The organism is Planomonospora parontospora (assembly GCA_014647935.1).
Lineage (GTDB): Bacteria > Actinomycetota > Actinomycetes > Streptosporangiales > Streptosporangiaceae > Planomonospora > Planomonospora parontospora.
This window is the reverse complement of the sequence record BMQD01000032.1, coordinates 1-45107: the sequence shown is the minus strand read 5'-3', so window position 1 is coordinate 45107 and position 45107 is coordinate 1. Positions and strand designations below refer to the sequence as shown.

Here is a 45107-nt window from a genome sequence, read left to right as displayed (position 1 = left end):
CGTCAGATGATCGAGAAGAGGCAAGCGTCAACGGCCCTGGTGAGGGCCGCTGTGGCATAGGACCGTCTCCACGTTTTCGGGGGATTGACAGAAAGCCCGCGCCTGGGTGATGGCCAATCTAAACCGGCTTCCACAGGACTATGTGACGTTTTCTCAGCACACTGCCCCTTATCGCAGGGCGATCTATGCGAAGCTCGACCCATCTGTCAGGTCTCGCTTGTGGATAGATCACTTCGCGCAATACCGTCGAGCGCATCCCGACCTGTCGCCCAGACAGCAGAGAATCTTGGCCGATCTCGAAGCGTACGTCAGGATCCCATCGAACCTCCACAGGCGTTCTCCCGATGAAGACAGAGGGGATGAACGCCTCAAGTTCGAGGTAATTGATGCGTTCGGCAAGGACGAGGCACGCAACCTGGTGGCCAACCTCGGCCCAGCGGAATCAGCACGGACCGCCCCTACCAATAGCGCCCTCGCCGCCTCGGTGGACTGTGAATGCTCAATTGAGAGCGATTGGTGCGGGGGTAGCTGGAAATGTTTCTATTATCGCGACTGCAGGAACGTCTGGGACGGATGCGGCTGGCTGTATAGCTACGATTGCATCGGCATGTGCATGCTTAAATGCACAGGCGTAGCGGGCGACGACTCACCGAGCATCAACGCTGCTTGCTGAGGCGGCGTTCCAAAAGGCACAGAGTAACTGATATCGTCGACGTCCTCGCCAGATCCGATCATGACCCCCCGGGTTCTATTAGAGCTAGGTAAATTCAAATAACGTCGCGAAAAGAACGCGGTCTGATATAGAGTCCTCGATGGCCGTTTCCATCGAGGACTCTTATCCTCCTGCCTATCGAAATAGCGATATCTCGCGTCCTCGACCAGCTGTTCTCGCTCGCGTCATGCCTGCCGACCCTCTACTTCTCTTGCCAATACACTGATAACCCCTTGGCGGGCCCTGGAGAGATCCGATCCTCGTGCCACCAGGATACGAGCCGCAGCACTCTCCCCTTCTCCGATAAGACCGAGTAGAAGATGCTCGGTGCCGATATGGATGTTTCCGAGCCGGACGGCCTCATTGCGCGACAGTTCCATAGCCTGCTCAGCCTGGGAGGTGAACTGAATCTCCTCTGGAGATTCATGCGTGCCGCTTTCAAGGTATTGCCTTATTTCGGCTTGTACGGCCTGCAAGCTGATCCCCAGATCGCGAAGCACGTCAGCGGCAAGACATGAATCGAAGCGCACCAATCCCAGTAGAAGATGTTCAGGAGAAACGCGGTTGTGCTGATATTCCCCAGCTTCCTCTCGGGCCAGATTTAGAACTTGTATCGCGTGATCAGTGAGCAGGCGATCCAGAGGTCGACGCAGAACCTTTCTTCTCCTCCACATCCTCCGCACGGAACATCTCCCATCGCGAGACTCGAATATATACTCGAACGCTAATCAAATCACCATACATGATTAAGTCTCAGAATGGCAACACTTCCGGCGAATGTGAAATTCGCCGACTTCGGTTGCTGCACCAACACGTTTAGAGGGTGTCTGAAAAGCTGGCGTTCGCGTCGCTGTTCAGCTGCCTGCGGGTGTGCGTTGCTGGGCGTGGGAGGCCCCATGCCCGATCCCCGATGCCCCTACCCGACCGATCTCACCGACGCCGAATGGGCGCTGCTGGAACCGTTGGTCCCCGCCCCGAAAAGCGGAGGCCGCCCGGTCCTGCACGCGCGTCGGGAGATCGTGGACGCGATCTCCTACCGGCTGCGGGCCGGCTGCTGCCGCACGATTTCCCGCCCTGTGCTGCGTTCCTCAACGGGTATGGAGATTGTCACCGCTCGGTTGCCTTGCCCAGGGGAATCCTTCCTGGCGGGAGGGTCCTGTCATGCCGAAACTGCTGCGCGCCCGGGCGCCGCGCGATGCCCAGGAAGAACGCCAGATCCGCAAGCTCGCCGGAGCCCGTCACGCTCCGGCCGACTGGATCCAGCGCGCCAGGATCGTGATGCTGAGCTGGAACGGGATGCGCGGCCCGGCCATCGCCGCCCAGGTCGGCTGCCATCCCGAAACGGTGCGCCGCCGGCTGCGCCGCTTCAACGCCGAGGGTCTGGACGGTCTCGGCGACCGGCCCGGCTCCGGTCGCAAACCGCGCCTCACCCAGGCCGAACGCTCACAGATCATCGCGCTGGCCAAGAGCACCCCGCCCGGCAGGTTGCGCTGGCGCACCTGGGGTGAGCTGGAAGCCACCGACGAGACCGGTCCGGCGGTGTGGACCCTGGACGCGCTCACCGCCGCAGCCCGCGGGCAGGGCATCGCCGTCGGCCGCTCCCAGGTCCGGCGGATCCTGCTGGCCGAGGGGGTGAGATGGCGGCGCACCCGATCCTGGAGCACCAGCAAAGATCCCGGGTTAGCCGTAAAAGAACGATGATCGTCGGCCTGTACACCGATCCGCCGGAAGGCGCGGTCGTGGTCTGCGCCGACGAGTTGGGCCCGGTCGTGCCCCGCACGTTCCCGCCGGCACCGGCCTGGTCAGGAGACGGACGCCGGATCAAGGTCCCCCTGGAGTGCCGGCGCGGATCGGCCAAGACCTGGGTCTACGGTGCGCTGCGCGTGGCCGACGGCACCGCGGTGACGATGACGTCGCCCTCTCGCAACAGCGCGTCCTATCAGGAGTTCCTGCAGAAGATCGAGGACGTCAACCCGGGCACCGGTGACATCGTCGTGATCGCCGACAATCTGTCCAGCCACACCAGCCTCGCCACCCGTACGTGGCTGGCCGATCACCCGCGGATCCGGCACGCGTTCATCCCGGTCGGCGCATGCTGGTTGAACCTGCAGGAAGCGTGGTGGCGGATCTTCCGCCGGCATGCCCTGGCCGGGGTGTCCTTCGCCGGTCCGGGCGACATCGACCACGCCACCCGCATCGCGACCGCCCAGCTCAACCAGCGGGCTAAGCCGTGGATGTGGGGGCGTCCGCCACCGGCTCCCCGGCGCCTGCGCCGCCGGTTCGTCTACATGATTTGAGGAACGCAGCACTAGGGTGGGCATCATGACCGATCACCGGAAGTTCCGGGCGAGTGATCAGGATCGTGACAAGGTGGCGGAGATCCTCCGCGTCGCCGCCGGCGAGGGGCGCATCAGCCTGGAGGAGCTGACCGGGCGGATCGACCGCGCCTACGCCGCCCGCACTCTGGGCGAGCTGGACGAGATCGTGTCGGACCTGCCGGGGTACGGCGCGCCGTACCCGGCCGCCGCCCCTTCTCCCACGTCGGCCGGCCCTCCGTCCCGCGCGCCGACCGAGGGCGACGTACTGCGGCTCCACACGGGCAGCGGCAGGATCGTGCAGGCGGGCCGCTGGACGGTGCCCCGGCACATGAGCGCCGAGGCCGGCAGGTGGGGCAGGGTACGGATCGATTTCACCCTGGCCGACTGCCCGCACCGGGAGGTGCTGCTCGACGTCGAGATCACCTCCTGGTTCGGCGACATCGTCGTCGTGGTGCCCCGCGGCTGGTGGGTCCACGACGAGGAGGTCGTCCGGCGCCGGATGGGCGCCGTCCACAACCGCCCGCCGGTGCCGCTCGCGCCCGACGGCGTCAGCGTACGGCTCACCGGCCATGTGCAGACCGGCGACGTCTGGGTGCGCTACCGCAGGACCACCGCCTGAGCCCTGCTCATCGGCGGACGGCTTGAGCCGGCCCCGTCCGGCTCCCGGATCGGTCCCCGTCCGCAGGCTCACTCCCCCGGCCGCGGCCCTCGATTCCCCCTCGCGCCCAAGATCCACCACCTGATACGGTCCCCGATCATGGTCTACATGTCGTCCGGCGCCGCTCCCACGTTCGTACTGGTCCACGGTTCCGGCTCCAACTCGTTCATGTGGTCCTCCGTCCAACGCGAACTCGCCCTGCTCGGCCACCGCAGCCTCGCCGTCGACCTGCCGGGGCACGGCCTCGACGCGCAGTACCCCGTCGCCTACCAGGCGCCGCAGGATCTCGACGCGTGGGCTGCCGAACCGTCGACGCTGGCCGGGACCACCCTCCAGGACAACGTCGACGCGGTCGTCGGCGTCGTCCGCCGCGTGGCCGAGCACGGACCGGTGGTGCTGGTGGGCGCCAGCCTCGGAGGGACGACCGTCACCGGAGTCGCCAACACGATCCCCGGCCTGGTGGATCGGCTGGTGTACATCTCCGCGTGGGCGTGCGTGCAGCGGGCGAACCCGATCGAGTACATGCAGGAGCCCGAGTTCGCAGACAGCCTGATGCCGTCCCTGGCCGCGTTCAACATCGGAGACCCGGCTCGGCTCGGCGTCGGCCGGGCCAACTACCGCACCGCCGATCCGGCGCTGCTGGCCGGCCTCAAGGCGGCGACCATGGCCGACGTCACCGACGAACGGTTCAGGGCGTTCCTCAACATCCTGCAGCCCGACGAGTCGATCGCGGTGATGACGGCCGACGCCCGTGGTCACGCCGACACCTGGGGCACGATCGCCCGCACGTACATCCGCCTCACCGGTGACCGGTCCATTCCGGTGGCCATGCAGGACAGACTGATCGCCGAAGCGGATGCGCTGACTCCGGGCAACCCCTACGAGGTCCACACCCTGGACACCACACATGCGGGGTTCGTGTTCAGGGCAGCGGAAGTGGCGGCCATCCTCGACAAGTCAGCCGTCTAGCGACGGTTCAGAGCCGGATGCTCTTGATGATCTGCGTTAGCTCCGGCACGAGAGGCCGACTGGCCATCACGGTGACGACGACGCCCTTACGCTCGACCCAGCCCGCGTACCGGCCGTGGCCCAGCGCGCCGTCCCCCTCCCGGGTGAGCACCTGGCGAGCGCCGATCCGCACGGTCTCCGTGTCACCGGAGAACGTCCCGAGGTCGAACGGCGCGTTCTTCAGCTGCGCCGGCCCGCTCGCCTTCGGCCAGCACACCACTCTCACCCACAGCGACCGGTGTTCGGGGTCCACCTCGGAGCGGTCGTCCCCCCACTGGTAGCCGTACTCGGTGATCCCATCGTGCTCGTTGACGACGACCTGGCCGTAGGCGAAGCCCTTCGGGATGTGGCCGACACGGATCCCCTCGACGGTGGCGGCGCCTCTGGGCGGCATGTCGATCTCAGCACCGGACGACCGCTTCGCCGCTGCTCCGGTCGGGACGGGACAGGCGGGACGCTCCGCGGCCTGGGCGGGGAGCGCTATCAGCGCTGCGGCGACGGGCAGCGCGGACAGGACGGCGAGCTTTCGCATCTCGTTCATGCTCGATTTCGACGCGGCGGCTGTGAAGAAAGTTCGGCGCCGGGCGGCGGCAGCCGGTTCGCGTCGCTCGGTCCGGTGGGCCAGGGCGCCGGGTAGGCGTGTCACCCGATGCGGCGCGGCCCTCTGCGCGGAGCCGACGGTCAGCGGGGGTCGATCGGCGTCGGCGTCCCGGCCGCGGCCTCCACCACCGCGGCGGCCTCCAGGCACAGATCCTCGCGAAACCTCGGGCCGATGATCTGTACGGCCTGCGGCAGCGGCGCATCGGCCGAGGCGACCGGTACGGCGACCGCGGGCAGCCCGAGAAGGTTGACCGCCACGACCGTACGCATCGTGTCCGGCCAATCGTCCAGCCACCGGGGGTCGAGATCGGACCCGACGCGGAAGGCCGGACGCGTGCGGATCGGTGCGAGCATCAACGGGGTACGGCTCAGCTGCGCGCTCCACAGCCGCGCGATGGACGCCCGCTCCATCATCGGGTCGAACGCCCGCTCTCCTGCGGCCCGCGTCCAGATCGGCTCGTACGCCTGCCAGAAGCGCACGAACCCAGGAGAGGCGATCGCGTCCGCAGGAGGTCGCTCCCGGTGGGTCCGGCCGTGGTCCGACATGATCTGCGTGAAGATCTCGCTCGCCCGGGTGAGGGCCGGAGCCCGGCCTTCCTCGACCGGATGGCCCGCGTCCGCCAGGGCCGCGGCCGCGCGCTGCAGCGCGCCGGCCACCTGCGGGTCCAGCTCGGTCCCGTCGAGATCGGTCACCACACGGACCCGCACCGGCGCAGGCAGGGACGGACCGTACACGGGCACCGGCGCGTGCCACGGGTCCCCGCCGGAGCGCCCGCACATGTGCTCGAACGCCAGCCGCAGATCCCGCACCCGCCGGGCGACCGGACCGTGTACGGCGAGCAGCTGGAACGCGAAGGGAGTCGGCCCCGCCCCGTGCCCGGCCTGCGCCACCCTGCCCAGCGAGGGCTTCAGCGCGCTGACGCCGCAGCACTGGGCGGGCCATCGCAGCGAACCCGCACCGTCGTTGCCGATACCGAGCGGGGACATCCCCGTCGCCACCGCGGCCGCCTCCCCGCCGCTCGATCCGCCCGGCGTGTGTGCGGCGGACCAGGGGTTCACCGTCGCGCCGTGCAACGCGTTGTCGGTGTGCCAGCGCATACCGAACTCGGGCATGTTCGTGCGACCGATCGGGATCGCCCCCGCCGCGCGCAATTCGGCGACGGGGGGCGCGTCGGCGGTCGCCGCCGCCTCCCGCAGGGCGGCGATCCCCAGCGTCGTCGCCGACCCCCTGACGTCGATGTTCTCCTTCACCGTCATCGGTACGCCGCACAGGGGACCGACCGCGTCCCCGCGTGCGCGGGCTCTGTCGGCCGCGTCCGCCGCCGCGAGCGAGTCCTCCTCCAGTGTGACCGTGATCGCATTCACCTGGGGGTTCGTCGCGTCGATCCGCTGTAGATGCGCCTCGATCACCTCCCGGCACGAGACCTCTCCGGCGCGGATCAGCTCGGCCAGATCCCACGCGCCCAACGTCCACAGCTCCGCCATGGCGTCCTCCTCCTCGTCGGTCGTGCCGGGAAATCTAGGGAGGAACGCCGGAAAAGAGCAGTCTTGTCTTCTTCGGCGGCATCAGCCGCTCCGGTTCGTTCAGGGAGCGGCTGCTTTCGTCGCAACGCATAGGGGCCGGGTCCGGTTCTGGTAGGAGACGGCGGCGACGGCCAGCGCCCAGCCGTAGCCGCCGAACGCCAGCGACGCAGCCCCGCCGATGCCGAGCAGGCCGTCGCCCAGGAGGCCGGCCCCGGCGAGGATCCCGCTGCCGGTGCCGTACAGGGCCAGGGTCGGCGCGAGCACCCAGACCGGTGCCAGCGGCAGGAACCGGGGCACCCGCCGGCCCGCCAGCCACAACGTCCAGCGGGGGAAGACCATGCCCCACGGCCGGACGAGCCCCAGCAGCAGGAACACCGCCAGCCCGACGCCGCAGACCCCCGCCAGCACCATGGGCCAGGTCGGCCGGAATCCGCCGGGCTCGATGCCGGGGACGCCGGCCGCGCCGAGGGCGTGCAGGGTGAGGTAGGGAAGGAACGCGCAGCAGCCGGCGTAGGCGATCCGCCGTACCACCGGGGGCGCCGCGTGCGGCGCGGGATGCCTCCGGCCCGACGCCTGCGGCGGATGCGCCCGGCCGCACCGGGGGCAGAGGCCGGCGCTGCGGCGGGCGTGCGCCAGCGCGGCGGCCGTGAACAGGGCTCCCACGACGGCCAGGCACAGCCGCTCGGCGAAGGTCACCCAGTCGCTGTCGCCGTGCCGGTCGGTGACCGTACCGGTCAGGACCAGCTGGACCAGGTTGAGCAGCACCCAGCAGCTCCCCACCAGGGCCAGCGCCGCCACGCCCCACGCGCCGGCCGACACGGCACCAGGCGGCAGTCGTGCGCCCCAGGGGCGTACGGTGGCGGCCGCGACCGCGGATCCGACGAGCAGCACGGCCGCGCCCGGCCACGTGACGTCGGGCAGACCGAGGTCGGTGACGCCGAGGAAGGAGCGGTACCCCTTGAGCGCGGCCACCAGCAGCACACAGCCGTACGCGGCGGCCGCGCCGCCGGCGGCGTGACCCGCCCATGAGGCCCACCGCCGCCACCAGGTCATCGATGACGCGACCGCATGGTCATCGGAACGGCTCCTCATGCGGACCTCCGGGGGCTGGGGAAGACCTTGGAAGTCTGCTCCGCCGGACCTTTGATTTCGCTGAGGGGTCCTGAGAGTTCCCTCAGCCACGCCGGCGCGTCACCGCAGGCAGGCGCGGTCGGCCGTGCAGGTGTGGGCCTTGCCGGCCAGGACGCGATCCGGGCGGGCGCCCCGCCACCGCCCCGCCCCCCCCGGCGGCCCGTCTCCTGCGCACACGAGCTCCGGAACGGCGGGGACGCCACAGCTGACTTTGCTACAGGGCCGGGGCGGCGTCCTGCCGTTCCAGCCACTTCAAAATCGCCTGGTTCGTTTCTTCCGGCTTCTCCTGCTGGATCCAGTGACCGGAATCAAGGCTGACCACCTCCACGTCGGGCACGAACTCCGCCAGGTTCTCACCCCGTGCGACCAGATCCCTGTCGCCATAGATCATGAGCGCGGGCTGCCGGATGATCGGGTCCGCGTCCGCCAGCAGGTGCCAGTTGCGGTCGAGGTTCCGGTACCAGTTGATGCTCGCCGTGAATCCTGTCGATTCGAAGGCGGAGACGAAGACGGCCAGCTCGCTGTCGCTCATGAGAGGCTCACCGAGCGGTGTTCCCGCTCTGGCGAGGTTGATCATCGCCATTCCCGGCTGAGGCTCGCTCGCGGGCTCGTTCTTCCGGAAGATGTTGCGGAGAAACCGGGACGTGTGTTCTTCGAGAACCGCGTCCGCGACGCCCGGCCGCCGGTTGAAGTGGACGAAGTAGAAGTCGCCGCCGAGCACGGCCTCCATGGATTCGACCCATGGCCGCTCTCCGCGCTCGAAATAGGGCACGCTGAGCGCGACCACCTTGTCCACCCTGCTCGGATGCAGGAGGGCCAGTCCCCACACCACGAACGCCCCCCAGTCATGGCCTACGAAGGTGGCGTCTTCGTACCCGTAGTGATCGAGAAGTGCGATGAGGTCGCCCGACAGATGTCCGATGTCGTAGTCGGTGACCTCGCCGGGACGGGACGAATTGCCGTAGCCCCGCTGGTTCGGGACGATGACGTGGTAGCCGGCCGCGGCGAAGGCGGACATCTGGTGGCGCCAGGAAAAGGCATGCTCCGGCCAGCCGTGACAGAGCACGATGGGCTTTCCCGCATTTCGCCGACCCGCTTCGAAGACTTCGAGTTCCACACCGTTGACCGGAACTAGGGTGGGCTCGGGAAAATCGGCTGGATTGAACATTGAATTTCCTCTCTATCTTTTTCGGGATGATCAGGCGGCGAGGGTTCCCCAAGACCGCGTCGGCGCACCCCGGAGAGGCCGAGGGTCGGTACGGTCGCGGACGGCGGGACTCGCCGGTGAGGTGATGTCGCCATCCTGCCGAACGAAACCGGTCACCTCATGACCGGTTTCATGTGGAAGTGTGGCCGGCGTGCGAACCGACCGGCTGGTGGCCGTCCTCCTGTTGCTGCAGCGGCGCGAGCAGGTGACGGCGGCAGAGGTCGCCCGAGAGCTGGAGGTCTCCGAGCGCACCGCCCGCCGCGACCTCGACGCCCTGGCCATGGCCGGGGTGCCCGTGTACTCCATGCAGGGCCGAAACGGCGGCTGGCGCCTCGTGGGCGGCGCCCGCACCGACCTGTCCGGGCTGACCGCGAGTGAGGCCCGCGCCCTGTTCCTGGTCGCCGGCCCGGCCTCGGCTGCGACGCCGGCCGTGAAGGCGGCTCTGCGCAAGCTCGTCCACGCCCTGCCGGAGCCCTTCCGGGTGCAGGCCGAGGCGGCGGCGTCGTCACTGGTCATGGACCCGCAGCGATGGGGGTCGAGCCGGATCGAGCACCGGCCGCCCCGCTTCCTCGACGAACTCCAGGACGCGGTGATCCGCGGCGTCCAGGTGCGGCTCGGCTACGTCGACCGCGAAGGCACCGAAACCGAGAGAACCGTCCACCCGCTAGGCATCGTCGCCAAAGGCCCGTCGTGGTACCTCGTCTCCGGTACCGAGGCCGGCCGGCGGACCTTCCGGATCGACCGCGTGTCGTCCGCCGACCCGACCGGCGACCCCGTGCACCGGCCCGAGGGGTTCGACCTCGCTGAGAGCTGGCGCGAGATCGCCGACGAGGTCGACCGCAGGCGGACACCCCTCGAAGTCCAGGCCGTGTGCACTCCCGAAGGGATCGGCAAGCTCCGGATGGGGCTCGGGGACCGGCTCGAGGTGGGAGGTTCCACGATCGACGGCCGCATCGAGGTCGTGATCCGCGGCTACAACGAGTACGCCCTCGCGGGCGAGCTCGCCGGGCTGGTCGAATGGCTCGAGGTGACCGGCCCTCCGGGTGTACGAGACCACCTGGCCTCGATCGGCAAGGCGCTCGTCGAGCGATACGGCTGAGATCGTCCCGTTTTTGCGGTTCACCGTAGCCTCGGGAATGCCGGGCCTCGGAGCGCTACGCGGAGGACGTCCTCGTGCTCAGCGGCGACGAGGTGCAGGGCAAGGACCATGACCACCTGCGCGAACGGTACTCGTCGCAGTTCAACGCCAAGTCCTGCCACACCCGACCCGCCGGGCCGGACGGGCCGCCTTTTTGGGCCTTCATCGGAAAGAAACTTTACTATTAGCTTCGTCGTATGGAGTTAGAGGTTCGCCATCTCCGAGTGATCTGCGCGGTCGCCGAACACGGCAGCATCTCACGGGCCGCGGTCGCACTCGGCATGTCCCAGCCCGCCCTCACCGCCCAGTTGCGGCGTATCGAGCGCATGTTCGGCGGGCGGCTGTTCGACCGGGACCGCGGCGGGACCCGTCCCACCTCGTTCGGCGCATGGGTGCTGGTGAGGGCGCGGTCGCTGCTGCCCGCCTTCGACGAGCTGCGCCGGGACGGCATGCGCTACATCGGGCAGAGCTGCCCGCGACCCGCCATCAGGGTCGGCTGCATGGTCAGCCACCTGGGCATCAGCGCCATCACCCGCCTGGGCGAGCTGATCCCCGACGCCGAGATCACGGCACGGACCGAAGAGGCCATGGACCTGCTGCCCGGCCTGCTGGAGTCCGGGCGGCTGGAGCTGGCCACCCTCGGCGACTATCCCGGGCACGAGATCCTCCCGCCGACGGGCGTGACCTACGTGAGTGTGGCCACCGAGCCGATCTTCGTCGGACTGGCGTCCTCGCACCCCCTCGCCCGATCGGACGAGATCGAACTGCGGGATCTCGCCGGAGAGGACTGGGGCCTGCACGCCCTGGCGGAGGCCGGGCACCGCGAGCACTTCTGGACGGCCTGCGCCGAGGCGGGTTTCACCCCGCGCATCGCCTATGCCGCCGATCTCAGCCTCGCCGTCGGCCTGATCTCCTCCGGCAGGTGCGTGGGCATGTTCCAGGCGCTCAGCACGGGTCATCCGGGCATCACCATCCGTCCGCTGGCCGGCACCCCGCTGCGCTTCCGGCACCTGCTCGGCTGGCCGGAACACGGGCCGGTCGCGCCGTACGCGTCCGATCTGGCCGCGGGGGTCAGGGCGGACTACTGGGCCAAGGCGCGGAGGACTCCGGTCTACGCCGCCTGGCTGGCGCTGCACGGCCCGCTCCCCTCCCTCGGGTGAGTCCCGGCCGCCGCACCTCGCCATACCGCGCCGTTATGGAATTTCGTAGGGTACTCGGCTCCACGCCTGCGATGTCAGCTTTGGTCCAGCCCGAAGCGAGGACACGCCCGGAGGCGCCGCCCGCCACGAACGGGACCGGCGCACCGGGCTCCCTGCAGGGCTCCTTACCCCCCACCCCCACAAGGGGTATCGAGAGGAGTCACCCCCCAGTGAATCCCCGGTTCATGCTGGGCGTCACCGCCGCGCTGGCGGCCGTCGCCCTGACCACGACCTCGGTGGTCCCCGCCTCGGCCTCGGCTGCGAACGCGCCGAACGCCGCCGGCGCCACCGTCCCGCCCTCCTTCGCACCCCCGGACCCCGAGGCGCGCCGGCGTGCCATCGCCAACGCCGAGAGCGCCCTCGCCGCCGAACGCCGAGACCTCGCCAGAGGCCAGGACGACGTCTTCTCACTGAAGAAGGCGGTCTCGGTCTCCGGCATGCAGTTCCTCACCTATTCGCGCGCCTACCAGGGCGTGCCCGTCTACGGCGGCGACGTGGTCGTCGCCACCGACCGCACCGGGTTCACCGTGGCCGGCGTCGACACGGCGCAGACCGCCGAACTGAAGCTGGACACCAGGACCACCGTGACCGCCGACCGGGCGGCGCTCAAGGCCCGCTCCCTGCTCACCGAGGTGGAGAGCGTGAGCACCCCGGCGCTGGTCGTGCACGCGCTGTCCGACACCCCGCGCATGGCGTGGGAGGTGGTCGTCACCGGCCGGGCCAAGGACGCCCCGAGCGTCCAGCACGTCTACGTCGACGCCCTCAACGCCAGGATCCTGAGCTCGTGGGACGCCGTCCGGGCGGGAACCGGCCATGGCTTCTACAACGGCGGCGGCCTGGACCTCAGCACCTCCGGCTCCGGATCGTCGTACACGATGCGCGACACCACCCGCAACAACCTGGCCTGCGGCGGCCAGAACGGCTCCCCCTACACCAAGTCCGGTGACACCTGGGGCAACGGCCAGGGGACCAACCTGGAGACCGCCTGCGTGGACGCCCTCTGGGCGGCGCAGAAGGAATGGGACATGCTCCGGGACTGGTTCGGCTACAACGGCTTCACCGGTGAGGGCGGCGGCTTCCCCGCCCGCGTCGGCCTGAACCAGGTCAACGCCTACTGGAACGGCTCATACACCAACTTCGGCAAGAACCAGGCCGGCACCCAGCAGGCGACGCCGATGGACGTGGTCGGCCACGAGTACGGCCACGCGATCTACCAGTTCGCCGGCAGCGGCGGCGCGGGCAGCAGCAACGAGAGCGGCGGCCTGAACGAGTCCACCGGTGACATCTTCGGCGCCCTGCTGGAGCACTACGCGAACAACCCCAACGACCCGCCCGACTACCAGGTCGGTGAGGAGGTCAACCTGGTCGGGCGGGGCCCGATCCGGTACATGTACCGGCCGAGCACCAACGGCGACCCGGACTGCTACAGCTCTTCCATCCCCGGCACCGAGGTGCACGCCGCAGCCGGGCCGCAGAACCACTGGTTCTACCTGCTCGCCGAGGGAACCGACCCGACCGGCGGCAAACCCGCCACCCCGGTGTGCTCCGGCGCGAACCCGCGGACGTTCGGCGGCATCGGCATCCAGAACGCCGGCCGGATCTACCTCGCCGCGCTGAACATGAAGACCACCGGCAACCGGACCCACGCCCAGTCGCGCTCCCAGACCCTTTCCGCGGCCAAGGCGCTCGACCCCACCTGCGCCTGGTTCGAGGCGACCAAGGCCTCGTGGAACGCCGTCAACGTCCCCGCGGTCTCCGGCGAGCCGACCTGCACCCCGCAGGGCGGCAACGACGACTACTCGGCCTCGATCGATCCGGCCACTGCGGACGTCCAACCGGGCCAGTCCGCCACCGCCACCATCAGCACCACGGTGACCAGCGGGAACGCCCAATCCATCACGCTGCGCACCGACTCCCTGCCCTCGGGCGTGACCGCCGCCTTCAGCCCGGCCGTCATCTCCGCCGGGCAGACCTCGCGGCTGACCCTCACGACCTCGGCGGACACCCCCACCGGGTCCTACCCGCTCACCGTCACCCTCGACGGCGCCAGCGCCGACAAGCGGGTCGGCTTCACCCTGGGAGTCGGCAGCGGCCAGCCGGGCACCGACGCGCCGGACATCAGCCTCGCCGACGTCAAGGCCCACCTGCAGCAGTTCCAGAGCATCGCCGCGTCCAACGGCGGCAACCGACGGGCGACGGGACCGGGCTACACCGCCTCGGTGTCCTACGTCGAGGGCAGGCTCCGGGCCGCCGGCTACACCGTGACGCGTCAGACCTGCACCTCCGGCTGCACCGGCGGCGCGGGACCGAACCTGATCGCCGACTGGCCCGGCGGCGACCCGAACCAGGTCGTCATGGCCGGAGCCCACCTGGACGGCGTCGCGGCCGGACCGGGCGTCAACGACAACGCCTCGGGCTCGTCGGCCCTGCTGGAGGTCGCCCTCACCCTGGCGGAGAAGAACCCGTCCATGGCCAAGCACGTGCGATTCGCCTGGTGGACCGACGAGGAGCAGGGCCTCAACGGCTCGGAGTTCTACGTCAACGCGATCGGCGCCACCGAGCGGAGCAAGATCAAGGCCTACCACAACTACGACATGGTGGGCTCGCCCAACGGCGGCTACTTCATCAACAACATCACCACCCCGGCGGCCGCCCCGCTCAAGGAGTTCTACGACAGGCTGAACCTCCGGCCCGAGGAGAACACCGAGGGCGCCAACCGGTCCGACGACGCGCCCTTCCGCAACGCGGGCATCCCCACCTCCGGCGTGGCGGCCGGGGCCAGCGCCGTCAAGACCTCGGCTCAGGCCGCCAAGTGGGGCGGTACGGCGGGCCGCGCGTACGACTCCTGCTACCACGCCTCCTGCGACACCGTCGCCAACATCAACGACACGATCCTGGACCGGGCCGCCGACGCCGCGGCGTACGGCATCTGGAAGCTGGCCGTCGGCGGGACCGGGACGCCGGCGGACGACTACCTGGTCTCGGTGAGCCCGTCCTCGGTCTCGACCGACGCGGGAGGGTCCGCCACCGCCGTACTGAGCACCACGGTCACCTCCGGTGACGCGCAGAGCATCACGTTGAGCGCCACCGGCCTGCCCTCCGGCGCGACCGCGGTCTTCAGCCCGCCGACCATCACCGCGGGCCAGTCCTCCACGGTGACCGTCACCACCTCGGCGAGCACTCCGCCCAACACCTACACCGTCTCCCTGCGGGCGGACGGCGCCTCCGCCGACCGCTCCGCCACCCTCAGCCTGACCGTGAACGGCGGCGGGCCGGGTGGGACCTCGTGGGAGACGTGGAAGAGCTACGCCGCCGGCGACACGGTCACCTACGACGGCGTGAGCTACCGCTGCCTGCAGGCGCACACCTCGCTGCCCGGCTGGGAGCCGCCGAACGTCCCGGCGCTCTGGCAGCGGGTCTGACCGGACAGGTCCTTCGCGGCGGGCGAGACCGGGGCCGCCCGCCGCATCCACCGGATGACGAGAGAGGGGAACCCCCGCGGCGGGCGGCCACGGCCGCCGCGGTCCGAGCACGGCTCCACCTCGCGGTCGCCGCTTCCCCGGGGGCGGCCCGCCCGGGCGAAGCCGCCGCAGGACGGCCGCGGGATCCCCCTTCTCCCGGTGGCACGGACACCTGGGGCGAAGTTCGTTCATGACATTAAATATCAGGAAAAGTCAGCCATCGGTTTACTGTTAGGAAACTTTCCTTTATGTTCCTGGCAGCCCCCCAGCCAAGGAGCAACCATGCGAAGAACAGCGATGATCGTCGCAACGGCGTTCGTCACCTTCGGAGCCACCGTCCTCACCGCCGCACCGGCCCTGGCCCACGGGTACGTGTCGTCCCCGCCCAGCCGCCAGGCCATGTGCGCCCAGGGCCGCGTCACCGGCTGCGGCCCCATCGTCTACGAGCCGCAGAGCGTGGAGGGACCCAAGGGCCAGCGCAACTGCCACGGCGGCGTCGCCCGGTTCGCCCAGCTCAGCGACGAGAGCAAGGCGTGGCCCGCGACCCCCGTCGGCACCGGCGTCACCTTCAACTGGGTGCTGACCGCCCGCCACGCCACCAGCACGTGGGAGTACTACATCGGCAACACCCGGATCGCCACCTTCAACGACGGCGGCAGGCAGCCCGGCGCGACCGTGTCGCACGCGGTGAACCTGGCCGGGTTCAGCGGCCGGCAGAAGGTCCTGGCCATCTGGAACATCGCCGACACCGCCAACGCCTTCTACGCCTGCATCGACCTGCAGATCGGCGGCGGCGGGACCACCCCCACACCCACCCCGACACCCACTCCGACGCAGAGCCCCACGCCCACCCCGACACCGACCGTGACGCCGGGCGGGACCTGGAAGGCGGGCACCGCCTACACGGCGGGCTCCCAGGTCACCTACGGCGGCGCGACCTACCGGTGCCTCCAGGCGCACACCGCCATCGCGGGCTGGGAACCGCCGAACGTCCCCGCGCTCTGGCAGCGGGTCTGACATGGACCTGATCCGCGACACGGCGCTGTCGCTGGCCCGGACGGCGATCGGGTTGCTGTTCGCCTGTCACGGGGCGGCCACCCTGTTCGGCGTCCTCGGCGGCCCGCACGGCGGGCGGGCCCCGGAGTTCGCCGAATGGCCCGGATGGTGGGCGGCGGTGATCGAACTCGGTGCGGGCGGCCTGGTGATGCTCGGCCTGGCCACCCGCGCCGCCGCGCTGCTCTGCTCGGGGACCATGGCCTACGCCTACTTCGTCGTGCACCAGCCCGGCGGGCTGTTCCCCATGGTCAACGGAGGTGAGGCCGCCGCCCTCTTCTCCTGGTCCTTCCTCCTGCTGGCCGTGACCGGCGGCGGTTCCTGGTCGCTGGACGCCCTCGCCGCCAGGTACCGCGTCTCCGGCCGGAACGACGGGCTCCCGCCCCTCCCGGACGCATCCCTCATCCGGGAGGGGTGAGGATCTCCGGGTGGCGGAGACCCCGCACCCCCTTCCGAGGGCCGGGTCCTCCCCCGGTGGAGGACCCGGCCCTCGCCGCATATGGGGAGACCTCGTCTTTTCCGGGATTCGTCCGTTCGCCATGATCAAACCGATGTCGAACGGACGAGTCCCGGGACCGCTCGCGGCGCCGCACTGACCGTCGCCCGCGGAGGCGTCGGCGGCACGCTGGCGCGCCCTCCGCCGCGGCAGGCGGATGACCGGGCCGCTGAACCTCGTTCGAATATACATAATTCCCTGAATTCAGGATTTCCTGTACTATCGCGGTATGTTGACGATCGCCCCCGAGATCGAGGTCCTGGCCCGGTTCGGCCGCGCGCTGGCCGACCCGATCCGCTGCCGCATCCTCCTCGCGCTGCGTGAGGCACCCGCCCATCCGGCCGAGCTGGCCGAGACCCTGGGCATCTCCCGCACCCGCCTGTCCAACCATCTGGCGTGCCTGCGCGACTGCGGCCTGGTCGTGTCCGCGCCCGTGGGCCGGCGCACCCGCTACGAACTGGCCGACGCCCGGCTCGGCCACGCCCTGGACGACCTGCGCACCGCCGTGGTCGCGGTCGCCGCCGACGCCGAACGCAGCTGCACCACCGCCGAGACCGAGGGCTGCTGCTGATGGCCGCCCTCTCCGCCCCTGCCCGCCGCGCCGACGACGAGGACTGACCATGGCCGTTACCGCGCTCATCGTGTATGTGGTGGCCATGGGCCTGGCCTTCGGCTGGCGCACCGTGGTGCACCGGCGCCGGACCGGCGACACCGGCCTGCGTCTGGACGCCGGTCCGGCCGGATCGGTGGCCTGGTGGGCCAAGACGGCGTTCGTGGCGGCGATCGCGCTGGGTCTGGCCGGGCCGGTCGCCGCCACAGCCGGCATGGCCGACCTGGCCCTCCTCGACCACCCGGCGGTGGCGGCCGCCGGACTGGTGATCGCCCTTTCCGGCACCGCGGCCACGCTGGCCGCCCAGCTGGCCATGGGCGCCTCCTGGCGGATCGGCGTGGATGCCGGCGAGCGCACCGATCTGGTCACCGGCGGCCCGTTCGCGCTCGCCCGCAACCCGATCTTCACCGCGATGGTCGCCACCAGTGCCGGGCTGACGCTGATGGTGCCCAACCCGGTCGCCGTACTCGCCCTGGCCGTGCTGGCGGCCGCGGTCGAACTGCAGGTGCGCGCGGTGGAGGAGCCCTACCTGCTGGCCGCTCATGGCCCCGCCTACCAGGGGTATGCCGCACGGGTGGGCCGCTTCGTGCCCGGCCTGGGCCGCCTGCCCGCCCCGGACACCACCGCCCTGGACACCACCGCTCCGGCACGCGGATCGTCCCCGGCACGCGGCCGTTGAAGCCGTTCCCCGGATCAGTGAAGGAGGACCGTTCGTGGGGACCGACCACGCGCACGGCCACGGCCACGGGCACGGGCACGGGCACGGGCAGCTGAGTCCGACCGGCCGCCACCGCGGGCGCCTGGTCGGCGTGCTGGCCATCACCGGCACCGTCATGCTCGTGCAGGTGGCCGGGGCACTGGCCTCGGGCAGCATCGCGCTGCTGGCCGACGCCGGGCACATGCTCACCGACAGCGCCGGCATCGCCCTGGCCCTGGCGGCCATCGTCCTGGCCGCCCGCCCGGCCACCTCGAGGCGCACCTTCGGCCTGGCCCGGGCCGAGATCCTGGCCGCGGCCGTCAACGCCGCGGTGCTCTTCGGCCTCGGGGCGTACGTGCTGTACGAGGCGGTCTCCCGCCTGGTCTCGGCGGAGGCTCCGCACCTCGCCACCGGCTCCATGCTGCTCTTCGGCGTCGTCGGCCTGGTCGGCAACCTGGCCTCGATGCTGGTGCTGATCGGCGTGCAGGGCGAGAGTCTCAACCTGCGCGGCGCCTTCCTGGAGGTGGCCACCGACGCGCTCACCTCCGTGGGCGTCATCGCCGCCGCGGTCGTGGCCCACCTGACCGGGTTCACCCGCGCCGACGCCGTCGTCGCGGTGCTGATCGGCCTGCTCATCGTGCCGCGCGCGCTCAAGCTGCTGCACGCGGCCGTCAACGTGCTCCTGGAGGCCACCCCCGCCCATCTGGACCTGGACCGGGTCCGCGCGCAGCTGCTGGCGGTGCCGCACGTACGGGCCGTGCACGACCTGCACGCCTGGACCGTCACCTCGGGCCTGGCCGCGCTCAGCGCGCACATCGTCATCGACGACGAGTGCTTCACCGACGGCCACGCCCCGCGGCTGCTGGACGTCCTGCAGGAGTGCCTCAAGGACCGTTTCGACCTGCACCACGCCACCCTGCAGCTGGAGTCGCCGGCCCACGCCCAGCACGAACGACCCGCCCACGCCTGACGTCCGCTCCGCTCACGGCGCCGGCGGCCCCGCCCCTGCAGGGTTATCCCGTTGAAAAGCCGCCGGGCGGATCGTACGCTGGCCGTACTCGTTCCCGCCGGTCCCGTCCGGCCGATCATGAGAAGGCGATGCCATGGTCACCGCCCGGTCACCCCGGGGCGGATGACGACCCGGCCGTTCCATCGGCCAGTGCGGTGCGTGCCGACACGCGTCCGCCCGTCGTGCCCCGGTCCCGCAGAGATCCTCTCGCCCGCGCGGCGCCGGTCGCCGCGCACCTGATCTGGAGCACACGGAATGTCGCACGACTCCCTGTCCGCGTGGTACGCGGACTTCTTCACCGAGCTGCCCAACGCCTTCTGGCGGGCGGCCGTACCGCAGCAGGCGACCGCGGCCGAGGTCGACTTCGTCACCCGCCTGGCCGGGCTGCGTCCCGGCGCGCTGGTGCTGGACGTGGCCTGCGGCAGCGGACGGCACGCCCTCGAACTCGCCCGGCGCGGTTTCCGGGTCACCGGCCTGGACGTCTCGGCCGAGGCCGTCGGGTACGCCCGTCACACCGCCGAGCGGGAAGGACTCGACGTCGACCTGCGCCTGGGCGACATGCGGGCCCTGCCCTCCGACGTCCGCGCCGATGCGGCGATCTGCATGGGCAACGCCTTCGGCTACCTGGAGCACGCCGGAACCCAGGGGTTCCTCGCCGGCCTCGCCGGTCTCGTCGCCCCGGGAGGCACGCTGGTCCTGGACTACGGGTTCGTGGCCGAGTCGCTGCTGCCCGGCCTGGTCCTGGAGGAGCCGCCGATGACGCTCGGCGGGATCGAGGCCGTCTCGGTCAACGAGTACGACGCGGCCGGCGGCCGCTGGATCACCTCCTTCACCTTCCGCCGGGGCGCCGAGGAGCACCGCGGGACCTCCGTGCAGCACGTCTACACCGCGGCGGAGGTCGTCCGGCTGGTCTCCGCGGCCGGGTTCGCCGGCGTCGGGTTGTACGGCGACGCCGACGGCGCGCCGTTCCGGCTCGGCAGCCCCCGGCTGCTCCTGGTCGCGCGGCGGCCGTAGGACGGCGGCCGCGGATCGGGGAACGGCGGGGCGCTCAGGCCGCCCGCGCGGCGAAGCGGCGCGCCACGAAGGCGATGAGCGCCTCGACCAGCCGCGTGGTCAGCACCTCGATCACGATGACCGCCGCCTTGGCGAGAAGGGATGACAGGAAGTCGCTCATGGGAACCCCCAGGGGTCGGAGCCGCTCGGGGCCGGGTCCGCGGACCGCGTTCCCGGCCGGATTCGCAGCCGGGTCCGCGGCGTGGAACCGGCCCGCGCGTGCTTTCTCATTCCTCCCGGTCGACGGTGCGCGCCGCCGGGCCGGCCGGCCCGGCGGCGCCCTCCCGCCGCCGGGCCGCGGGCTCACCGCCGCGCAGCAACCGCTCGGCCGCCGCCCCCAGGACCGTGGCGACGGCGGCGCCGCCGAGGCCGATGGACCACCCGAGGGGTCCGAGGGGGCGTGAACCGAAGAACCGGCTGACCCCCGGAGTCGAGACGACGAGGCCCAGGGCGGCGAGGGAGGCCAGCGCCGCGAGCACGACCACCGGGTCCCGCCCGCCTTTGGCGAGGGTCTGCAGCAGCTGCGCCGCGACCAGGGCGACCAGCCCGATCGTGTCCGCCCGCCCGCGGGTTCCGGTCAGCCGGCCGGCCAGCCAGGCCGCCGCCGCGGCGGCCGCGGTGGTGACGGCCCGCAGGTGGATGTCGCGGGTCAGGGAGGCGCCGAGCGAGCCCTCCGGCCCCTCGGCCATCAGCCGCTCCGGACTCGCCGCGGCCGGGGGCCGTACGGCCACCACCAGGGCGGGCAGCATGTCGGTCAGCAGGTTGACCAGCAGCAGCTGCCGGGCGTTCAGCGCGCTGCGGCCGGTGAGCAGGTTGGAGCCGACCGTGAAGGCGATCTCGCCGATGTTGCCGCCGAGCAGGATGCTCAGGGAGTCGCGGACCGAGCTCCACATGGACCTGCCCTCGATGATCGCGTCGACGATCGTCTCGATGCGGTCGTCGGTCACCACGACGTCCGCCGCCGTCCGGGCGGCCGGCGTGGCGCGGGAGCCGAGGGCGATCCCGACGTCCGCCGCGCGGATCGCGGGGGCGTCGTTGGCCCCGTCGCCGGTGACCGCCACGGTCTCGCCGGCCTGGCGCAGGCAGGAGACGATCCGTGTCTTGTGCGCCGGGGTGGCGCGGGCGAACACCGCGACCTCGGGCAGCGCCTTCGTCAGGATCTCGTCGTCGACGTCGTCCATCTCGGGGCCGGTCATGACGCGCAGGCCGTTCAGCACGCCGAGCTCGGCGGCGATCGCCTCGGCGGTGCTCGGGTGGTCCCCGGTGACCATGACGACCCGGACGCCGGCCCTGGTCAGGCGCCCGACGCTCTCGGCGGCGGCGGGCCGTACCGGGTCGGCCAGGCCCAGGAAGCCGAGGAAGCACAGCCCGCCGACCCGGGACCCGTCGAGGTCGCGCCGGTCGGAGGCGGGCCGCTGGGCCACCGCGAGCACCCGGTGGCCCTGCCGGGCGAGCGCGTCGACCTCCCGCTCCAGCTCCAGCCTGAGCTCCTCGCCGAGGGGGACGGCCCGCGCGTCCCGGAGCACCGTCGTGCACCGGTCGAGCACGATCTCCGGGGCGCCCTTGACGCTCAGCAGGTGCCCGGAGCCGCTCACGCCGAGCACGGCGTGGTAGCCGCGTTCCGGTTCGAAGGGCAGCTCGTCGACCCGCCGCCAGGCGGTCAGCCCCTCCTCCGGGGTCACTCCCAGCCGATGCGCGCCGTCGACGACGGCTCGGTCGGTGGGATGGGCGATGACCCTCCCCCCGCCCGCGCGGGGGCTCGCCCGCAGCGCCGCGGCGACGATCGGCCGCAGCCCGGCCTGCGGCTCCTCGACGGAGTACCCCGTGCGCCCGTCGGAGACGCGCCGCAGCGTGATGCGCCCCTCGGTGAGCGTTCCCGTCTTGTCGAAGCACAGGACGTTCACCCGGCCCAGCGCCTCGATCGTCGAAGGGTTGCGCACCAGCGCGGCGCGCTTCGACAGCCGCCGCGCGGCGGCCAGCTCCGCGACCGTGGCGATGAAGGGGAGCCCTTCGGGGACGGCCGCCACGGCCAGGCTCACCGCGGGCGCGAGCCCCGCCGCCAGCGGGCGGCCGCGGAGCAGGTCGACGGCGAGCAGGGCGAGACCGGAACCGGCGGAGAGCGGCAGGATCCTCCTGCCCAGTTCACGCAGCCGGAGCTCCACCCCGGTCGGCGGGCGCGGCCCCGCGGCCAGCCTGGCCCCCCGGCCCGCCTCGGTCGCCCCGCCCGTCGCGACGACCACCGCGCGCCCCCCGCCCGCGGCCACCGTCGTGCCCTGGTAGAGCATGCAGCTGCGTTCGGCGACGGCGGACGCCACCGTGGGCGCCGCGGTCTTGGCGACCAGCTGCGACTCCCCGGTGAGCGGCGACTCGTCGACCTCCAGGCCCGTCGCGTCCAGCACCCGGCAGTCGGCCGGTACGGCGTCGCCGGCGCGCAGCTCGATCACGTCGCCCGGGACCAGCGCCGCCGCGGAGGTCCGCGTGTGCCCGCCGGGCCGGCGCAGCCGCACGGGGACGGAGGAGTCCTCGGTGAGGCGGCGCAGCGCCCGGTCGGCGCTGACCCGCTGCGCCCCGCCCACGAACGCGCTGACGACCGTCACCCCGCCGATCAGCAGCGCGTCCAGTACCGAGCCGATCAGCGCGGACATGCCCGCCCCGGCCGCCAGGACCGGCGTCATGGGGTTGGCCAGCTCCTGTGCGGACGCGCGGACCAGCGAGCGCGGCCCCCCTCCGGGCCGCTCCTCCTCCCCCGCCGCCTCCGTCCTGCGCCCGGCGGCGTCCTCCTCGGCGATGCCGTCGGACGAGGAGCCGAGCCGGGTGAGGACGTCGGCGGCCGACATGGCGTACCAGGGCGTGCCGTCGGCGCGGACCGGGACCGGCGTCCGCCCGGCGGCGCGGCCCGACAGCTCTCCCAGGGCGAGCGCGGCCAGCGAGACGCAGTGGCTCACCAGGTGCGCCCGGTGGGAGGACGCCGCCTCGGGTCCGGCGACGGCCAGCAGCGCGCCGACGCCCGCTCCGGCGACGCCGAGCCGTACGCTCCGCCGGCTCGTCCTGGCGGCCTCCGGCAGGCAGCTCAGCAGCAGGTGGGCTCCGTCGAGATCGCCGAGCACGTCCGCGTCCCAGGGCACGCGGCCGGGCCGGTCCGCCACCCCGATGCCGAGGTCGGCCCGGGCCAGCGCGTCGCGCAGGTCCCGGGACCCGCCCCGCGACACCACGGCGACGGCGTGCCCCCCGACCTGGAGCGCGCGGATCGCGGCCGCCGTCCTTGCTCCGCCGGGAGCGATCCGGCGAGCCGAGAAGCGCGCGGCGAGACCGCGGTCCCCTCCCGCCAGCAGTACGGTGCCCGCGGCCCCGGCGGCGGCGACGAGCGCCTCGGCCAGCGGGTGGAGCTCCCGCGTCAGCGCGGCGACGGCGACCGGCTCGCCCCGCAGGGTCACGACCACGGGCCTCAGCCCCCGGGCGCGCCAGGCCTGGATCTCCCGGGCGGCCGGCCCGCCCGTACCGGTCGCCGGTCCGACGGCCCACTCCCCGTCCTCCCGGCGCGCGCCGGGATCGCCCGGGTCGAGCAGGGCGTGCAGCCGCGCGTGCAGCGTGCCGTCGTCCACCCGGCCCGCGCCGTCCCCGCCGGTTCCGTCTTCCCCGCTCGCGCCGTCCCCGCCGGCTCGGTCGGTCCCGTCCGCGCGGCTCCTCCCGCCCGCCGCGCCGTACGGGTCACCGGCCGGGTCCGCGATCCGCAGGACGCGCTCGACCGTCCACGCGCCGGTGAGCAGGACCGCCGCGTCGAGGACGACCGTGTCGACGCGGTCCATGCGGCGCAGGGCGTGGCGGTCGAGCACCACCGCGCCGCGTCTGCCCAGGGCGCGGCCGACCGCGCCCGCGAAGGCGTGGCGGCCCAGCTTCGCCTGCTTGGGCGTGGCCGCGACCATCATGGCGTGGCTCCGGCGGCCGCTGCGGCTGAGGAGTCTCGTCGCGGCGTAGGCTCCCAGCGTCACCGGGGCCGCGACGTCCGCGTACCGCTCGATCGGGCCCCGGGGCAGAGGGGCCGGGCGCGGGAGCGACGGCTTCGCGATGTGGCGGTAGGCGCCCCCGACGCGGGCCAGGTCCTGTTCCAGCCTCCGCCAGGCGCACCGCGCGGCGCGCGCCTCGGCGTAGTGGACGACCGATCCCGCCGCGTGGACGAGCAGTGCCGACGGGCTCAGGGCGAGCGTCTGGCCGACGAGGTGGCCTACGGTGAACAGCGTGTCGGTGGCGGGACGGCCGATCCGGCGGTTCAGCTCCTCCCGGACGATCGGGGTGGAGTCGGCCAGGTGCAGCAGGGCCGGCACCGCCGGGGACAGCCTCGGCAGCCGCACCGCCTTCCCGGCGAGCGCCAGCCCGGCCCCGGTCAGCTCCGCGAAGAGGCGGGCCGCGGCGCGTGCGTGCCGCTCCGCCACCCGGATCCGGGGCCGGTGCGGGCCTCCGCCGCCGGTGTCCGGCTCCGGGCCCGCGTCCGTGTCCGGTCCGGTGACGGTCGGATCCCCGTCCAGTCCGGTGACGGTCGGGTCCCCGTCCAGTCCGGTGACGATCGACAGCAGCTCCTCGTGGCCGGACCGGTCCGCACCGGTGCCGACGAAGACGCAGCCGAGGGCGCCGTTGACCTCCGCCCGCTCGACTCCGTCCACCGCGCGCAGCCGTGCTTCGAGCCGCCGCGCGGCCGTCTCCGTGCCCGGTCCGCCGATCACGTGCAGGTCGATCCGGACCCCGCCCGGGCAGGCCCGCACGCGGCGGGAGCGGGGCAGGACGCTCGAGAGCACGTCCGGCACGACGTCCCGGAGGACGTCGGCGGGGACGGCGAGCAACCGTGACAGGAACATTCACTCTCCAGCGGACCTGGATTCTGCGGGCGGGCAAGGCCGGGCCGCGGCGTCGCGGCCCGGCGAGCGCGTCGTCACGGCGCCGTGGTCACACCGGCGCGCGGAGGTTCTCCCCGCCGCCGTTCCGGGAGCGCCGGGCGATCACCGTTCCGACGCCGATGGCGGCCGCCACGGGCCATTCGACCAGGCCGAACGCGGCGAGCGCGCCGAGCCCTCCGTAGTAGGCGAGGCGTTCCCGCGACGGGAGCGCGGGCAGGAACGCCCTGGCGGCCCCGACGACGCGGCCGACCTCCCGCCCGCCGACCCGCGGCGGCCGGAACTCCAGCGTGATCATGGGCAGGGTCAGGGTGAGCGCCCCGGCGGCGCGCCGCTCTCCCGTGAGCCCCACGGGGTCCACGGGGTCCACGGGGTCTACGGACTGCACGGTTTCCACCGGCTTCGCCGCGGGCTTTCGCCCGGCCGTACCGGCTCCGGACCGTGCGCGCTCGCGCGGCCGCCGGGTGGTCTGAGCGGTATCCGTCATGGCCCCTTCTCTCAAAGAGTCGGGGGGCGCTCTCCATGGTGTGGGCCGGAGGGCGGAAGGTCCTCCGGCCGCCGGTACGTGACCCTGAGGTCGTTCCTGTATCTTCCGCCGGTCCGGGCCGCCGAAACGTGCGCGCCCGATCCGGCGGCGGACCAGCGGGAGCGCGGACCAGCGGGAGCGCGGACTAGCGGGAGCGGCGCAGCCTCCGCGGCAGGCCGGTCACACCCCACAGGGTGACCCGCCACAGCGCCTCGGCGATGACGTCCCGGCTCATCTTGCTGGCGCCGACGGTGCGCTCCACGAAGGTGATCGGCACCTCGGCGACGCGCAGGCCGTGGCGGACCGTGCGCAGGGTCAGGTCCACCTGGAAGCAGTAGCCCTGCGACTCGACGTCGTCCAGGCCGATCTTCTCCAGGGTGGAGGCCCGGTACGCGCGGAAGCCCGCGGTGGCGTCGCGGACCGGCATGCCGAGCATCATCCGGGTGTAGACGTTCGCGCCGCGGGACAGGAACTCCCGCGAACCGGGCCAGTTGACCACCTTGCCGCCGGGCACCCAGCGGGACCCGATGGACAGGTCGGCCCCGTCGGCCAGCGCGTGCAGCAGCTTGGGCAGCTCTTCCGGCTGGTGAGAGCCGTCGGCGTCCATCTCCACGAGCACGTCGTAGCCCTCGGCCAGGCCCCAGCGGAACCCCGCGATGTAGGCGGCGCCGAGCCCCTGCTTGCCGGGCCGGTGGAGCACGTGGACGTGGTCGTCCTCGGCCGCCAGCGCGTCGGCGATCTCACCGGTGCCGTCGGGGCTGGCGTCGTCGGCGACCAGCAGGTGCGCCTCGGGCACCGCCGCGCGGACCCGCTCGACGATCACCGGGAGGTTCTCCCGCTCGTTGTACGTCGGGACGATGACGAGCACCCGGCCGACCATCCGCTCCATCACACGTCTCCCACCTGCTGATCGTCACTGCGTGTCACCGGACGCGCCGAGCCGCGTCGCCGGAGGACCGGAACCGCGGCCAGCGCGGCCGTACCCACCAGTATCAGGGCCCACTCGGGTAGCGCGCCAACCCTGGTGGCCACCGTCTTCCGCGTGCGGACCGGTATCTCCAGCACCGCCATGTCCTGGACCAGCTCGCGGGTCCGCCAGACCACCTCGCCCTCCGGGGTCACGGAGGCGGAGATGCCGGTGATCGCGGCGGTGACCACCGCCCGGTTGTGCTCCACGGCGCGCAACTGGGACATGGCCAGCTGCTGGGCGGGCAGGCCGGTCAGCGCGTAGGTCGCGTTGTTGGTCTGCACCACCAGCGGGCTGGCGCCGGTCCGGACGGTGCCGCGGACGACGCCGTCGAAGGCCACCTCGTAGCAGTTGACCGCTCCGACGGTGACCGGCCCGAGCCTCAGGTCGCCGTCGCGGGTGCCGGGCACCGACTGCTTGCCGACCAGGCCGGCCCGCTCGAACAGGGCGAGCACGAGGTCCTGCATCGGGGTGAACTCGCCGAACGGCACCAGCTTCTGCTTGTCGTAGTAGGCGCCGGGGCCGGTGACCGGGTCCCACACCAGGCTGCGGGTGGCCCGGTTCTTCTCGCCGACGCCCACCACGGCTCCGACCAGGACGGGCACGCCGACGTCCCTGACCGCGGCGTCGATCTCGGCGCGGGCCGTCTCGCTGCGGTAGGGGTCGATGTCGGTGGAGTTCTCCGGCAGCACCACCACGTCCGGCCGGGCCATCGCGCCCTCCCGTACGGCCCGCGCCATCTCGTGGAGCTTGCCGGTGTGGTTGCGCAGGACCACGGCGGGCTCGTCGCCCAGCGGGGTCATCCCCCGGCCGGGCACGTTGCCCTGGATCACCCCGACGGTCACGCTCCTGCCCTCGTCGCCGGGACGGGGCACGGCGAAGGCCGCGGCCGGGACGGCCAGGGCCCCGGCGAGCGGCAGAGCGACGGGCAGGGCGAGCGGCAGGGCGATGGGCAGCGCCGCGGAGCGCGCGGAGGACCGGACGGGGAGCCGCTCGACGGGCGGGGCGGGGGCCGGAGCGGCGGCCGGGGCCGCCGGCGGGGCGCCCGCCCGGCCGCGGCGTCCCGGAGGACCGGGCGCCCGCAGCGAGGCGAGGGCGAGCAGCCCTCCGCAGAGCACCACCGCGAAGCTGACCAGCGGCGCTCCGCCCAGCGCCGCGTACGGCGTGAAGACCGACCCGCCCTGGCTGAAGGCGACCCGCGCCCAGGGGAACCCGCCGAAGGGGAAGGTCCCCCGCGCCCACTCCATGGCCACCCAGAGCGCGGCGCTCCACAACGGCCACAGGGGCAGCCGGACGACCAGGGCGGTGCCGGCGGCCCAGGCGGCGTAGAAGAGGCTCTCCAGAGCGATCAGGCCCAGCCAGGCGTCCACCCCGATGGGGGTGACCCAGTGCAGACCGGGGCCGAGGAAGGCGAGTCCCCCGGCGAAGCCCAGCCAGGCGGCGCGGCGGGGGCGGGCGCCGTGCACGGCCCGGATCACGAGGGCCGCGCCGAGCGGAGCCAGGAACCAGAACCCGAGGGGAGGGAAGGCGAGGAAGAGGAGCAGGCCGCCGGCGGCCACCGCGGCCGTCCGGCCGAGCGGGTCCCGCCACCGGGGACCGCCCGGGGCGCCCTCCCGCGACGCCGCCGGGGGAGCCCCCGGCGGAGGGGCCGTCTTCTCCTGCACCACGGGGGGCTCCTTGCGGACGTCGGGCCTGGCCGGACCTGGTTGGACCTGCTAGGCGAACGCTACCCCCGACACGGCAGCGGGGTGACCTCCAGGGCGGACGGATGCCCTGGGGATCACCCCGACACTTGCAGTCGCCGGCACGGGAGCGGAAAGAGTGCCCGGACGAACCCTTCGGACCGGTTCCGTCCCGTCGGCGGCGGGCGCGGATTGCCGTTGTCTACTGGGTGCCCAGGCCCCTCCCGGGTCCGTTCCCCCCGCCCGGTTGGGGTGCCCCGACCCGACTGACCAGCGGTCCTGCGCCTGGCTGTACGGGCGGAGTCACGCTCCGCCGCGGGGCGAGGAACCGGTGATGTCGGAGGCGGCCAACCGGCCAGTCCCGTGCTGGACTGGGCAGCAAAACTACCGGCCCCAGCTCAGATGTCAACCTCGTCACCAACTGCGGAAACATCCCGTTTCCGCAGCTAGCGCACGTCCGGCCGAGGAGCCTTCGGCCTTGCTCCGGATCCGGGCGGCTCAGCCGTCCCCGCGCCGCTCGAGCCCGGCGAGCGGTGCGGGGAGCGGGGCGCCGTGGACCACGCCGAGCCGTCGCGTCGCCCGGGTCAGTGCGACGTACAGGTCGCTCGCCCCGCGGGGGGACTCGCCCAGGATGCGGTCCGGCTCGACCACGATGACGGTGTCGAACTCCAGGCCCTTGGCCTCGGCGACGCTCAGGACCGCCGCGGGGGCGTCCAGGGCCGCCGTGCCGGGCCCGGCGACCGCGCCGTCGACGGCCCGGGTCACCGCCTCCCCCAGCTCGGCCCGGAGGGACTCGGGGACGAGCACCGCCAGGCGGCCGCCCTCGACGATCTCGGCCTTGACCACCTCGGGCAGGGACTCCAGCGGGGAGGCCGCCCAGGGCCGCTCGCCGGTCTCCCGGACCGAGGCGGGCGCGGTGAGCCCGGGACCGACCAGCGGGAGCACGGCGGCGGCCACGGCCATCAGCTCGGTGGGGGTGCGGTAGTTGACGCTGAGGTTCTCGACCCGCCAGCGCCCGCCCACGTAGGGGTCGAGCACCCGCTCCCAGGAGCGGGCCCCGGCCGCCGACGCGGTCTGCGCCAGGTCGCCGACGATCGTCATCGACCGGGTGGGGCACCGGCGCATGACCATCCGCCAGTCCATCGGCGACAGCTCCTGCGCCTCGTCCACGATGATGTGGCCGAAGGCCCAGGTGCGATCGCCCGCGGCCCGCTCGGCGGTGGTGAGGTAGAACTCGTCGCCCAGGTGCCGGGCGGCGAACTTCTCCGCGTCCATGATCTCCGACAGGCCGGTCAGCTCCAGCACCTCCTTGGCGTAGGCGAGCTGCATGCTGTCCTCCTCGCGCGCGGCGGCGCGGGCGGCGGCCTGCTCCTCCTCGGCCATCCACGCCCCGGCCCGCAGCACCCCGGGATCTATCTCGCCGAGCAGCTCGGCGGCCTCGTCCAGCAGGGCCACGTCGGCGGGCGACCACCAGCCCTCCCCCTTGCGGGGCGGCTCGCGCAGCAGCAGCGCGCGCTCGGCCGGGCTCAGCTCGGCCGCAGCGTACTCGAGCCGCTCGCGGGAGGTGAACAGCCCCAGCAGGAGCTGCTGCGGGGTGGTGTAGGGCCACAGCCGGTTCAGGGCGGCCTTCACCGGCTGCTCGGTGCGGAGCTCCTCGCGCAGGTCGGCCAGCTCGTCGTCGTCGATGACGCCCTTACCCAGCAGCTTGGCCGCCTGCCGGGCGAGGGCGTTGAGCAGGTGGCGGACGAAGACCGCGCGGGCCTCGTTGTGGGGGCGGCGCGAGCGGGCGGCCCGGTTGCGCGCGGCCTCCAGGGTGCGGCCGTCGAGGCTGAGGGTGTAGCGGTCCAGCTTGATCTCGATCGGCCGCCGGGGCACCCGCTGCCGCTCCCGTACGGCGCGCGCCACGACCTGGACCATCCGCTCGTCGCCCTTGACCGCGGCCGTCTCGGGCCGCTCGGCGGCGGTCGCGGTGATCCCGGGGTACAGCTCGGCGACCGTGGACAGCAGCACGTCGGTCTCGCCCAGGGAGGGCAGGACCTGCTCGATGTAGCGCAGGAAGGTCAGGTTGGGCCCGAGGATGAGCACGCCCCGGCGGGCCAGCTTCTCCCGGTGGGTGTAGAGCAGGTAGGCCGCCCGGTGCAGGGCCACGACGGTCTTGCCGGTGCCCGGCCCGCCCTGCACGACGAGCACGCCGGACAGGTCCGAGCGGATGATGCGGTCCTGCTCGGCCTGGATGGTGGCCACGATGTCGCGCATCCGGCCGGTGCGGTGGGCGCCGAGCGAGGCCAGCAGCGCGGCCTCGCCGTTGAGCGTGGCCACGTCCTCGTCGCTGAGGGTGTCGAGGTCGAGCAGGTCGTCGTCGACGCCGATCACCTTGCGGCCCTTGGTCTGCAGGTGGCGGCGGCGGGTGACGCCCATCGGGGAGGCGGGGGTGGCCCGGTAGAACGGCTGCGCCACCGGTGCCCGCCAGTCGATCAGCAGGCGGCGCTGGTCGTCGTCGGCCAGGCCGATGCGGCCGATGTAGAGGGAGGTGTGGTCGGCGTTGTCGAGCCGGCCGAAGCACAGGCCGTTCTCCACCGCCCACAGCCGCGCCAGCCGCTCGGCGTACATCCCGGCGAAGCTGTCGCGCTCCGAGCGGTTCTGGTGGGTGCCGCCGCCGCCCTGGGCCAGCACCCCGTCGAGCTGCCGCTGGGTGCGGTCGCGCAACAGGTCGAGCCGCTCGTAGAGCGAGGTGACATACTCCTGTTCCCTGGCGAGCTCGATTTGACGGGTTGCCGTCGCTCCATTATCTTTGCCGCTAATAGGATACTCCGGGCCATATAAATGCATTGTGCTGGTTGTTATGACAAACCATCACCCTAGCAGGTCCGTTGAGATGTTCACATTCCCCGGACCGCCTCCTTTCCGGCCGCCGGACGCCCTCCGCCCGTCACCGTCACGGCTTGGTCTCGTCGCGCCCGCCCTCCTTGACGCCCGCCTCCGGCCTCCTTAGATTCCCTTCAAGTTAGGAAACTTTCCTAACTTGAAGACGACGTCCTGGAGGGTCCGTGCCTCAGCCGACACCGGGCACCCCGAGCCTGCTGCGCGCCATCAACGACCGGGCCGCGCTCCAGGCGCTCCTGGAACGCGGCCCGCTGACCCGCCCGGAGATCGGCGCCCTCACCGGCCTGTCCAAGCCCACCGCCTCGCAGCTCCTCCTCCGGCTGCAGGAGGCGGGGCTCGTCGTGCCGGGCGGCGTCCGGGAGGGGCTGCCGGGGCGCACCGCCGAGGTCTACCGGCTCAACCCGTCCGCCGCGTACGTCGCCGCACTGGACGTCACCCGCACCCACATCGACGCCAGGGTCGCCGACATCACCGGCGCGGTGGTCGGCGAGTACCGGCAGTCCACTCCGGCCCCCCGCGGCTCCCGGGACACCGGAGAGGCCACCGAGGACGCCGTGCGCAACGTGCGCGCCGCCCTCGACGGCGCGCACGCCCCCGCCGCCCTGCGGCACGTGGTCGTCGGCGTGCAGGGCGCGCCGGACCCCGGCACCGGCACACTCGGCTACGCCACCGCCGAGGACCTGCCCGGCTGGCTGGCGCCCGGCCTCGTCACCACCCTCGGCCGGCGGCTGGGCGTCCGGCTCTCGGTCGAGAACAACGTCAACCTGGTCGCCCAGGCCGAGCAGGCGCACGGCTCGGCCCGCGGGCACCGCGACTTCGTGCTGCTCTGGGCCGACGAGGGCCTCGGCGCGGCGCTGGTGCTCGGCGGGCGGCTGCACCGCGGCGCCACCGGCGGCGCGGGCGAGATCGGCTACATGCCCGCTCCCGGCGCGCCCACCGCCCGCCAGACCGGGCGCTACGGCGACCACGGCTACCAGGCGCTCGGCGGCGGCTCCGCGGTGCTCAGGATCCTGCGCTCGTACGGCGTGCGCGGCGACGGGCCCGCCTCCGCCGTGGGCGAGGCCGTGCGGGCCGCCGGATCCGGCGGGCGGGAGGCCCCGGCGGCCCTGGCGGGCCTGCGCGACGTCGCCGGCCGCCTGGCCGTCGGCCTGGCCTCGATCACCGCGGTCGTCGACCCGGAGATCGTCGTGCTGACCGGCGGCACCCTCCTGGCCGGCGGCGAGCTGCTGCGCGGCCTGGTGGAGGAGGAACTGCACGCGCTGACCATCCCCCGGCCCCCGCTGCTGCTCTCGGCCGTCGAGGGCAACCCGGTCCTGGCCGGCGCCCTCGACCTCGCCCTCGCCGCCGCCCGCGACGAGGTCTTCAGCTCCACCCTGCCCTCATAGCCCTCTTCCTGCCGCCACCTGTCACCACCTGTCTCCGCCTGCCTGCTTCCACCTTCCACGGAACCCTCAGCTCTCCTGATTCATCCGGTCATCCCACCCCCCGATCGAGGAGGCCACTGTCGTGAACCGACGGTTTCTCACCCTCGCCACGGCCGCCGTCGCGGCCGCGGCCCTGACCGCCTGCACCGCGGGCGACCGGAGCGCGCCCGCGCTCGGATCCCAGCCGAAACCCTCCGGGAGCGCCGCCGCGGCGCTGCCCGCGGCGACCATCGAGCTCTGGCACGGGTTCAGCGCCGACAGCGAGGTCAAGGCGTTCGAGGACGCCGTCGCCGGATTCCGGAAGAAGTTCCCGCAGATCACCGTCAAACTCACCAAGGGCGTCCAGGACGACCAGATCACCCAGGCCGTCCGGGGCGGCACGGCCCCCGACGTGGCGGCCTCCTTCACCACCGACAACGTGGCCCAGTGGTGCCGCAGCGGGGTCTTCCAGGACCTGACCCCGGTGATCGAGCAGGACGGCGTCGACCTGTCGGTGCTCCCGGCGGCCGCGCGCTCCTACACCGAGTTCGAGGGCCGGCGCTGCACGCTGCCGATGCTCGCCGACGCCTACGGCCTCTACTACAACAAGGCCCTGATGAAGGGCGAGCAACCGCCGAAGACCCTCTCGGAGCTGACCGCACTGGCCAAGAAGCTCACCGTCCGCGACGCCGACGGGAACATCGAGGTCGCCGGCTTCATCCCCAGCTTCCAGTACTACGAGAACTCCCCCTCCCACCTGGGCCCGATGGTCGGGGCCAGGTGGTACAACGAGGACGGCACCTCGGCCATCGGCTCCGACCCGGCCTGGAAGAAGCTCCTCACCTGGCAGAAGGAGCTCGTCGACTGGTACGGCCACGACAAGCTCGACAGGTTCCGCAAGGGCCTGGGCGACGAGTGGGGCGCCGAGCACCCCTTCCACGAGGGCAAGGTCGCGATGGCGGTCGACGGCGAGTGGCGCAATGCCATGATCGCCAACAACGCGGCGGACCTCGACTACGGCACCGCCCCGATCCCCGTCGCCGACGACCGGCCCGAGCTGTACGGCAGCGGTTTCACCGCGGGCACCGTGATCGGCGTGCCGAAGGGCGCGAAGCACCCGCAGCACGCCTGGGAGCTCGTCAAGCACCTGACCACCGACACCGGCAGCCTGGTGACGCTCTCCAACGCGCTGCGCAACGTGCCGACGACCAGGGCCGCGATGGACTCGCCCGACCTGAAGAAGGACGCGAACTTCCAGACCTTCCTCGACATCTTCAACCACCCGAAGACGAGCACGCTCCCGCCGAACGTCAACAGCGTCTTCAACCAGGAGGCCTTCACCGCCTTCCTCGTCGAGTGGGAGAAGGGCGCCGTCAAGGACCTCGACGCCGGTCTGGCCGGGGTCGACAAGCGCATCAACGACAAGCACAAGCTCTCCGGGGGCTGATCTCCGATGAGTCCCACCCCTGCGGCGCCGCCCGCCCGGCGGCGCCGCGAGGGCCTGCGGGCCCTCGTGTGGCTGTCGCCCTGGCTGATCGGCTTCGCGGTCTTCTTCCTCTACCCGCTCGCCGCGACCGTCTACTTCTCCTTCCACCGCTACGACCTGTTCACGCTGGAGTTCGTCGGCCTGGACAACTACCGCTACCTGCTGACCGACGACCGGGCCCTCACCTCGATCGGCAACACCCTGTGGCTGGTCGTCTTCATGGTCCCCGCCCAGCTGCTCTTCGCCCTGGGGGTGGCCTGGCTGGTCACCCGGCTGAAGGCGGGGGCCGGGTTCTTCCGGACCGTCTTCTACCTGCCCTCGCTGATCCCGACGGTGGCGGGCACGGTCGCGTTCGTGTTCCTGCTCAACCCGGCCACCGGCCCGATGAACCAGTTCCTGGAGCTGTTCGGGATCACTGGCCCGGACTGGTTCGGCGACAGGGACTGGTCCAAGCCGAGCCTGACCCTGCTCGGCATGTGGGGCACCGGCAACACCATGGTCATCTTCCTGGCGGCCCTGCTGGACGTGCCCAGGCACCTGTACGAGGCGGCCGCGCTCGACGGGGCGGGAGCCTGGCGGCGGTTCCGCAGCGTCACCCTGCCGACGATCTCCCCGGTGCTGCTCTTCTCGGCGGTCACCGGCGTCATCTACGCCCTGCAGTACTTCACCCAGGCGATGATCGCCGCCCGGGTCGCCTCCGGTTCCACCGACTCCCCCGGCAGCAGTTTCACCCCCGGCTACCCGGAGATGTCCACCCTGACCCTGCCCCAGTGGCTGTTCCAGATGGGCTTCCGCGACTTCTCCATGGGGTACGCGTGCGTGCTCGCACTGCTGCTGTTCGCCGCGTCGATGCTGCTCACCCTGGTCCTGCTGCGCCGATTCCGCGGACTCGAGGAGGTCTCGTGAACACCGCACCCGCCACCCTCGGCCGGACTCCGGCCTCCGCCGCCCGCCGCCCGACCGCCCGGAGCCTCCGCAGGCGGCGGACCCTGCACTGGATCGCCGTCCACTCCATCGCGATCGCGCTCGCGATCATGTTCGTCGCCCCGCTGGTGTTCATCGCGCTCACCGCGCTCATGACCGACCAGCAGGCGCTGACCAGCGAACTGTGGCCGCGCTCGTGGAACTGGGGCAACTTCGCCGAGGTGTTCGCCCGCTCGCCCCTGCTGCTCTGGATCGGCAACACGATGCTGTACGCGGGCCTGGGCACCGCGTTCATGCTGCTGTCGTCGGTCCCGGTGGCCTACGCGCTGGCCCGCTTCCGCTTCCCCGGCCGCCGGGCCGCCTTCCTGGCCGTCATCACGATGATGATGCTGCCGCCGCAGGTGGTCGCCGTACCGGTCTACCTGATCTGGGCCCGCGCCGAGCTGACCGGCACGCTCTGGCCGCTGGTCCTGCCCATGCTGCTCGGCGACGCCTTCTCGGTCTTCCTGCTCCGCCAGTTCCTGCTGACGATCCCCAGGGAGTACACCGAGGCGGCCCGGGTCGACGGCTGCTCGGACCTGGCGACGCTGCTGCGGATCGTCCTGCCCATGGCCCGGCCCGCCGTCGCCGCGGTGGCGCTGTTCCAGTTCTTCTACTGCTGGAACGACTACTACGGCCCGCTGCTGTACGCCTCCACGAACGTGGACAACTGGACGCTCTCCATCGGGCTGGCGTCCTTCAAGGCCCTGCACAGCGTGCAGTGGAACCTCACCATGGCGGCCACGCTGCTCGTCATGGCACCTGTGATAATCGTGTTCTTCCTCGCCCAGAGAGTCTTCATCGAGGGCGTCACCTTGACAGGAGTGAAGGGTTGAAACTCGCCGTTGTCGGGGGCGGCTCGACGTACACGCCCGAGCTGATCGACGGGTTCGCGCGGCTGCGGGAGGAGCTTCCCGTCACCGAGGTCGCGCTGGTCGACCCGGACGCCTCCCGCCTCGACCTGGTCGGCGGCATGGCCCGCCGGATGCTGGCCCGCGCCGGCCATCCGGCGAGGGTCACCGCGACCGCCTCGGTCCCCGAGGGGGTCGCCGGGGCGCAGGCCGTGCTCCTGCAGCTGCGCGTCGGCGGGCAGGCCGCGCGCGACGTCGACGAGACGCTCCCGCTGGAGTGCGGCTGCGTCGGCCAGGAGACGACCGGCGCGGGCGGTCTGGCGAAGGCGCTGCGCACCGTCCCGGTGGTGCTGGACATCGCCGAGCAGGTCCGCCGGCACGCGCCCGGCGCCTGGATCGTCGACTTCACCAACCCGGTCGGCATCGTCACCCGGGCGCTGCTGGAGGCCGGGCACCGCGCCATCGGCCTGTGCAACGTGGCCATCGGCTTCCAGCGCCGCTTCGCCGCCGCGCTGGGCGTCGCGCCCGAGCGGATCTCCCTGGGCCACGTCGGGCTGAACCACCTGACCTGGGAGCGCTCCGTCCTGCTCGACGGCGTGGACGTGCTGCCCCGGCTGCTGGACGAGCACGGCGAGGAGATCGCCCGCGACGTCGGCCTGGACGCCGCGCTGCTCCGCCGCCTCGGCGTGGTGCCCTCCTACTACCTGCGCTACTTCTACGAGCACGACCGCGTCGTCGCCGAGCAGCGGGCCAGGCCTTCGCGCGCGGCCGAGGTCGCGGCGATGGAGGCCCGGCTGCTGGAGCTGTACGCCGACCCGGCGGTGGACACCAAGCCCGAGCTGCTGGGCGAGCGCGGCGGCGCGTTCTACTCCGAGGCCGCCGTCGCGCTGATCTCCTCGCTGCTCGGCGACCGCGGCGACGTCCAGGTGGTCAACCTGCGCAACGACGGCGCGCTGCCGTTCCTGCCGCCCGAGGCGGTCGTCGAGGTGCCCGCGACGATCACCGCCGCCGGGGCCGAGGCGCTGCCGGTCGACCCCGTGGAGCCGCTCCACGCGGGCCTCATCGCGCACGTCACCGCGTACGAGACGCTGGCCCTGGAGGCGGCGCTGCACGGCGGCGAGGAGCGGGTCGCCGACGCGCTCCTGGCCCACCCGCTCATCGGGCAGGCCTCCCTCTCCGGTGACCTGGCCCGCCGCCTGGTCGAGGCCAACCGCCCGCACCTGCCCTGGGCGGCGGGCGCGTGAGGACCGTACCGGCCGGAGACGACGGGCGCACCGGGAGCGGCAGGCGCATGGGGACGGTGTCGGCCGCGGGCGGCGGGCGCCTGCGAACCGTGCTGGCCGTGGACGGCGGCAACAGCAAGACCGACGTCGCGCTGGTGGCCGAGGACGGCACCGTCCTGGCCACCGGCCGCGGCGACGGCTTCCGGCCGCAGAGCGAGGGCGTGGGCGCCGCGATCGACGTGCTCCGCGACGCGGTACGGCACGCGCTCGGCCCGCAGGCGGCCCCGCCGTTCGCCGACCACGTGGCCGCCTACGTGGCGGGCGCGGACCTGCCGGTGGAGGAGGAGACGCTCCGCGACGAGATCCTCGCCCGCGGCTACGGACGGGAGGCGGTGGTCGGCAACGACACCTTCGCCCTGCTGCGGGCCGGGGCCTCCGGTCCCTCGGGCGTGGCGGTGGTCTGCGGGGCGGGCGTCAACGCGGTCGGCGTCTCCCCCACCGGCGAGGTCGCCCGCTTCCCCGCGCTCGGCAGGATCAGCGGCGACTGGGGCGGCGGCCTCGTCCTCGGCGAGGAGGCCCTCTGGCACGCCGTGCGCGCCGAGGACGGGCGCGGCCCGGCCACCGCGCTGGAACGCGCCGTGCGCGAGCACTTCGGCACCCGCACCGTCGAGGAGGTGACGCTCGGCGTGCACTTCGGCGACCTGCCCCACGCCCGGCTGCACGAGCTGGTGCCGGTGCTGATGTCGGCGGCCGCGGCGGGCGACGCGGTGGCGCGCTCGCTCCTGGCGCGCATGGCCGACGAGGTCGTCGTGCTCGCGGTCGTCGCGCTGCGCCGCCTCGGCCTGCTGGACTCCCCCGCCGAGGTGGTGCTGGGCGGCGGGGTGCTGACCGCCCGCGACCCGCTGCTGGACGGCATGATCCGGCGGCGCTTCGCCGAGCGGGCGCCCAGGGCCGAACTGGTCGTCGCCGCCCTCCCGCCCGTCGTGGGCGCCGCCCTGCTGGGCCTGGACGCCCTCGGCGCGAGTGAGGAGGCCAAGGCGCGCCTGCGCGACCGGTTCCGCGTCCCGGTCTGAGCGTCCCGGTCTGAGCGTCCCGGCCTGGACGTCCCGGCTTGAGCGTCCCGGCCGGGTGTCCGGACCCGGGGCCCGCGTCGCCGCTGGGGCGCGGCGGGCGAGCGGGACCTACGAGGGCTCCTCCGCAGGCTTCCCCATCAGCTCGGGCGCGCGGTGCTCGTACGGCGTGCTGAGCACGACGGTGGTCCGGGTGGAGACGTTGGCCGCGGTGCGGATCTGGTTGAGCAGCTCCTCCAGCGCGACGGGCGAGGCCACCCGCACCTTGAGGATGTAGCTCTCGTCGCCCGCGACACTGTGGCAGGCCTCGATGGCGCTCAGGTGCGACAGCCGGTCGGGGGCGTCGTCGGCGGCGGCCGGGTCGATCGGCTTGATGGAGACGAACGCGGTGAGCGGCAGGCCGATCTCGTCGTAGTCCACCAGCGCCGCGTAACCGCGCACCACCCCGCGCTTCTCCAGCCGGCGCACCCGCTGGTGCACCGCCGAGACCGACAGGCCCGTCTCGCGGGCGAGGTCGGTGAAGCTCATCCGGCCGTCCTCGGCCAGCAACGTCACGATCCGGCGGTCGATCTCCTCCACCCGCCCAAGGTAGCGCGATCCCACCCGGACCATGACCAACCTCCGGTCACGATCCGGACCCGCCGTCCACTCCGCGAGACGCCGGCCGGGTGCCGGCGCTCTCCCGGTGGAAGCCGGCCGCCGCAGGCGGACCGGGAGCCCGATCACTGCTCCCCCGTCCGGAACCGTCACCGCCGTCGATCGATACTTAGGTATTGACCTAAGTATCGATCGGAGCCATACTCGGATGTGTGCCCAAACGAACAGGCCCGGCTCGACCAGGTCTTCCAGGCCCTGGCCGACCCGACCCGACGCAAGGTGATCGAACGGCTCGCCGCCGGCCCCGCCACCACCTCGGAGCTGGCCCGGCCCTTCGCCATGGCGCTCCCGTCGTTCACCCAGCACCTGGCCGTGCTGGAGCGGGCCGGCCTGGTCACCTCGGCCAAACAGGGCCGGACCCGCACCTACCGGCTCACCCCTGACACCCTCGAGATCGCCGACGGCTGGCTGGCCCGCCAACGCCACCTCTGGCAGCGCCGCCTCGACCAGCTCGACCACTTCCTCACCACCCTCAAGGAGCAGAAATGACGTTCACCCCGTACACCCTCGACCCCGACCTCGACATCCAGCTCGAGCGGGAGGTCGACGTGCCCCCCGCGCTCGTCTGGAAGGCATGGACCACCCCCGACCTCCTCACCCAGTGGTTCGCCCCCAAGCCCTACGAGACGCCGCACTGCGAGATCGACCTGCGCCCCGGCGGGATCTTCCGCACCGTGATGCGCTCCCCCGAGGGTGAGGAGTTCGACGGAGCAGGCTGCTACCTGGAGGTGCTCCCCGAAGAGCGGCTGGTGTGGACCAGCGCCCTGGCCCCCGGCTACCGCCCGCAGCCCGGCGAGATGGCCTTCACCGCGATCATCGAGCTCCAGCCGACCGACTCCGGCGGCACCCGCTACCGGGCCATCGCCATGCACCAGACCCCCGAGGACAACAAGAAGCACGCCGACATGGGCTTCATCGAGGGCTGGGGCGCCGCCCTGGACCAGCTCGTCGCCCTGGCCAAGACCCTCTGACGCCCCCGCGCCCGATCCGCGGCACGTCAGGCCGCGGATCCGGGAGGCCCCGTCCCTCTGACCGACCACCTGCCCGGGGCCCGGCCGGGTTCCTCGCCGTGGTCCGGGCGCTTCGCCCGTCGGCCCCGGAGCCGTCACAGTGCGGCCGCCAGGCGCCCGACGCCGGAGCCGGACAGGGCCGCGAGGCCCGCAGACCGGCCGGTGGCCACCAGGAGCAGATCTCCCGCCGGGCCGCGCAGCTCGTCAGGCCCCTCACCGGCCGACCAGTCCAGATCGGTGGCGATCAGCCGCATGCCGCGGAACCGCTTGCGGGAACCGTAGAAGCGGCTGACGCGGGCGTGCTCGAGCGCCGCCACGACCGGTGCGGCGGGCATCCGCCGTACGCGTCCGAGCGGGCGGGCGATGTCCTGCCCGTGGACGAGCGCGTCGACGAGCGGGTCGAACCGGCTGGAGCCCGGCATGCGGCGGGACGATCCGGCGGTCTCGCGGATCTGTGCGACGAGCGCCGCCGGCGCGAACCGGGCCGCCCGCTCCCGGGCCTCGGTGGCGACCATCCTGTTGAAGTCGCCCCGTGCCCGGATCACGCCGCCGAGCGTGCCCAGGAGCGTCGAGCGGGCCGACATGCTCACGTGGGCGGCGACCTCGTGCACGGTCCAGCCCGGGCAGAGGGAGTCCGTCCGCCACTCCCGGTCGGTGAGGTCGTCGAGGAAGTCGGCGAGACCGAGCCATTCGGCCTCGGTCATCGCGAGGATCTCATCAGGTTGCATGTCCGGCTCCTTGGTCACGTCATGCGGATCGAATGTCGCTCTCCGTGGCCATCCGGTGGCACGCCGGGAATGAGGCGGGGCGGCCGGGCGCCGCCCGGACCGGATGGCTCGACGACGGCCAGGCGCCGTCGCGGCAGGAGAACTCGGCGGCGGCCAGGCGCCGTCTCAGCAGGCTGGCTCGACGGCGGCCAGGCGGCGGCGCAGGTGGGCTCGCTCGGGCTCGGTGCCGGCCAGGCCGAGCGCCTCGCGGTAGGCGTCCGCGGCCTCGGGGAACCGGCCGAGCCGCTGCAGCAGGTCGGCGCGGGCCGCCGCGTACGGGTGGTGGTCGCGCAGGCGCGGCTCACCGGCCAGGCCGTCGAGCAGCCTCAGACCGGCCTCGGGGCCGTCGCGCATCGCCACCGCCACGGCCCGGTTGAGCGCGACGACCGGGGAGGGCCCGAGCGCGAGCAGCACGTCGTAGAGCGCCACGATCTGCGGCCAGTCGGTGGTCGCGACGTCCGCCGCCTCGTCGTGCAACGCGGCGATCGCGGCCTGCACGCCGTACGCGCCCGGCGGGCCGCCGCTCAGCGCGGCGAGCACCAGCTCCCGGCCCTCCTCGATCATCGTGCGGTCCCAGCGGCTCCGGTCCTGGTCCGCCAGGAGCACGAGCCCGCCGTCCGGGCCGGTCCGGGCCTCGCGCCGCGCGTGGACCATCAGCATCAGCGCGAGCAGTCCGGCGACCTCCCGTTCGGCGGGCATCAGCCGGCGCAGGATCCGCGCCAGCCGGATCGCCTCCTCGGCGAGGCCGAGCCGCTGCAGGTCCGCGCCCGAACTGGCCGCGTACCCCTCGGTGAAGATCGAGTACAGGACCTGGAGCACACCGGGGAGGCGTTCGGGCAGCTCGTCGGCGCCGGGCACGCGGAACGGGATCCGGGCCTGGCGGATCTTCTTCTTGGCCCGCACGATCCGCTGGGCCATCGTCGCGGACGGGACGAGGAAGGCCCGCGCGACCTCGGGCGTCGTCAGCCCGGCCAGGCAGCGCAGCACCAGCGCCGCGCGGTCGTCGGCGGCCAGGGCCGGGTGGGCGCAGGTGAAGAAGAGCTGCAGCCGCTCGTCGGGCAGGCCGCCGTCGGCCTCCGGGGGCGGAACGGGTCCGGCCCGCTCCGCCTCGATCTGCAGGACGGCCAGCCGGGCGGCGTAGGCCTTGTCCCGGCGCAGCCGGTCGACGGCCTTGCGCCGCGCCGTCGTCAGCAGCCAGGCACCGGGCCTGTCCGGCACGCCGTCCACCGGCCAGTGCGCCAGCGCCGCCTCGACCGCCTCGGAGGCGACCTCCTCGGCCAGGTCGAGGTCGCCGAAGCGGCGCACGAGGGAGGCCAGCAGCCGGCCGTACTCCTCGCGGAACAGCGCCTCCACCGCCGCGTCCGCTCCGGCTCCCCGGCCGTCGTCCCGCATCGCGTCAGGCCCCGAAGTCGGCGACCGGCCGCACCACGACCGCTCCGCTGCCCCACGAGCCGGGGCAGCGGGCCGCCCAGTCGAGCGCGACGTCGAGGTCGGGGACGTCGATGACGTAGAAGCCGCCCAGGACCTCCCGGGTCTCGGCGAACGGCCCGTCGGTGACGGTCCGCTCGCCGGACGGGCCGACCCGGACCGTCGTGGCGGTGACCAGGTCGGCCAGCGACTCGCCCGAGACGTGGATCCCGGCGTCCCGCACCGCCTTGTCGTAGGCCGTCCAGTCCTCGACGGTGCACTCGGCGGCCGCGCCGTTCTCGTCGACGGCACCCGCGTGGATGAGCAGCATGTACTTCATGGTGGTCTCGTTCCGATCCTGTCGTGTTCCCCGTACGGCGGTCGCCGTACATCATGACGACGAACAGGGGACGACCGGATCGACAGCGCCCCGGGATTTCTTCTCCGGGACGGGGGGCCGCCGGAGCGGTCCTCCCGGCCGGGGCCGTCGGAGGGGACCGCCGGAGGGGACCGCCGGGTGGCGGGTCCGCGCCCGCCCGGCGGTCCCCGCCCCGCCGGAGAGCCGGAGAGGCGACCCGCCGGAGAGACCTCCGCCTCGCGTCACCGGGCCAGCGCGCGGCCGATCACGAGGCGCTGCACCTGGTTGGTGCCCTCGACGATCTGCAGGACCTTCGCCTCGCGCATGTACCGCTCGACCGGGAAGTCCTCCACGTAGCCGTAGCCGCCGAGGACCTGGACGGCGTCGGTGGTGACCTTCATGCACATGTCGGTGGCGAACAGCTTGGCCATCGCCGCCTGCGTGCCGTACGGCCGGCCCGCGTCGCGCGCCCTGGCCGCGTCGAGGTAGAGGGCGCGGGCCGCGGCGATCTGGGTGGCCATGTCGGCCAGCATGAAGGAGACGCCCTGGAAGTCGACGATGCGCGACCCGAACTGGCGGCGCTCCCTGGCGTAGGCGGTGGCGGCCTCGAAGGCCGCCTGGGCCACCCCGACCGCGCAGGCGGCGATGCCGAGCCTGCCGCCGTCCAGCGCGGCCATCGCGATGCGGAAGCCCTCCCCCTCCGCGCCGAGCAGCGCGCCCGGCTCGAGCCGCACCCCGTCGAAGCGGACCTGCGCGGTCGGCGAGGAGCGCATGCCCATCTTCTTCTCCGGGGCGGCGGACGAGACCCCGGCGGTGGAGGCCGGGACGTGGAAGCAGGAGATCCCGCGCGCCCCGTCGTCGGACGTGCGGGCCATCAGGGTGTAGAAGTCCGCGACCCCGCCGTGGGTGATCCAGGCCTTGACCCCGTCCACGGTGTAGCCGCCGGCGTCCGGCACCGCGCGGGTCGTCAGGGCCGCCGCGTCGGAGCCGGAGTGCGGTTCCGACAGGCAGTAGGCGCCCAGCAGCCCGCCGCCGAGCATGTCCGGCAGCAGCTCGGCCCGCTGCCCGGCGGTGCCGTAGGCCGCGACCGGGAAGCACGAGAGCGTGTGCACCGACAGGCCCAGCCCGACCGCCAGCCAGCCGGCGGCCAGCTCCTCGATCACCTGGAGGTACACCTCGTACGGCTGCGCGGCCCCGCCGTGCTCCTCGGGGTAGGGCAGGCCGAGCAGCCCGGCACGGCCGAGGACGGTGAACACCTCGCGCGGGAAGCGCCCGGCGGACTCGTCGGCGGAGGCCCGGGGCGCGACCTCCTTGCCGACCAGGTCGCGGACCAGGTCCAGCAGGTCGTGGGCCTCGGGGCTGGGAAGGACGCGCTCGACGGACATCTCCGCACACTCCAGATCATGGGCGTGGAACAGTGGAAAAGGGTGGCAGGGATCACCCGCCACCCCGATTCTGGCATCAGCCGAACGCCGACGGACCCCCGCCCGGCCCGGGCGGAGGTCCGGGCGGGAGTGCGGGCCTAGACGACGACCAGCTCGCGGGGGCGGTGGTTGACCCGCTCTCCGCCGTCCTCGGTGCAGATCACGATGTCCTCGATCCGGGCGCCGTGCGTCCCGGGCAGGTAGACGCCCGGCTCGACGGAGAAGGCGAAGCCCGGGGCCAGCGGCTCGGCGTTGCCCGCGACGATGTAGGGCTCCTCGTGGGTCTCCAGGCCGATACCGTGACCGGTCCGGTGGATGAAGTGCTCGCCGTAGCCCTCGGCCGCGATCACCTCGCGGGCCGCGGCGTCGACCGCCTCGCACGGCACGCCGGGCCGTACGGCGGCGCAGGCCGCCTCCTGGGCGCGCTGGAGCACGTCGTAGTAGCGCAGGAAGTCCGCCGGGGGCTCGCCGACCGAGTAGACGCGGGTGGAGTCGGAGCAGTAGCCGCTGGGCATCTGCCCGCCGATGTCGACCACCACCGGCTCGCCGGCCCGGATGACCCGGTCGGACAGCTCGTGGTGCGGGCTCGCGCCGTTGGGCCCGGAGCCGACGATGACGAAGTCGACCGTCTCGTGGCCGGCGGCGATGATCGCCTCGGCGATGTCCCGGCCCACCTCGCGCTCGGTCCGCCCTTCCTTCAGGAAGCCGGGCACCTGCGCGTGGACCGCGTCGATCGCGGCTCCGGCCTCGCGCAGCGCGGCGGCCTCGGCGGCGCTCTTGCGCATCCGCAGGCCCCGCAGGACCGTCCCGGCGAGCACCTGCTCGGCTCCGGGCAGCGCGTCGCGGAAGCGCAGCGACTGCATCGCCCACATCCGGTCGGCCAGGCCGACCCTGGCCGCCGCGCCCAGGCGGGCACCGACGGCCGCGTAGGGGTCGTCGGTCTCGTCCCAGGCCACGAACTCGATGCCGAGCCTCGCGGCCGGGGAGTGCTCGGCCGCGGGCAGCTCCAGCCGCGGCACCATCAGGAAGGCGTCGCCCTCGGCGGGCAGCACCAGGCAGGTGAGCCGCTCCAGCGGCAGCGCCTGGTAGCCGGTCACGTAGCGCAGGTCGGGGCCGGGGGTGAGCAGCAGGGCGTCGAGCCCGGCGGCGGCGGTCGCCTCCTGCGCGGCGGCCAGGCGGGCGACGGGATAAAGGTCGTAGGACTCCGTTGTCACGCCGACCAATCTAAGGGGTGTCCCCTCCCGTGAGCCGCTCCGGCTTCGGTGGAGCCGACTCACGCGCCCCGCTCGAGGACCGCCGGCGCGGGGGACAGCCCTGTACGGGGCCGCCACCCGCGCCGGTGGCCGGACCTTCAGACGGCGAACTGGTCCACGATGCCGTGCAGTTCGGCGGCGACCTCATCGAGCTGACCGGCGGTCCGGCGGGCCTCGGCCACCCCGGCGGTGGTGGTCTGCGCGGCGTCGGCGACCGCGGTGATGCCGGCGGCGATGTCGTCGGCGCCGACCGCGGCCTGGGAGATGTTGCGGCTCATCTCCCCGGAGGTGGCGCTCTGCTCCTCCACCGCGGCGGCGATGGTGGTGGAGTGCTCGCTGACGGTCGTGATGACCGCGCTGATCCCCCCGATGGCCGCGATCGCGGCATCGGTGTCGGCCTGGATGGCCTCGATCCGG

41 protein-coding genes and 1 pseudogene are annotated in these 45107 nt (G+C 72.9%); 24 read left to right on the top strand and 18 right to left on the bottom strand.

What is annotated here, in order from left to right; genetic code table 11:
• Positions 1-109 precede the first annotated feature (109 nt).
• The gene (locus tag IEZ07_RS36400; RefSeq protein WP_373868896.1) at positions 110-673 is read left to right on the top strand and encodes a bacteriocin fulvocin C-related protein; all 564 of its coding nucleotides are present in this window, start codon (positions 110-112) and stop codon (positions 671-673) included.
• Positions 674-897: 224 nt separating this feature from the next.
• Here IEZ07_RS36400 and IEZ07_RS31410 read toward each other — a convergent pair whose 3' ends face one another.
• Positions 898-1386, bottom strand: coding sequence for a Clp protease N-terminal domain-containing protein (locus IEZ07_RS31410; RefSeq protein ID WP_191898121.1), 489 nt, complete (start codon positions 1384-1386; stop codon positions 898-900).
• A gap of 222 nt (positions 1387-1608) precedes the next feature.
• On the opposite strand from IEZ07_RS31410, the pseudogene IEZ07_RS36080 reads away from it, so the two are divergent.
• The 5 genes and pseudogenes from IEZ07_RS36080 to IEZ07_RS31385 all read left to right on the top strand — a co-directional run.
• Positions 1609-1767 (top strand): annotated as a pseudogene (locus IEZ07_RS36080) (transposase); the annotation flags it as partial.
• 106 nt (positions 1768-1873) lie between these two features.
• A complete protein-coding gene (locus IEZ07_RS31400) occupies positions 1874-2413 on the top strand; it encodes a helix-turn-helix domain-containing protein (protein WP_191898120.1) in 540 nt (179 codons plus the stop codon).
• Positions 2410-3009 carry an IS630 family transposase gene (locus IEZ07_RS31395; protein WP_239321109.1) on the top strand — a complete coding sequence of 200 codons (600 nt, stop codon included), beginning with the start codon at positions 2410-2412 and terminating at the stop codon, positions 3007-3009. The genes IEZ07_RS31400 and IEZ07_RS31395 overlap by 4 nt, the downstream gene beginning before the upstream one ends.
• Positions 3010-3034: 25 nt before the next feature.
• Positions 3035-3649, top strand: coding sequence for a DUF1707 SHOCT-like domain-containing protein (locus IEZ07_RS31390; RefSeq protein ID WP_191898119.1), 615 nt, complete (start codon positions 3035-3037; stop codon positions 3647-3649).
• 138 nt (positions 3650-3787) lie between these two features.
• On the top strand, positions 3788-4657 hold the full coding sequence (locus IEZ07_RS31385; protein WP_191898118.1) for an alpha/beta fold hydrolase: 870 nt from the start codon (positions 3788-3790) through the stop codon (positions 4655-4657).
• Between the two features lie 7 nt (positions 4658-4664).
• Here IEZ07_RS31385 and IEZ07_RS31380 read toward each other — a convergent pair whose 3' ends face one another.
• The 4 genes from IEZ07_RS31380 to IEZ07_RS31365 form a co-directional block, all read right to left on the bottom strand.
• Positions 4665-5237, bottom strand: coding sequence for a hypothetical protein (locus IEZ07_RS31380; RefSeq protein WP_191898117.1), 573 nt, complete (start codon positions 5235-5237; stop codon positions 4665-4667).
• Positions 5238-5377: 140 nt separating this feature from the next.
• Positions 5378-6781, bottom strand: a complete 1404-nt coding sequence (locus IEZ07_RS31375) for an amidase (RefSeq protein WP_191898116.1) — start codon at positions 6779-6781, stop codon at positions 5378-5380.
• 99 nt (positions 6782-6880) lie between these two features.
• Positions 6881-7912 carry a hypothetical protein gene (locus IEZ07_RS31370; protein ID WP_191898115.1) on the bottom strand — a complete coding sequence of 344 codons (1032 nt, stop codon included), beginning with the start codon at positions 7910-7912 and terminating at the stop codon, positions 6881-6883.
• Positions 7913-8165: 253 nt separating this feature from the next.
• The gene (locus IEZ07_RS31365; protein ID WP_191898114.1) at positions 8166-9119 is read right to left on the bottom strand and encodes an alpha/beta fold hydrolase; all 954 of its coding nucleotides are present in this window, start codon (positions 9117-9119) and stop codon (positions 8166-8168) included.
• Positions 9120-9300: 181 nt separating this feature from the next.
• On the opposite strand from IEZ07_RS31365, the gene IEZ07_RS31360 reads away from it, so the two are divergent.
• The 10 genes from IEZ07_RS31360 (at position 9301) to IEZ07_RS31315 (ending at position 19835) form a co-directional block, all read left to right on the top strand.
• Positions 9301-10257, top strand: a complete 957-nt coding sequence (locus IEZ07_RS31360; RefSeq protein ID WP_239321106.1) for a helix-turn-helix transcriptional regulator — start codon at positions 9301-9303, stop codon at positions 10255-10257.
• 74 nt (positions 10258-10331) lie between these two features.
• Positions 10332-10484, top strand: a complete 153-nt coding sequence (locus tag IEZ07_RS31355) for a hypothetical protein (RefSeq protein WP_191898113.1) — start codon at positions 10332-10334, stop codon at positions 10482-10484.
• 9 nt (positions 10485-10493) lie between these two features.
• Positions 10494-11456, top strand: a complete 963-nt coding sequence (locus IEZ07_RS31350; RefSeq protein ID WP_191898112.1) for a LysR family transcriptional regulator — start codon at positions 10494-10496, stop codon at positions 11454-11456.
• A gap of 209 nt (positions 11457-11665) precedes the next feature.
• A complete protein-coding gene (locus IEZ07_RS31345; RefSeq protein WP_204054732.1) occupies positions 11666-14917 on the top strand; it encodes a M20/M25/M40 family metallo-hydrolase in 3252 nt (1083 codons plus the stop codon).
• Between the two features lie 321 nt (positions 14918-15238).
• Positions 15239-15973 carry a lytic polysaccharide monooxygenase gene (locus tag IEZ07_RS31340; protein ID WP_068897390.1) on the top strand — a complete coding sequence of 245 codons (735 nt, stop codon included), beginning with the start codon at positions 15239-15241 and terminating at the stop codon, positions 15971-15973.
• Between the two features lies 1 nt (position 15974).
• Positions 15975-16427 carry a DoxX family protein gene (locus IEZ07_RS31335; protein ID WP_191898111.1) on the top strand — a complete coding sequence of 151 codons (453 nt, stop codon included), beginning with the start codon at positions 15975-15977 and terminating at the stop codon, positions 16425-16427.
• A gap of 307 nt (positions 16428-16734) precedes the next feature.
• Positions 16735-17076, top strand: coding sequence for an ArsR/SmtB family transcription factor (locus IEZ07_RS31330; RefSeq protein WP_068897392.1), 342 nt, complete (start codon positions 16735-16737; stop codon positions 17074-17076).
• Positions 17077-17125: 49 nt separating this feature from the next.
• Complete coding sequence (locus tag IEZ07_RS31325; RefSeq protein ID WP_191898110.1) at positions 17126-17794, top strand: methyltransferase family protein; 669 nt, start codon at positions 17126-17128, stop codon at positions 17792-17794.
• A gap of 34 nt (positions 17795-17828) precedes the next feature.
• Positions 17829-18782 carry a cation diffusion facilitator family transporter gene (locus IEZ07_RS31320; RefSeq protein ID WP_239321103.1) on the top strand — a complete coding sequence of 318 codons (954 nt, stop codon included), beginning with the start codon at positions 17829-17831 and terminating at the stop codon, positions 18780-18782.
• 294 nt (positions 18783-19076) lie between these two features.
• Positions 19077-19835: an SAM-dependent methyltransferase gene (locus IEZ07_RS31315; RefSeq protein WP_191898108.1), complete on the top strand. Its 759-nt coding sequence runs from the start codon at positions 19077-19079 to the stop codon at positions 19833-19835.
• Positions 19836-19869: 34 nt separating this feature from the next.
• Here the strand turns inward: IEZ07_RS31315 and IEZ07_RS36075 are convergent, their stop codons facing one another.
• The 6 genes from IEZ07_RS36075 to IEZ07_RS31290 all read right to left on the bottom strand — a co-directional run bounded on the left by IEZ07_RS36075 (position 19870) and on the right by IEZ07_RS31290 (position 30764).
• Positions 19870-19995 (bottom strand): hypothetical protein, encoded by a 126-nt coding sequence (locus tag IEZ07_RS36075; protein ID WP_268245585.1) that lies wholly within the window; start codon positions 19993-19995, stop codon positions 19870-19872.
• Positions 19996-20101: 106 nt separating this feature from the next.
• Positions 20102-24724 carry a cation-translocating P-type ATPase gene (locus IEZ07_RS31310; RefSeq protein ID WP_191898107.1) on the bottom strand — a complete coding sequence of 1541 codons (4623 nt, stop codon included), beginning with the start codon at positions 24722-24724 and terminating at the stop codon, positions 20102-20104.
• 88 nt (positions 24725-24812) lie between these two features.
• The gene (locus IEZ07_RS31305) at positions 24813-25148 is read right to left on the bottom strand and encodes a hypothetical protein (RefSeq protein WP_191898106.1); all 336 of its coding nucleotides are present in this window, start codon (positions 25146-25148) and stop codon (positions 24813-24815) included.
• Between the two features lie 283 nt (positions 25149-25431).
• Positions 25432-26175 (bottom strand): polyprenol monophosphomannose synthase, encoded by a 744-nt coding sequence (locus tag IEZ07_RS31300; protein WP_189236337.1) that lies wholly within the window; start codon positions 26173-26175, stop codon positions 25432-25434.
• Positions 26175-27920: an apolipoprotein N-acyltransferase gene (lnt, locus tag IEZ07_RS31295; protein ID WP_191898105.1), complete on the bottom strand. Its 1746-nt coding sequence runs from the start codon at positions 27918-27920 to the stop codon at positions 26175-26177. The genes IEZ07_RS31300 and lnt overlap by 1 nt, the downstream gene beginning before the upstream one ends.
• A gap of 513 nt (positions 27921-28433) precedes the next feature.
• Complete coding sequence (locus IEZ07_RS31290) at positions 28434-30764, bottom strand: HelD family protein (RefSeq protein WP_191898104.1); 2331 nt, start codon at positions 30762-30764, stop codon at positions 28434-28436.
• A 218-nt stretch (positions 30765-30982) separates the two neighbouring features.
• On the opposite strand from IEZ07_RS31290, the gene IEZ07_RS31285 reads away from it, so the two are divergent.
• From IEZ07_RS31285 to IEZ07_RS31260, 6 genes are all read left to right on the top strand, one after another.
• Positions 30983-32203, top strand: a complete 1221-nt coding sequence (locus IEZ07_RS31285) for an ROK family transcriptional regulator (protein WP_191898103.1) — start codon at positions 30983-30985, stop codon at positions 32201-32203.
• 121 nt (positions 32204-32324) lie between these two features.
• A complete protein-coding gene (locus IEZ07_RS31280; protein ID WP_191898102.1) occupies positions 32325-33668 on the top strand; it encodes an ABC transporter substrate-binding protein in 1344 nt (447 codons plus the stop codon).
• 6 nt (positions 33669-33674) lie between these two features.
• Complete coding sequence (locus tag IEZ07_RS31275; RefSeq protein ID WP_191898101.1) at positions 33675-34613, top strand: carbohydrate ABC transporter permease; 939 nt, start codon at positions 33675-33677, stop codon at positions 34611-34613.
• Positions 34610-35506, top strand: coding sequence for a carbohydrate ABC transporter permease (locus tag IEZ07_RS31270; RefSeq protein ID WP_239321101.1), 897 nt, complete (start codon positions 34610-34612; stop codon positions 35504-35506). Before IEZ07_RS31275 ends, IEZ07_RS31270 begins: the two co-directional genes overlap by 4 nt.
• The gene (locus IEZ07_RS31265; protein WP_191898100.1) at positions 35503-36765 is read left to right on the top strand and encodes a 6-phospho-beta-glucosidase; all 1263 of its coding nucleotides are present in this window, start codon (positions 35503-35505) and stop codon (positions 36763-36765) included. Before IEZ07_RS31270 ends, IEZ07_RS31265 begins: the two co-directional genes overlap by 4 nt.
• Positions 36762-37817, top strand: a complete 1056-nt coding sequence (locus IEZ07_RS31260; RefSeq protein WP_239321098.1) for an N-acetylglucosamine kinase — start codon at positions 36762-36764, stop codon at positions 37815-37817. Before IEZ07_RS31265 ends, IEZ07_RS31260 begins: the two co-directional genes overlap by 4 nt.
• A gap of 108 nt (positions 37818-37925) precedes the next feature.
• Here IEZ07_RS31260 and IEZ07_RS31255 read toward each other — a convergent pair whose 3' ends face one another.
• Positions 37926-38393, bottom strand: a complete 468-nt coding sequence (locus IEZ07_RS31255) for an Lrp/AsnC family transcriptional regulator (RefSeq protein WP_196468668.1) — start codon at positions 38391-38393, stop codon at positions 37926-37928.
• A gap of 228 nt (positions 38394-38621) precedes the next feature.
• Here IEZ07_RS31255 and IEZ07_RS31250 point away from each other — a divergent pair, with 228 nt between their 5' ends.
• Together IEZ07_RS31250 and IEZ07_RS31245 are read left to right on the top strand one after the other, a co-directional pair.
• Complete coding sequence (locus IEZ07_RS31250) at positions 38622-38960, top strand: ArsR/SmtB family transcription factor (protein WP_191898099.1); 339 nt, start codon at positions 38622-38624, stop codon at positions 38958-38960.
• Positions 38957-39442: an SRPBCC family protein gene (locus tag IEZ07_RS31245; RefSeq protein WP_191898098.1), complete on the top strand. Its 486-nt coding sequence runs from the start codon at positions 38957-38959 to the stop codon at positions 39440-39442. The genes IEZ07_RS31250 and IEZ07_RS31245 overlap by 4 nt, the downstream gene beginning before the upstream one ends.
• 134 nt (positions 39443-39576) lie before the next feature.
• On the opposite strand, the gene IEZ07_RS31240 is transcribed toward IEZ07_RS31245, so the two are convergent.
• The 6 genes from IEZ07_RS31240 to IEZ07_RS31215 form a co-directional block, all read right to left on the bottom strand.
• Positions 39577-40209 (bottom strand): maleylpyruvate isomerase family mycothiol-dependent enzyme, encoded by a 633-nt coding sequence (locus IEZ07_RS31240; RefSeq protein WP_191898097.1) that lies wholly within the window; start codon positions 40207-40209, stop codon positions 39577-39579.
• A gap of 165 nt (positions 40210-40374) precedes the next feature.
• On the bottom strand, positions 40375-41640 hold the full coding sequence (locus IEZ07_RS31235) for an RNA polymerase sigma factor (RefSeq protein WP_191898096.1): 1266 nt from the start codon (positions 41638-41640) through the stop codon (positions 40375-40377).
• Between the two features lie 4 nt (positions 41641-41644).
• Positions 41645-41995, bottom strand: a complete 351-nt coding sequence (locus IEZ07_RS31230; protein ID WP_191898095.1) for a YciI family protein — start codon at positions 41993-41995, stop codon at positions 41645-41647.
• Positions 41996-42255: 260 nt separating this feature from the next.
• Positions 42256-43398, bottom strand: coding sequence for an acyl-CoA dehydrogenase family protein (locus tag IEZ07_RS31225; RefSeq protein WP_191898094.1), 1143 nt, complete (start codon positions 43396-43398; stop codon positions 42256-42258).
• 137 nt (positions 43399-43535) lie between these two features.
• Positions 43536-44651, bottom strand: a complete 1116-nt coding sequence (locus IEZ07_RS31220) for a M24 family metallopeptidase (RefSeq protein WP_191898093.1) — start codon at positions 44649-44651, stop codon at positions 43536-43538.
• A gap of 137 nt (positions 44652-44788) precedes the next feature.
• A partial coding sequence (locus tag IEZ07_RS31215) for a hypothetical protein (RefSeq protein WP_301549364.1) occupies positions 44789-45107 on the bottom strand: 319 nt, incomplete at its 5' end.

What these genes read in the sequence shown, in the direction of transcription:
- IEZ07_RS31385 (WP_191898118.1), top strand. Translation starts at nt 3,788, where the DNA reads ATGGTCTACATGTCGTCCGGCGCCGCTCCCACGTTCGTACTGGTCCAC.
- IEZ07_RS31375 (WP_191898116.1), bottom strand. Translation starts at nt 6,781, where the DNA reads ATGGCGGAGCTGTGGACGTTGGGCGCGTGGGATCTGGCCGAGCTGATC.
- IEZ07_RS36400 (WP_373868896.1), top strand. Translation starts at nt 110, where the DNA reads ATGGCCAATCTAAACCGGCTTCCACAGGACTATGTGACGTTTTCTCAG.
- IEZ07_RS31340 (WP_068897390.1), top strand. Translation starts at nt 15,239, where the DNA reads ATGCGAAGAACAGCGATGATCGTCGCAACGGCGTTCGTCACCTTCGGA.
- IEZ07_RS31350 (WP_191898112.1), top strand. Translation starts at nt 10,494, where the DNA reads ATGGAGTTAGAGGTTCGCCATCTCCGAGTGATCTGCGCGGTCGCCGAA.
- IEZ07_RS31325 (WP_191898110.1), top strand. Translation starts at nt 17,126, where the DNA reads ATGGCCGTTACCGCGCTCATCGTGTATGTGGTGGCCATGGGCCTGGCC.
- IEZ07_RS31335 (WP_191898111.1), top strand. Translation starts at nt 15,975, where the DNA reads ATGGACCTGATCCGCGACACGGCGCTGTCGCTGGCCCGGACGGCGATC.
- IEZ07_RS31315 (WP_191898108.1), top strand. Translation starts at nt 19,077, where the DNA reads ATGTCGCACGACTCCCTGTCCGCGTGGTACGCGGACTTCTTCACCGAG.
- IEZ07_RS31395 (WP_239321109.1), top strand. Translation starts at nt 2,410, where the DNA reads ATGATCGTCGGCCTGTACACCGATCCGCCGGAAGGCGCGGTCGTGGTC.
- IEZ07_RS31300 (WP_189236337.1), bottom strand. Translation starts at nt 26,175, where the DNA reads ATGGAGCGGATGGTCGGCCGGGTGCTCGTCATCGTCCCGACGTACAAC.
- IEZ07_RS31240 (WP_191898097.1), bottom strand. Translation starts at nt 40,209, where the DNA reads ATGCAACCTGATGAGATCCTCGCGATGACCGAGGCCGAATGGCTCGGT.
- IEZ07_RS31225 (WP_191898094.1), bottom strand. Translation starts at nt 43,398, where the DNA reads ATGTCCGTCGAGCGCGTCCTTCCCAGCCCCGAGGCCCACGACCTGCTG.
- IEZ07_RS31390 (WP_191898119.1), top strand. Translation starts at nt 3,035, where the DNA reads ATGACCGATCACCGGAAGTTCCGGGCGAGTGATCAGGATCGTGACAAG.
- IEZ07_RS31245 (WP_191898098.1), top strand. Translation starts at nt 38,957, where the DNA reads ATGACGTTCACCCCGTACACCCTCGACCCCGACCTCGACATCCAGCTC.
- IEZ07_RS36075 (WP_268245585.1), bottom strand. Translation starts at nt 19,995, where the DNA reads ATGAGCGACTTCCTGTCATCCCTTCTCGCCAAGGCGGCGGTCATCGTG.
- IEZ07_RS31330 (WP_068897392.1), top strand. Translation starts at nt 16,735, where the DNA reads ATGTTGACGATCGCCCCCGAGATCGAGGTCCTGGCCCGGTTCGGCCGC.
- IEZ07_RS31380 (WP_191898117.1), bottom strand. Translation starts at nt 5,237, where the DNA reads ATGAACGAGATGCGAAAGCTCGCCGTCCTGTCCGCGCTGCCCGTCGCC.
- IEZ07_RS31235 (WP_191898096.1), bottom strand. Translation starts at nt 41,640, where the DNA reads ATGCGGGACGACGGCCGGGGAGCCGGAGCGGACGCGGCGGTGGAGGCG.
- IEZ07_RS31275 (WP_191898101.1), top strand. Translation starts at nt 33,675, where the DNA reads ATGAGTCCCACCCCTGCGGCGCCGCCCGCCCGGCGGCGCCGCGAGGGC.
- IEZ07_RS31400 (WP_191898120.1), top strand. Translation starts at nt 1,874, where the DNA reads ATGCCGAAACTGCTGCGCGCCCGGGCGCCGCGCGATGCCCAGGAAGAA.
- IEZ07_RS31290 (WP_191898104.1), bottom strand. Translation starts at nt 30,764, where the DNA reads ATGCATTTATATGGCCCGGAGTATCCTATTAGCGGCAAAGATAATGGA.
- IEZ07_RS31370 (WP_191898115.1), bottom strand. Translation starts at nt 7,912, where the DNA reads ATGAGGAGCCGTTCCGATGACCATGCGGTCGCGTCATCGATGACCTGG.
- IEZ07_RS31310 (WP_191898107.1), bottom strand. Translation starts at nt 24,724, where the DNA reads ATGTTCCTGTCACGGTTGCTCGCCGTCCCCGCCGACGTCCTCCGGGAC.
- IEZ07_RS31410 (WP_191898121.1), bottom strand. Translation starts at nt 1,386, where the DNA reads ATGTGGAGGAGAAGAAAGGTTCTGCGTCGACCTCTGGATCGCCTGCTC.
- IEZ07_RS31365 (WP_191898114.1), bottom strand. Translation starts at nt 9,119, where the DNA reads ATGTTCAATCCAGCCGATTTTCCCGAGCCCACCCTAGTTCCGGTCAAC.
- IEZ07_RS31230 (WP_191898095.1), bottom strand. Translation starts at nt 41,995, where the DNA reads ATGAAGTACATGCTGCTCATCCACGCGGGTGCCGTCGACGAGAACGGC.